Origin of the sequence: Xanthomonas bonasiae (assembly GCF_017163705.1) — a bacterium.
Classification (GTDB): domain Bacteria; phylum Pseudomonadota; class Gammaproteobacteria; order Xanthomonadales; family Xanthomonadaceae; genus Xanthomonas_A; species Xanthomonas_A bonasiae.
Map to the genome: position 1 here is coordinate 1 of NZ_JAFIWB010000006.1, position 57671 is coordinate 57671.

46 protein-coding genes, 1 tRNA gene and 1 pseudogene (1 of these 48 running past the window's edge) are annotated in these 57671 nt (G+C 64.6%); 20 read left to right on the forward strand and 28 right to left on the reverse strand.

Annotated features, from left to right (window positions below; genetic code table 11):
• Nucleotides 1-203: 203 nt before the first annotated feature.
• The 4 genes from JR064_RS08070 to sucC all read right to left on the reverse strand — a co-directional run bounded on the left by JR064_RS08070 (nucleotide 204) and on the right by sucC (nucleotide 6677).
• Nucleotides 204-2270, reverse strand: coding sequence for a pyrroloquinoline quinone-dependent dehydrogenase (locus JR064_RS08070; protein ID WP_338123877.1), 2067 nt, complete (start codon nucleotides 2268-2270; stop codon nucleotides 204-206).
• A gap of 355 nt (nucleotides 2271-2625) precedes the next feature.
• Nucleotides 2626-4533 carry an SGNH hydrolase domain-containing protein gene (locus tag JR064_RS08075; RefSeq protein WP_206229381.1) on the reverse strand — a complete coding sequence of 636 codons (1908 nt, stop codon included), beginning with the start codon at nucleotides 4531-4533 and terminating at the stop codon, nucleotides 2626-2628.
• An 84-nt stretch (nucleotides 4534-4617) separates the two neighbouring features.
• Nucleotides 4618-5490 (reverse strand): succinate--CoA ligase subunit alpha, encoded by an 873-nt coding sequence (gene sucD, locus JR064_RS08080; RefSeq protein ID WP_179566644.1) that lies wholly within the window; start codon nucleotides 5488-5490, stop codon nucleotides 4618-4620.
• A gap of 23 nt (nucleotides 5491-5513) precedes the next feature.
• Nucleotides 5514-6677 (reverse strand): ADP-forming succinate--CoA ligase subunit beta, encoded by a 1164-nt coding sequence (sucC, locus tag JR064_RS08085; RefSeq protein ID WP_206229382.1) that lies wholly within the window; start codon nucleotides 6675-6677, stop codon nucleotides 5514-5516.
• 301 nt (nucleotides 6678-6978) lie between these two features.
• Here sucC and JR064_RS08090 point away from each other — a divergent pair, with 301 nt between their 5' ends.
• Entirely contained in the window at nucleotides 6979-8592 is a 1614-nt protein-coding gene (locus JR064_RS08090; protein WP_191824385.1) for a sensor histidine kinase, read from the forward strand.
• 74 nt (nucleotides 8593-8666) lie between these two features.
• On the forward strand, nucleotides 8667-10055 hold the full coding sequence (locus tag JR064_RS08095) for a sigma-54-dependent transcriptional regulator (RefSeq protein ID WP_179566650.1): 1389 nt from the start codon (nucleotides 8667-8669) through the stop codon (nucleotides 10053-10055).
• Between the two features lie 161 nt (nucleotides 10056-10216).
• Here the strand turns inward: JR064_RS08095 and pilB are convergent, their stop codons facing one another.
• Entirely contained in the window at nucleotides 10217-11956 is a 1740-nt protein-coding gene (gene pilB / locus JR064_RS08100; protein ID WP_206229383.1) for a type IV-A pilus assembly ATPase PilB, read from the reverse strand.
• Nucleotides 11957-12108: 152 nt separating this feature from the next.
• Between pilB and JR064_RS08105 the strand changes: the two genes are divergently transcribed.
• Genes JR064_RS08105 through JR064_RS08115 form a run of 3 tightly spaced genes read left to right on the forward strand, consistent with a single transcriptional unit; the run spans nucleotide 12109 to nucleotide 15439 of the window.
• Nucleotides 12109-12966, forward strand: coding sequence for a glycosyltransferase family 2 protein (locus JR064_RS08105; RefSeq protein WP_206229384.1), 858 nt, complete (start codon nucleotides 12109-12111; stop codon nucleotides 12964-12966).
• A 23-nt stretch (nucleotides 12967-12989) separates the two neighbouring features.
• Nucleotides 12990-14192, forward strand: coding sequence for a glycosyltransferase (locus JR064_RS08110; RefSeq protein WP_206229385.1), 1203 nt, complete (start codon nucleotides 12990-12992; stop codon nucleotides 14190-14192).
• Nucleotides 14189-15439, forward strand: coding sequence for a lipopolysaccharide biosynthesis protein (locus JR064_RS08115; protein ID WP_206229386.1), 1251 nt, complete (start codon nucleotides 14189-14191; stop codon nucleotides 15437-15439). The genes JR064_RS08110 and JR064_RS08115 overlap by 4 nt, the downstream gene beginning before the upstream one ends.
• On the opposite strand, the gene JR064_RS08120 is transcribed toward JR064_RS08115, so the two are convergent.
• From JR064_RS08120 to JR064_RS08130, 3 genes are read right to left on the reverse strand one after another with little or no spacing between them, the layout of a single operon-like run.
• Nucleotides 15414-16577 (reverse strand): glycosyltransferase, encoded by a 1164-nt coding sequence (locus JR064_RS08120; RefSeq protein WP_206229387.1) that lies wholly within the window; start codon nucleotides 16575-16577, stop codon nucleotides 15414-15416. The two genes, JR064_RS08115 and JR064_RS08120, sit on opposite strands and share 26 nt — an antisense overlap.
• A gap of 1 nt (nucleotide 16578) precedes the next feature.
• The gene (locus JR064_RS08125) at nucleotides 16579-17448 is read right to left on the reverse strand and encodes an FkbM family methyltransferase (protein ID WP_206229388.1); all 870 of its coding nucleotides are present in this window, start codon (nucleotides 17446-17448) and stop codon (nucleotides 16579-16581) included.
• Nucleotides 17445-18257: a class I SAM-dependent methyltransferase gene (locus JR064_RS08130; protein ID WP_206229389.1), complete on the reverse strand. Its 813-nt coding sequence runs from the start codon at nucleotides 18255-18257 to the stop codon at nucleotides 17445-17447. The genes JR064_RS08125 and JR064_RS08130 overlap by 4 nt, the downstream gene beginning before the upstream one ends.
• Nucleotides 18258-18369: 112 nt before the next feature.
• Here JR064_RS08130 and JR064_RS08135 point away from each other — a divergent pair, with 112 nt between their 5' ends.
• Complete coding sequence (locus tag JR064_RS08135; protein ID WP_206229390.1) at nucleotides 18370-19485, forward strand: glycosyltransferase; 1116 nt, start codon at nucleotides 18370-18372, stop codon at nucleotides 19483-19485.
• Nucleotides 19486-19507: 22 nt separating this feature from the next.
• Here JR064_RS08135 and JR064_RS08140 read toward each other — a convergent pair whose 3' ends face one another.
• The 3 genes from JR064_RS08140 to JR064_RS08150 all read right to left on the reverse strand — a co-directional run bounded on the left by JR064_RS08140 (nucleotide 19508) and on the right by JR064_RS08150 (nucleotide 22288).
• Nucleotides 19508-21367: a hypothetical protein gene (locus JR064_RS08140; protein ID WP_206229391.1), complete on the reverse strand. Its 1860-nt coding sequence runs from the start codon at nucleotides 21365-21367 to the stop codon at nucleotides 19508-19510.
• A gap of 40 nt (nucleotides 21368-21407) precedes the next feature.
• Complete coding sequence (locus tag JR064_RS08145; RefSeq protein ID WP_206229392.1) at nucleotides 21408-21818, reverse strand: pilin; 411 nt, start codon at nucleotides 21816-21818, stop codon at nucleotides 21408-21410.
• 62 nt (nucleotides 21819-21880) lie between these two features.
• The gene (locus JR064_RS08150) at nucleotides 21881-22288 is read right to left on the reverse strand and encodes a pilin (RefSeq protein WP_206229393.1); all 408 of its coding nucleotides are present in this window, start codon (nucleotides 22286-22288) and stop codon (nucleotides 21881-21883) included.
• A gap of 384 nt (nucleotides 22289-22672) precedes the next feature.
• On the opposite strand from JR064_RS08150, the gene JR064_RS08155 reads away from it, so the two are divergent.
• The 3 genes from JR064_RS08155 to coaE are packed head-to-tail and all read left to right on the forward strand — an operon-like array spanning nucleotide 22673 to nucleotide 25436.
• Nucleotides 22673-23932: a type II secretion system F family protein gene (locus JR064_RS08155; RefSeq protein ID WP_206229394.1), complete on the forward strand. Its 1260-nt coding sequence runs from the start codon at nucleotides 22673-22675 to the stop codon at nucleotides 23930-23932.
• Nucleotides 23933-23938: 6 nt separating this feature from the next.
• The gene (locus JR064_RS08160; protein ID WP_206229395.1) at nucleotides 23939-24802 is read left to right on the forward strand and encodes a prepilin peptidase; all 864 of its coding nucleotides are present in this window, start codon (nucleotides 23939-23941) and stop codon (nucleotides 24800-24802) included.
• 13 nt (nucleotides 24803-24815) lie between these two features.
• On the forward strand, nucleotides 24816-25436 hold the full coding sequence (gene coaE, locus JR064_RS08165; protein ID WP_206229396.1) for a dephospho-CoA kinase: 621 nt from the start codon (nucleotides 24816-24818) through the stop codon (nucleotides 25434-25436).
• Nucleotides 25437-25574: 138 nt separating this feature from the next.
• Here the strand turns inward: coaE and JR064_RS08170 are convergent, their stop codons facing one another.
• The 4 genes from JR064_RS08170 to rimK all read right to left on the reverse strand — a co-directional run bounded on the left by JR064_RS08170 (nucleotide 25575) and on the right by rimK (nucleotide 29220).
• Nucleotides 25575-26918 carry a sensor histidine kinase gene (locus JR064_RS08170; RefSeq protein ID WP_206229397.1) on the reverse strand — a complete coding sequence of 448 codons (1344 nt, stop codon included), beginning with the start codon at nucleotides 26916-26918 and terminating at the stop codon, nucleotides 25575-25577.
• Nucleotides 26911-27588, reverse strand: a complete 678-nt coding sequence (locus JR064_RS08175) for a response regulator transcription factor (protein WP_046978044.1) — start codon at nucleotides 27586-27588, stop codon at nucleotides 26911-26913. The genes JR064_RS08170 and JR064_RS08175 overlap by 8 nt, the downstream gene beginning before the upstream one ends.
• A 14-nt stretch (nucleotides 27589-27602) precedes the next feature.
• The gene (locus JR064_RS23055) at nucleotides 27603-28061 is read right to left on the reverse strand and encodes a hypothetical protein (RefSeq protein WP_241092927.1); all 459 of its coding nucleotides are present in this window, start codon (nucleotides 28059-28061) and stop codon (nucleotides 27603-27605) included.
• Nucleotides 28062-28326: 265 nt separating this feature from the next.
• Nucleotides 28327-29220, reverse strand: a complete 894-nt coding sequence (gene rimK, locus JR064_RS08185; protein ID WP_046978031.1) for a 30S ribosomal protein S6--L-glutamate ligase — start codon at nucleotides 29218-29220, stop codon at nucleotides 28327-28329.
• A gap of 296 nt (nucleotides 29221-29516) precedes the next feature.
• On the opposite strand from rimK, the gene JR064_RS08190 reads away from it, so the two are divergent.
• The gene (locus JR064_RS08190; RefSeq protein ID WP_179566667.1) at nucleotides 29517-31814 is read left to right on the forward strand and encodes a TonB-dependent receptor family protein; all 2298 of its coding nucleotides are present in this window, start codon (nucleotides 29517-29519) and stop codon (nucleotides 31812-31814) included.
• Nucleotides 31815-32082: 268 nt separating this feature from the next.
• Here JR064_RS08190 and JR064_RS08195 read toward each other — a convergent pair whose 3' ends face one another.
• The 9 genes and pseudogenes from JR064_RS08195 to JR064_RS08235 form a co-directional block, all read right to left on the reverse strand.
• Nucleotides 32083-34170: a phosphocholine-specific phospholipase C gene (locus JR064_RS08195; RefSeq protein WP_206229398.1), complete on the reverse strand. Its 2088-nt coding sequence runs from the start codon at nucleotides 34168-34170 to the stop codon at nucleotides 32083-32085.
• Nucleotides 34171-34629: 459 nt separating this feature from the next.
• Nucleotides 34630-35109, reverse strand: a complete 480-nt coding sequence (locus JR064_RS08200) for a tetratricopeptide repeat protein (protein ID WP_206229399.1) — start codon at nucleotides 35107-35109, stop codon at nucleotides 34630-34632.
• Nucleotides 35110-35154: 45 nt separating this feature from the next.
• Nucleotides 35155-35406 carry a hypothetical protein gene (locus tag JR064_RS08205; RefSeq protein WP_206229400.1) on the reverse strand — a complete coding sequence of 84 codons (252 nt, stop codon included), beginning with the start codon at nucleotides 35404-35406 and terminating at the stop codon, nucleotides 35155-35157.
• Nucleotides 35407-35520: 114 nt separating this feature from the next.
• Nucleotides 35521-36281 (reverse strand): annotated as a pseudogene (locus JR064_RS08210) (RHS repeat-associated core domain-containing protein); the annotation flags it as partial.
• Nucleotides 36282-36284: 3 nt separating this feature from the next.
• The gene (locus JR064_RS08215) at nucleotides 36285-36785 is read right to left on the reverse strand and encodes a hypothetical protein (protein WP_206229401.1); all 501 of its coding nucleotides are present in this window, start codon (nucleotides 36783-36785) and stop codon (nucleotides 36285-36287) included.
• Between the two features lie 166 nt (nucleotides 36786-36951).
• Nucleotides 36952-37227 carry a hypothetical protein gene (locus JR064_RS08220; protein WP_206229402.1) on the reverse strand — a complete coding sequence of 92 codons (276 nt, stop codon included), beginning with the start codon at nucleotides 37225-37227 and terminating at the stop codon, nucleotides 36952-36954.
• A gap of 20 nt (nucleotides 37228-37247) precedes the next feature.
• Nucleotides 37248-41525: an RHS repeat-associated core domain-containing protein gene (locus tag JR064_RS23060; RefSeq protein ID WP_241092928.1), complete on the reverse strand. Its 4278-nt coding sequence runs from the start codon at nucleotides 41523-41525 to the stop codon at nucleotides 37248-37250.
• A 450-nt stretch (nucleotides 41526-41975) separates the two neighbouring features.
• Nucleotides 41976-42049 (reverse strand) — tRNA-Gly (locus JR064_RS08230).
• A 272-nt stretch (nucleotides 42050-42321) separates the two neighbouring features.
• Nucleotides 42322-44142, reverse strand: a complete 1821-nt coding sequence (locus JR064_RS08235; protein ID WP_206229403.1) for an autotransporter outer membrane beta-barrel domain-containing protein — start codon at nucleotides 44140-44142, stop codon at nucleotides 42322-42324.
• Between the two features lie 154 nt (nucleotides 44143-44296).
• Between JR064_RS08235 and thiS the strand changes: the two genes are divergently transcribed.
• From thiS to JR064_RS08255, 4 genes are all read left to right on the forward strand, one after another.
• Nucleotides 44297-44497: a sulfur carrier protein ThiS gene (gene thiS, locus JR064_RS08240; protein WP_206229480.1), complete on the forward strand. Its 201-nt coding sequence runs from the start codon at nucleotides 44297-44299 to the stop codon at nucleotides 44495-44497.
• Between the two features lie 55 nt (nucleotides 44498-44552).
• Nucleotides 44553-45347, forward strand: coding sequence for a thiazole synthase (locus JR064_RS08245; RefSeq protein ID WP_206229404.1), 795 nt, complete (start codon nucleotides 44553-44555; stop codon nucleotides 45345-45347).
• A 10-nt stretch (nucleotides 45348-45357) separates the two neighbouring features.
• Nucleotides 45358-46110, forward strand: coding sequence for a tRNA (guanosine(46)-N7)-methyltransferase TrmB (gene trmB / locus JR064_RS08250; RefSeq protein ID WP_206229405.1), 753 nt, complete (start codon nucleotides 45358-45360; stop codon nucleotides 46108-46110).
• Between the two features lie 122 nt (nucleotides 46111-46232).
• Nucleotides 46233-48101 (forward strand): SLC13 family permease, encoded by a 1869-nt coding sequence (locus JR064_RS08255; protein WP_179566695.1) that lies wholly within the window; start codon nucleotides 46233-46235, stop codon nucleotides 48099-48101.
• 7 nt (nucleotides 48102-48108) lie between these two features.
• Here the strand turns inward: JR064_RS08255 and JR064_RS08260 are convergent, their stop codons facing one another.
• Nucleotides 48109-48450 carry a Rieske (2Fe-2S) protein gene (locus JR064_RS08260; RefSeq protein ID WP_179566697.1) on the reverse strand — a complete coding sequence of 114 codons (342 nt, stop codon included), beginning with the start codon at nucleotides 48448-48450 and terminating at the stop codon, nucleotides 48109-48111.
• A 197-nt stretch (nucleotides 48451-48647) separates the two neighbouring features.
• On the opposite strand from JR064_RS08260, the gene JR064_RS08265 reads away from it, so the two are divergent.
• The 5 genes from JR064_RS08265 to JR064_RS08285 all read left to right on the forward strand — a co-directional run bounded on the left by JR064_RS08265 (nucleotide 48648) and on the right by JR064_RS08285 (nucleotide 52901).
• Nucleotides 48648-48923, forward strand: coding sequence for a hypothetical protein (locus JR064_RS08265; RefSeq protein ID WP_179566699.1), 276 nt, complete (start codon nucleotides 48648-48650; stop codon nucleotides 48921-48923).
• 123 nt (nucleotides 48924-49046) lie between these two features.
• Nucleotides 49047-49754: a fumarylacetoacetate hydrolase family protein gene (locus JR064_RS08270; protein WP_179566701.1), complete on the forward strand. Its 708-nt coding sequence runs from the start codon at nucleotides 49047-49049 to the stop codon at nucleotides 49752-49754.
• 114 nt (nucleotides 49755-49868) lie between these two features.
• Nucleotides 49869-50288, forward strand: coding sequence for a large-conductance mechanosensitive channel protein MscL (gene mscL, locus JR064_RS08275; RefSeq protein WP_206229406.1), 420 nt, complete (start codon nucleotides 49869-49871; stop codon nucleotides 50286-50288).
• A 63-nt stretch (nucleotides 50289-50351) separates the two neighbouring features.
• Nucleotides 50352-51764, forward strand: a complete 1413-nt coding sequence (locus JR064_RS08280; RefSeq protein ID WP_206229407.1) for a M28 family peptidase — start codon at nucleotides 50352-50354, stop codon at nucleotides 51762-51764.
• Between the two features lie 66 nt (nucleotides 51765-51830).
• Entirely contained in the window at nucleotides 51831-52901 is a 1071-nt protein-coding gene (locus JR064_RS08285; RefSeq protein WP_206229408.1) for a LacI family DNA-binding transcriptional regulator, read from the forward strand.
• A gap of 313 nt (nucleotides 52902-53214) precedes the next feature.
• Here the strand turns inward: JR064_RS08285 and JR064_RS08290 are convergent, their stop codons facing one another.
• The gene (locus tag JR064_RS08290; protein WP_425510282.1) at nucleotides 53215-54717 is read right to left on the reverse strand and encodes a carboxylesterase/lipase family protein; all 1503 of its coding nucleotides are present in this window, start codon (nucleotides 54715-54717) and stop codon (nucleotides 53215-53217) included.
• A 5-nt stretch (nucleotides 54718-54722) separates the two neighbouring features.
• Complete coding sequence (locus JR064_RS08295) at nucleotides 54723-55562, reverse strand: TrmH family RNA methyltransferase (RefSeq protein ID WP_241092929.1); 840 nt, start codon at nucleotides 55560-55562, stop codon at nucleotides 54723-54725.
• A 664-nt stretch (nucleotides 55563-56226) separates the two neighbouring features.
• Between JR064_RS08295 and JR064_RS08300 the strand changes: the two genes are divergently transcribed.
• Entirely contained in the window at nucleotides 56227-57210 is a 984-nt protein-coding gene (locus tag JR064_RS08300) for a hypothetical protein (RefSeq protein ID WP_425510283.1), read from the forward strand.
• Between the two features lie 84 nt (nucleotides 57211-57294).
• Here the strand turns inward: JR064_RS08300 and JR064_RS08305 are convergent, their stop codons facing one another.
• Nucleotides 57295-57671: the end of an alanine/glycine:cation symporter family protein gene (locus JR064_RS08305; RefSeq protein WP_179566709.1), read on the reverse strand. It continues 1141 nt past the right edge of the window; the window shows 377 of its 1518 coding nt (coding positions 1142-1518); the start codon falls outside the window, past its right edge; its stop codon occupies nucleotides 57295-57297.

A 57671-nucleotide genomic window follows, 5' to 3' on the forward strand; every position in this document is an offset into this window, starting at 1 on the left:
CAGTCCCGACTGGCTCCGAAGCCGGTCGCTGACAGACTCCGTGTCGCGGCTGAAGCCGCTCCTACAAGAAGCGGCATTCCGAGTGCGCACTGGGTGCACTGTGGGAGGGACTTCAGTCCCGACTGGCTCCGAAGCCGGTCGCTGACAGACCTCGCTTCGCGACTGAAGTCGCTCCCACAGGAAGCGGCACGCCGCGCATCGCCTCACCCATTGCCGCGGCTCCCTGCCCGCACACGACGCCGACGACGCCAGCGCCGCCACAGCGTCACCACGGCCGCGAGCAGGGCCAGCGCGACGATGCCAAGCGTCGCCATGCGCGCGGCCACGCCGTGCTGGAACACCACCTCCTGGCCCTGGCCATCCAGCGTATAGGCGACCACGTAATCGCCCAGCGCCCCCATGCCCTCGCGGCCGCCGGCGGCGATCACCACGTACTGCTTGCCGCCCACCGCATAGATCGACGGCGTGGCCTGGCCGCCCGCCGGCAGCTTTGCGTCCCACAGGGTCTTGCCGCTGGCGCTGTCGAGCGCGCGCAGGCGCGCATCGGCGGCCGCGGCGATGAAGGTCAGCCCGCTGGCGGTGGTCACCGCGCCGCCGAGCAGCGGCGTGCCCACGTCCAGCGGCAGCCACGGCAGCCGCTCTTCCAGTGTGCCGAGCGGGCGTTCCCAGGCGATCTTGCGCGTGCGCAGATCGACCGCCACCAGCCGCCCCCACGGCGGCTTGACGCAGGGAACGCCGCGGGACGAGCCCAGCATGCCGCGGCGCATGTAGTACGGCGTGCCTTGCATGTCGTTGAATTGCTGGTCGGGATGGCGCGCGTAATCGGCCTCGCTGAAGTGGTCGCGCGGGATCAGCGCCACCTGCATCGGCAGATCCGACACCGGCAGGATCGCCAGCTGGCGCTGCGGGTCCACCGCGATGCCGCCCCAGTTCACCCCGCCGGCCCAGCCCGGCAGCGCGATCGTGCCGCGCACGCTGGGCGGAGTGAACAGGCCTTCCGAACGCAGCCCGGCGATCAGCGCGGCGCACTCGCGGCGCGCGCCCGGCGTCGCGCCCCAGGCGTCGGCGGCGGTCAGCGGCGTATGTCGCGCCAGGCGCAGCGCCGGCTCGGGCATCGGCTGGGTCGGCGAGATGCGCTCGCCGGGTACGTCGGTCGCCGGCACCGGCACTTCGCTGATCGGGAACACCGGGCTGCCGTCGCGCCGGTCGAAGGCGAACAGGAAGCCGGTCTTGGTCGCCTGCAGCACCGCCTCGCGCGGCCCCTGCGCGGTCTGCACCGTCGTCAGCACCGGCTGCGAGGCCAGGTCGTAGTCCCACAGGTCGTGATGCACCAGTTGCTGCGCCCACACCCGGCGCCCGCTGTGCAGGTCCAGCGCCACCAGCGAATTCGCATCGCGGTTGTCGCCGAGCCGCTCGCCGCCGTAGTAGTCGGGACTGGCCGAGCCGGTCGGCACGTACACCAGCCCCAGTGCCGGATCCACCGCCAGCGGCGCCCAGGCGTTGCCGCCGCCGACCGTGGCGGCCTGCTCCGGCTGCCAGCCGGCCGCGGCCGCCGCGGCCGGAGCGCGCGGCACCGGATCCCAGCGCCACAATTCGCGCCCGCTGCGCACGTCGTAGCCGCGCACCACACCCTGCTCCAGCGCATGCCCGCGGTTGTCGCCGATCGAGCTGCCCACCACCAGCACGTCGCCGGCCACCACCGGCGGCGAGGTCACCGCATAGTTGGCCCAGGCATCGCCGGGCCTGTCCTGCACGTCGATCCCGGCCCGCAGGTCGATGCTGCCGGCAGTGCCGAACCCGGCGCAGGGCCGACCGTCGGCGGCGTCCAGCGCGATCAGCCGTGCGTCCAGGGTGCCGAACACGATGCGCTCGCGGCACGCGCCTGCCGCGGCCTGCGCGTCGCGCCAGAAGCTCACCCCGCGCGAGGCCGGATCGCTGTAGTGCTTGCCGCGCGCGACCTGGGCGTCGAACGACCACAGTTCGCGGCCGCTGGCCGCATCCAGCGCGAAGGCGATGCCGGTGCCGGTGACCAGGTACATGCGCCCGTCCAGCACCAGCGGATTGGCCTCGAAGCGGCGCCGCTCCGGATCCGGCAGGCCCGCGCCGAGTTCGCCGGTCCGGAACGACCAGGCGATGCGCAGCCGTCCCACGTTGTCCGGAGTGATCTGGGTCAGCGGCGAATGCTGGCCGCCGCCGGGCGCGCCGGCATAGCTGGACCAGTCGCCCGGCGCCGCCGCGCAGATCCCGCCGGCGCCGAGCGCCAGTCCCACCCCACACACTGCCGTTCGCCATCCGCTGATCACCATGCCGTTCCCGTCGCATCCGAAGTGCCGTGCAGTATCGACAACACACACTTGTCCGCAGCGACGGAGGGATCGTCGGGGTCGTCCCGGTGACCGGTGGTGGCCCGGCAGGGACGAATGGCAAGTCGGAAAGACCGGGCGCTCGACTCACGCGCGCCGGCGGCCACGATCTGGCCGCTGCTTGCCGGCCGGGGTTTGAAACAGGAGTGACGGTGCGGTTGCTTCGTCCACTGCCAGGATCGCAGGCCAGGGCAACTCATGGAGCCCACGCACGCCATCGTGCATCGGTCCGACGCCTGGCCATTGATCACGCCGGCCACCTTCAATGGACAGAGGGCGGATCCAGTGCAGCCTCGAGTACTGGCGCCAGTTGCAGAACATAGTTCGCGTTGAGATGTTGGCCATCCCGATACAACAGCAAGCCGTTGCGCTCGGCGGAGCAGGTCTGTCCTGGGCAGACCGCGTCTCCCAGATCGACCAGTCGCACCGCTGGATGGCCTGCGACAGCGGCCTGCAGCCGCGCGATGAGCGCGCTCGGCCGAGCCTGCCGCAGCGGCACGCTGCATTCCTGCGCCAAGTTCCTGTCCTCTCCGCGATGCGCCAATGCGCACTGCGGGCCATCGAACGGCAAAAGCGGCGTCGGCGCGAGCAGGATGGTGCGCTCCGAAGCGCCCTCGATCCGCTTCAGAAACCTGCGCGTCCCGCCCTCCCAATCCGCCGGATCGATCGCATAGGCCGCCGAAGAGCCCAGCACCAGCAATGTCGGCGGCCGCTCGTGCAGATACGCCACCACGCGATCCCGCCAACGCTCGCACTCCACGTAGCGTCGGTTGATCCGAGGATAGACAAATGGATGATCGATCATCGGACACGACGATTTGGTCAGAACCACGAGGTTCCAGCCGCGCGTACGGGCGATGCTCTCCAACGCGGTCGACCATTGCGCCGCTACGCTGTCGCCCGCCAGCACCACGACCGGAGCGTCTTCGGACGTGGCACGAACCAGGGAGCAAGGGACGAGGCGGTCGGCATGGAACCATTCGTCACAGCCGCGCTGTCGGTACAGCGCCGGTGTGGTGAGAGTCGCCAGCAAGGCCTGGTTCCGCGGATCCGGCCGCTCAGGCACGAACGCCACCTGCTCCCACGCCATCGCCGCATAGGCCAACAGTGCCGATACCAGCAAGCCAGCCAGCACCCAAGTGGTTCCCTGGCCTCGTTCCATCATGCGAACGCGCTGTTCGACGAATCTCCAACTGAGCCAGGCGGGAACCAGCGACAGCGCCGCGGCGGCGAGCCCGACCGATGGAGTGCGGCCGACCAACGAGAAACCCAGGACCAGAACCGGCCAGTGCCAGAGATACCAGCTGTACGACAAACGACCGAGGTATCGCAGCGGTTTCACGTCCAACCAAGCGTCCCGCCAGCCTTCCGGGCCGTTCAATAACAGCAACGCAGCGGCCACCGTGGGCAACAGCGCCCACGCCCCCGGATACGAGATCCGATCCGGTGCCAGCCAGAGCGCGGCAACGACCAGCAGCACACAGCCGACGGCACGAGCGGCATGGATCCGCCGCAGCGAAAGACGCGCCTGGCCGACAGAAAGCTGGACTCCCGCACCCAACGCCAATTGCCAAAGGCGACACGGCATCTGGTAATAGGCATGCAACGGCGCCAGCGCAGTAGCCGCTACCGTCAACCCGAAACCCAGCACCACCAGCGTCCAGACCAGCGTCGTCGTGCCGCGCCGACGTCCGAGCTTCCAGGCAAGGCCGATGAGCGCGGGCCAGATCAGGTAGAACTGCTCCTCGGCGCTCAGCGACCAGGTGTGCAAATAGAGATTGGCTTCGGTCCCTTGATCGAAATAGCCGGAATCGGCACCCGCGAAAAATATGTTCGACGCCCACAGTGCGGCCCAGCGCGCGGCTTCGGCCTGCACGCCCCAACTGCTCCTGGGCAGCAACCAGAGCGCAAGCGCCGCACTCGCCAGAAGCATGACGCCGAATGCCGGAAGCAACCGTCTGATGCGGCGTGCATAGAACTGCCGGACATCGATGCTGCCGGTCGCCTGCAATTCCTGCTGCAACAAGCCGGTGATGAGAAACCCGGAGATGACGAAGAAGGCGTCCACGCCCACGTAGCCGCCGGGCAGAAAGGGAAGCTTGGCATGGGCCAGCACCACCATCAGCACCGCAACGCCGCGCAGACCTTCGATTTCGTTACGGAACCTCACGCCTGCCCGCCCCTTTTTTCGCCCCCTGGACATCAGAAGGCCCGCACGAGGCGGGCCTTCTGAGTGCTACATCCAGACTTCGAATTACTTCACCAGCGAAGCGATCGCCGCGCCCAGGTCGCCCGGCGAACGGACGGTCTTGACGCCAGCGGCTTCCATCGCCGCGAACTTGCCGGCCGCGGTGCCCGAACCGCCCGAGGCGATCGCACCGGCGTGGCCCATGCGCTTGCCCGGAGGAGCCGAGGCGCCGGCGATGAAACCGACGACCGGCTTCTTGACGTGGGCCTTGATGTACTCGGCACCGGCTTCCTCGGCGTCGCCGCCGATCTCGCCGACCATGATGATGCCCTGGGTCTGCGGGTCTTCGTTGAACAGCTTGAGGCAGTCGACGAAGTTCAGGCCGTTGATCGGATCGCCACCGATGCCGATGACGGTGGACTGGCCCAGGCCGGCAGCGGTGGTCTGCTTCACGGCTTCATAGGTCAGCGTGCCCGAGCGCGACACGATGCCGATCTTGCCCGGCATGTGGATGTGGCCCGGCATGATGCCGATCTTGCACTCGCCCGGGGTGATCACGCCGGGGCAGTTCGGCCCGATCAGGGTCACGTCCGGGTGCGACTTCAGCACGTTCTTGACCCGCAGCATGTCCAGCACCGGGATGCCTTCGGTGATGCAGACGATGACCTTGATGCCGGCCGAGGCCGCTTCCAGGATCGCATCGGCCGCGAACGGCGGCGGCACGTAGATCACCGACGCATCGGCGCCGGTGGCGTCGACCGCTTCGCGCACGGTGTTGAACACCGGCAGGTTGATGTGGGTGGTGCCGCCCTTGCCCGGGGTCACGCCGCCGACCACCTGGGTGCCGTACTCGACCATCTGGGTCGCGTGGAAAGTCCCCTGCTGGCCGGTAAAGCCCTGCACGATGACCTTCGTATTCTTGTTGATCAAAACAGACATGAATTCTTCCTAGTCTCGTGGGTTCAGGCAGCGACGGCTGCGACGACCTTCTTGGCGCCATCGTTGATGTCGTCGGCCGGGGTGATGGCCAGGCCGGATTCGGCCAGCAGCTTCTTGCCTGCCTCGACGTTGGTGCCTTCCAGACGCACCACCACCGGCACCTTGACGTCCACTTCCTTGACCGCGGCGATGATGCCCTCGGCGATCATGTCGCAGCGGACGATGCCGCCGAAGATGTTGACGAAGATGGCCTTGACCTTGTCCGAGGACAGGATCAGCTTGAACGCCTCGGTCACGCGCTCCTTGGTGGCGCCGCCGCCGACATCCAGGAAGTTGGCCGGCGAACCGCCGTTGAGCGCGATCACGTCCATGGTGGCCATGGCCAGACCGGCGCCGTTGACCATGCAGCCGATGTTGCCGTCCATGGTCACGTAGTTCAGGTCGTACTCGCTGGCGCGCACTTCGGCCTCGTCTTCCTGGGTCTTGTCGCGCATGGAGGCCAGATCCTTGTGGCGGAAGGTGGCGTTGTCGTCGGAGTTGACCTTGCCGTCGAGCGCGTACAGGTCGCCGCTGTCCAGGATCGCCAGCGGGTTCAGTTCGACCAGCGCCAGGTCCTTTTCGTTGAACAGGGTGTACAGGCCGCCCATGATCTTGGCCAGCTGGTTGGCCTGCTTGGCGTTGAGGCCGAGCTTGAAGCCGATCTCGCGCGCCTGGTAAGGCTGCAGGCCTTCGACGAAGTTCACGTTGAGGGTCTGGATCTTCTCGGGGGTCTCGGCTGCGACCTGCTCGATGTCCACGCCGCCTTCCGACGAGGCGATGTAGGTGATCGACTGGGTGCCGCGGTCCACCAGCACCGACAGGTACAGTTCCTTGGCGATCTCGCCGGCCTCGGTGACCAGCACCAGGCTGATCGGCAGGGCCACGCCAGCGGACTGGTAGGTTTCCATCGAGGTGCCGAGCATCTTGGCCGCAGCGGCCTTGACGTCGTCGGTGGTCTTGCAGAACTTCACGCCGCCGGCCTTGCCGCGGCCGCCCGCGTGGATCTGGGCCTTGACCATCCAGGGGCCATTGCCCAAGGCATTGGCCGCTTCGACAGCTTCTTCGGGCGTGGACGCGACGCGTCCGGCCGGGACCGGGATGCCGTAGTCGGCAAACAGTTGTTTCGCCTGGTATTCGTGGAAATTCATGCGTCACCGTGGGAAGAGGAACGACCGTCCCGCAGCGATCCGGGCCTGGAATGGCGGCCGGAATGGTACGGACGGGCCGCATATTGTGGCCGACCCTGGGCGGCGGCGCAAAAGCGCTGGTTTCCGGCACCGCCGCGGGCGGGCCCACAGACCCGGCCCGGCACCGTCGCGACGCGGCCCGGGCGGTCCCGCGCAGCCCCGTCCTCGGCCATGCCGAGGCCGCCACCGGTGCGCCTCTGCCATCGCATTCCCCGGCGCGACGCCTATACTCGCGCCGTCCGTCGCCTGGCTGGAGTCCGGCTTGCCCACAAGCGCCTCGCTCATCGACCGCATCGAGTCCATCCCGCGCCGCGAGCTGTACTTCTTCGCGCTGTACCGGGTCCTGGTGGCCGGACTGATCGCCGCGCTGGTGTTCAGCCCGTTGAGCGTGCTGGTCGGCGCGCCGCGCTTCCCGCAACTGGCGGTCGGGCTGGCCGGCGCCTACCTGCTGGTGGCGCTGCTGCTGTTGCTGTGGGGCCGCAACGAACGCCATCTGATCCCGATCGTGTTCTGCAGCGCGACCGCGGACATCGCCGCGGCCACCCTGGCCGCGCACGCGCTGCCGGCGGCCAGCGCCGGCATCGCGATGATGCTGCTGTTCAATGTCGCCGCCGCGGCGATGCTGCTGCCGTTGCGCTACGGCTTCGGCGTCGCCCTGACCGCGGCCGCGGCGACCCTGCTGGAATACGTGTGGACCTCGCTGGACGGCGGCGAAAGCACCCGCAGCCTGGCCGAACTGGCCATGTTCGCGACCAGCTACCTGGCGGTGTCCTACATCTGCTACCAGATCGGGCAGCGCGCGCGCAGCAGCCAGACGCTGGCCGATCGGCGCGGCGCCGAGGTGGCCAATCTCTACGAAATCAACGAGTTGATCATCCGCCGCATGCGCACCGGGGTGCTGGTGGTGGACGCGCAGAACCGCGTCACCCTGGCCAACGAGGCCGCCTCGGCACTGCTCGGCGATGCCGACGGCAACAGCGCCAGCGGCCGCCTGGACCTGCTCAGCGCCGCGCCGGAGCTGGGCAAGCGGCTGCAACGCTGGCGCAACGGCTGGAATCAGGAAGAGACCCCGCTACAGCTGTCGCCGGACCAGCCGGAGGTGCAGCCACGCTTCGCCCGGCTGCTGATGGAAGGCGACCTGACCCTGGTGTTCCTGGACGATGCGACGGTGGTGTCGCGGCGCGCCGAATCGCTGACCCTGTCGGCGCTGGGCCGCTTCTCGGCCAGCCTGGCGCACGAGATCCGCAACCCGCTGGCCGCGATCAGCTACGCCTCGCAGTTGCTCGAGGAATCGCCGGCGATCGGCGACGCCGACCGCCGCCTGCTGCAGATCATCCACATGCAGTGCCAGCGCACCAACGGCATCGTCGAGAGCGTGCTGGGCCTGGCCCGGCGCGAGCGCTCCAATCCGGAGAACCTGGACCTGGGCGTGTTCGTGCGCCGCTTCGTGCTGGAATACCGGCAGACCCTGTCGATCGAGACCGACAGCCTGGAAGCCATCCTCGCGCCGCAGCCGGTGCACGCGCTGGTCGATCCCAAGCACCTGCACCAGATCCTCAGCGCGCTGGTGCACAACGCGCTCAAGTACGGCCGGGTGATGGAGGAGCCGGCGCGGGTGCGGCTGCGCGTGGCGATGCAGGAACGCAATGCCATCGTCGATGTCATGGACCGCGGTCCCGGCATTCCCGAAGCGGTCGCCGCGCAGCTGTTCCGCCCGTTCTTCACCACCTCCGAGCACGGCACCGGGCTGGGCCTGTATATCGCCCGCGAGCTGTGCCGGGCCAACCAGGCACGCCTGGAATACGTCCCGGTACCGGCCGGCGGCGCCTGCTTCCGCGTGGTCCTGCCTGGCCCGCACACCATGCTCTCGGGGTGAGACGCACGTCACCATATCCCCCGCCGCGTCGATAATTTGGCGCTCCCCCCGTACCTGGGCTATCTTTTCCGCACATGAACGAAACCCGAAGCGCCCTGGTCGTCGACGACGAACGCGACATCCGCGAACTGCTGGTGCTGACCCTGGGCAGGATGGGGCTGCGCATCAGCACCGCCGCCAACCTCGCCGAAGCCCGCGAACTGCTGGCGAGCAATCCCTACGACCTGTGCATCACCGACATGCGCCTGCCCGACGGCAACGGCATCGAACTGGTCAGCGAGATCGCCCGCCACTACCCACGCACGCCGGTGGCGATGATCACCGCCTTCGGCAGCATGGACCTGGCGGTGGAAGCGCTGAAGGCCGGCGCCTTCGACTTCGTCAGCAAGCCGGTGGACATCCACGTGCTGCGCGGCCTGGTCAAGCACGCGCTGGAACTCAACAACAGCGAACGCGCCGCGCCGCCGGCGCCGCCGCCGGAGCAGGCCAGCCGCCTGCTCGGCGCCTCGACGGCGATGGACGTGCTGCGCGCCACCATCGCCAAGGTCGCGCGCAGCCAGGCGCCGGTCTACATCCTCGGCGAGTCCGGCGTCGGCAAGGAACTGGTCGCGCGCACCATCCACGAGCAGGGCGCGCGCGCGGCCGGTCCGTTCGTGCCGGTCAACTGCGGCGCGATCCCGGCCGAACTGATGGAAAGCGAGTTCTTCGGCCATAAGAAAGGCAGCTTCACCGGCGCTCATGCCGACCAGGCCGGCCTGTTCCAGGCCGCGCACGGCGGCACCCTGTTCCTGGACGAAGTCGCCGAGCTGCCGCTGCCGATGCAGGTCAAGCTGCTGCGCGCGATCCAGGAGAAGTCGGTGCGCCCGGTCGGCGCCTCGACCGAAGTGCCGACCGACGTGCGCATCCTGTCGGCCACGCACAAGGACCTGGCCGACCTGGTCGCCGACGGCCGCTTCCGCCACGACCTGTACTACCGCATCAACGTGATCGAACTGCGGGTGCCGCCGCTGCGCGACCGCGGCGGCGACCTGCCGCAACTGGCCGCGGCGATCCTGGCGCGGCTGGCCAAGAGCCACGGCCGGGTCACCCCGCTGCTGTCGCCGTCGGCGCTGGACGCGCTGAACCGCTACGCCTTCCCCGGCAACGTGCGCGAACTGGAGAACATCCTCGAGCGCGCCCTGGCGATGGCCGAAGACGACCAGATCAGCGCCGCCGACCTGCGCCTGCCGCAGCCCGGCAACAGCGCCCGCGCCGCGGCCGAAGCCGCCCCCGCGCTGCCGCCCGGCGTGGTCGACATCGACCCGACCTCCTCCGCCCTGCCCTCCTACATCGAGCAGCTCGAGCGCGCCGCGATCCAGAAGGCGCTGGAGGAGAACCGCTGGAACAAGACCCGCACCGCGGCCCAGCTCGGCATCACCTTCCGCGCGCTGCGCTACAAGCTCAAGAAGTTGGGGATGGAGTAGAAGAGCGGGGAATGGGGAGTCGGGATTGGGGATTCGTAAAAGCAACGGCGTCCCATTCCTCTCCTAATTCGGCCTAGGTAGAAAAGGCAGATCAGGGATCGGGAGGAGTCGCGGCTCCGCTCTTGCGAATCCCCAATCCCGAATGCCGAATCCCGGCTCCATCAGTCCTTGGTCACGCGATTGATCTCGGCCAGGCTGGTGATGCCGTTGCGCGCCTTGAGCAGTGCCGACTGGCGCAGGTCCTTGACGCCGATCTTCTGCGCCGCCTCGGCGATGTCCATCGCATTGCCGCCCTGCAGCACGATCGCCCCGATCTCGTCGTTCATCGGCATCACCTGGTAGATGCCGGTGCGGCCCTTGTAGCCTTCGGTGCACTCGTCGCAGCCGACCGCCTCGTACAGCTGGATGCCGGCGGCGATTTCGGCCTCGGTGAAGCCTTCCTTCAACAGCGCGTTCTCCGGCATGGCCGGGGCCAGCCGCTTGCAGTTGTTGCACAGCCGCCGCGCCAGGCGCTGCGCGATCACCAACGTCACCGAGCTGGTGATGTTGTAAGGCGCGATGCCCATGTTCATCAGCCGCGCGATGGTCTGCGGCGCATCGTTGGTGTGCAGCGTGGACAGCACCATGTGGCCGGTCTGCGCCGCCTTGATCGCGATCTCGGCGGTTTCCAGGTCGCGGATTTCGCCGACCATGATGATGTCCGGATCCTGGCGCAGGAACGAGCGCAGCGCCGCGGCGAAGGTCATGCCGCGCTTGTTGTTCTGCTGTACCTGGTTGACCCCGGGCAGGCGGATTTCGACCGGATCCTCGGCAGTGGAGATGTTGCGGGTATCGTCGTTGAGGATGCCCAGCGCCGTGTACAGCGACACCGTCTTGCCCGAACCGGTCGGGCCGGTCACCAGCACCATGCCGTAGGGCTTGTGGATCGCGTCCAGGAACAGCTTCTGCTGCTCCGGCTCGTAGCCGAGCTTGTCGATGCCCAGCTTGGCCGCGCTGCCATCGAGGATACGCAGCACGATCTTCTCGCCGAACAGCGTCGGCAGCGTACTGACGCGGAAGTCGATCTGCTTGCTCTTGGACAGGTTGAGCTTGATGCGCCCATCCTGCGGCACGCGCTTCTCGGCGATGTCCAGCTGCGACATCACCTTCAACCGCGCCGCGATGCGCTGATTGAGCTTGACCGGCGCCTTGGCCACGCTCTTGAGCAGGCCATCGATGCGCAGCCGCACCCGGTAATCGTCCTCGTACGGCTCGAAATGGATGTCCGAAGCGCCGCGGCGGATCGCATCGACCAGCACCTTATTCACGAACTTGACCACGGGCGTATCGTCGCCCTTGGCGTCGACGCCGGTATCGCCACCGCTGCCCATGTCCTCGTCGCCAGCACCGACCTCGAGGTTGTCCATCCCCTCATCGTCGCCGCCCAGGGCATCGCCGATCGCATTGCTGCTCGCCTGCCATTGCTCCAGCGTGCGCCGGATCTGGTCCTCGTCGACCAGGATCGGCTCCACCGTCAGGTTGGTGTGGAACTTGATGTCGTCCAGCGCCCGGGTCTGGGTCGGATTGCTGACCCCCACGAACAGCCGGTTGCCGCGCTTGAACAGCGGCAGCACCTGGTACTTCTGCAGCAACTCCTCGCTGACCAGCTTCATCGCGTTCTGGCTGGCATCGAACACCGACACATCCAGCAGCGGCATGCCGAACTCGACCGCATTGGCGGCGGCCAGCTGCGCCGCGGTGACCAGCTTCTTCTCGGAGAACCACTGCGGCAGCGGGATCTTGGCCTCGGCAGCATGCGCCATCGCGGTGCGGGCGACCGCTTCCTCGAGCGCGCCATCCTGAACCAGGCGGCGCGCGATACCGGTGATGCCGACCAGGTTGGCCGAGACAGCTGCGTTCATGTGAAAAGCCCCCGTTCTTGCGGACCAAAGATACTGCAATTCCAGCGCAACCGCCTCTGGCACAGGCACATACAGCAGGCCATTCTGCCCCACGCCATGAATCGGGCCGCGACTGCGATTAACATAGCGAACGGGGAACTAGGGGTCGACCTTTGGACAAGATCAGCATCATCCTGCCGGCCAAGAACGAGGTGGCCGGCCTGTCGCGTACGCTGCCCCGGCTGCGTGAAGAAATGCCGGATGCCGAGATCATCGTCGTGGACGACGGCTCTACCGATGCGACCGCGCAGGTCGCGCGCGACCAGGGCGCCCGGGTCATCGGCAGCCCTTACTCGATGGGCAACGGCGCGGCGATCAAACGCGGCGCGCGTGCCGCTAGCGGCGACATCCTCGTCTTCATGGACGCGGACGGCCAGCACGATCCCGGTGATATCCAGAAACTGCTAGCCACGCTGAGCCAGGGCTACGACATGGTCGTCGGCGCACGCGACAGCGGCGGCCAGGCCAGCATGCATCGCGGGCTCGCCAATCGTTTCTACAACTGGCTGGCAAGCCGCATGACCGGCTTCGAGGTGAAGGACCTCACCTCCGGCTTCCGTGCAGTCCGCGCTGACAGGTTTCGCGAATTCCTGCACCTGCTCCCGAACGGCTTCAGCTACCCCACCACCAGCACGATGGCGTTCTTTCGCAGCGCCTATCCGGTCGCCTACGTGCCGATCCCGGTCGCGAAGCGCGTCGGCAACGGCAGCCACATCCGCCCGATGAAGGACGGCATCCGCTTCCTACTGATCATCTTCAAGATCGCCACGCTGTATTCTCCGCTGAAGCTGTTCGTTCCGGTCTCGATGGCGTTCTTTGCCCTCGGACTCACCTACTATGGCTACACGTTCGCGACGATGCACCGCTTCACCAATATGAGCACGTTATTGTTCAGCGCCGCGGTGATCATTTTTCTGATTGGGCTGATTTCCGAGCAGATCACCAACCTGACCTATCGGCGCGACGCCTGAACGTACGCGGGAAGAGCCGAGACATGACCAAGCCGACGCTCTTGGTGCTGGCCTCCACCTATCCTCGTTGGCGCGACGACACGGAACCTGGCTTCGTCCATGAGTTGTGCCGACGCTTGACCGACCGGTTCCGCGTCGTGGTGATCTGTCCTGGCGCCAAGGGCGCCCTAGGCCGCGAGCTAATGGATTCCGTCGAAATCCATCGTTATCGTTACGCTCCTCAGCGATGGGAAACCTTGGTAAACGATGGCGGAATGGTATCGAACGTGAGACGCCATCCTTGGAAGGCACTCATGCTCCCCGGATTTTTCCTCGGCCAACTGGTCGCGGCCTATCGGGTGGCCCGCAAATATCGACCCGCCGTCATCCATGCGCACTGGCTGCTGCCGCAGGGGCTGGTTGCCACTGCGCTGACGATTGCTACACCCTCCATACCGTTCCTGGTCACCTCTCATGGTGCGGATCTGTTCGCGCTGAAGTCGTGGCCTTTCCGCATGATCAAACGCATGGTGATACGCCGATCGGCGTGTCTCGCCGTCGTCAGCGAGGGCATGCTGGAGAAGGTGACCAACCTGGGGACAGATATGTCCAAGGTGGTGGTAGAGCCGATGGGGACAGATCTTTCAGCCAGGTTTTTTCCCGACCCCGCAGTACCACGATCGCGTACGGAAATATTATTCGTTGGTCGGCTTGTGGAAAAAAAGGGCCTTCGGTTCCTGATCGCTGCGATGCACGCGATCCGGGCCGCCGTCCCCGGTGCTACGTTGACAGTTGCCGGGTTCGGTCCCGAACTGGAGACGCGCAGGAAGCAGGTCCGCGACCTGGGACTGCAGGACGTTGTCTGCTTCCTGGGTGCGATTCCCCAGGCGGAGCTTCCCTCACTCTACCGCCGCGCCGCCTTGCTCGTCGCCCCTTTTGTAGAGGCAAAAGGTGGCGACCAGGACGGGCTCGGACTCGTGTCGATAGAAGCACTAGGATGCGGTTGCCCGGTTGTGGTGTCCGCCATCCCTGCAGTCCGACGCTTGGCTGAGACATGCAACGGGGTGCATACGGTTCCGCCGGGTAGCGCAGCAGCATTGGCCCACACCGTCTCGCGCCTAATCCGCTCACCGCAGCTGGTCGATCCAAACGACGTGCGCGGCTTTGACTGGCATGTGCGCGCGGGGGCATACGCAGCATTGCTGGATAGCGTGATGCGACGACGCTTCGCCGGCTCTTCACGATGAATGCCAAGTTTCGCATGCCAAAACTGGGTTGGCTGGCACGCAACACCCTCGGCACAACGCTCTGGCACGCGTTGCGAGTAGCTAGCCAACTCGTTTGGGTGCTGCTTTTGGCGCGCGTACTAGGGGCATCTGGTTACGGAAACTACTCAGGCATTGCAGGTTTGGCCGTTGCGCTGGGAGGTTTCGCCGGCTTCGGACTTGGCTTGCGTATGTATCAGGATACGGCGCGCGACCACACCTTATTCCCCATGAGATGGCAACAGGCGGGACGTGCCTTGGCATGGAGTACACCGCTGCTTCTGCTCGTGTACTTGGTGCTTGGAAGCGCCATCTTCAAACAGCCAGGCAGCTGGATACTGCTCGGCATCGGGCTATCGGAAATTCTGTTCGCACCAATCATCGCCCAGGTTGCCTCCGCATACGCTGCCCATACACTGGTGCTGCAAGCAGCAGCGGTACCCGTTGCAGGTTCCTTGGCTAGAGTCGCCGCGGTTGGCGCCTTCATGCAACTCGAATCTGGTCAGGGACTTTCCTTGTACGTCTGGCTGCATCTGACAGCGCTGGCCGCTTGCGCCATCTTGCTGCGGCACGGATGCACAAGGCGATTGCTCGCAAACTCGCCAAACCATTCACTTGCCTGGAACGACTTGCGGGCCGGCATCGGACTTTCAGGCATCTGGGCAAGCACGATGGCATGGACCTCCGTGGACAAGACGTTCGCGCTGCGCTGGGGAGGCGAAGCGATCGCAGGAAACTTCACCGCAGCTCAGCGGTTCACGGGACTGGCGACACTCCCGATCGAAGGGCTCATCGGTGCGGCGCTGCCTCGCATGTTTCGGCAGGGGGCCGGCATGAACGAGCACCCATTCATGATGCGGGCGCTGCTCGCGTGCACCTTTGCTTACGGGCTGGTCGCGGCCCTGTTTCTTTACTTCGCATCGGGCACAATCGTCGCGATATTGGGCAGCGACTTCGCATCCGCCGCACCCGTCGTAAAGCTGCTCGCCTGGTGTGCGCCCATCAGTTGCATGCGGATCCTGTTGGCGCACTGGCTCTTGGCGAGAAGTGATATCCGGGCCAGGGTATTGCTTGAGACGATAGGTCTTTGCGTCCTGGCGTGGGCAATGTTCGCCTTCACTCCTACGCAAGGAGCAATAGGCTCCGCCTGGGCCATCATCGCAGGCGAATGCGCCTTGGTGCTTCTGTTCTCCATCCGTCTGATCACGCATCGGGCGAGCGCGACCTGACATGAACTCGTGACTGGAGTCCCGCGATAAGCTTTTCATAAGCATCGATTGATTTTTGCTCGCCGAACTCGGCCGCCCGTCGCCTCAACGCGTCAGGCTCGACCCGGCACCTGCCGTCGATGACATGGATCAACGCTGCGGCCAGCGCATCGCGATCGCCGCAACGGACAAGCTGCCCGAACTTTCCATCCTGCAGAATTTCGCGCGGTCCGTCGGGACAATCCGTCGAAACGACCTGTGTACCACATGCCATTGCTTCCACGAGAACATTTCCGAAGCCCTCGTAATCTGAGCACAGGACCAGGACGTCTGCCTGACGAATATAGGGCAAGGGATTAGGGACATAGCCAAGCCACTTGTATCTCGCATCTGACCCAGTCGCCTCCACCCATTGCGACACCCGGCGCTCCAGCGGGCCAGTTCCAATCATCAGCAGCCGCGCTGGCCCTTGAGTGACGACCTGAGAAAATGCGTGAAGCAGGAGATCGACACGCTTCTCCGGCGAAAGTCGGCCAACGAAGATGACGGTGGGAGCACTCCGGTCCGGCCACGGCCAGTTCACCTGTTGCAAGGAGCGCAGTTCAAAGTCCGACGCCACCACGGGATTATGGATGACGCTGACTTTGTCAGGCAGCAGCGCCAATTCAGAGCGCATATCGCCAGCCACCGATTCGGACACAGCGACGCAAGCATCGGCACGAGGAAAAAGCGCCCGCATCACGCGCTTCAGCAATTCAAGCTTCAACCGTTTGGCGCCATGACTCGCCATCCTCGGACCCGATATCGACAGGTGCTGGGTAATCACCACGCGTATTTTTTTTCGGGAAACGCACTTCAAGAACAGGACAAGGCACGCCACGTCATTGGACGTCGTGAAAATTACATCTGGCGCCTGCCGCCGCCACTCGCGCCCAAAACCCGATAAAAAATGAAAAGGCCCCTTTGACGCGATTTCAAGAACAGGAATGTTCGCCACGAGCCCATCAACAGGATGCGCAAGCACCTGTCCCACAACAAGCTTGACGTGGTGACCTCGAAGGCAAAGCCCATTGGCGAGCGCAACCTGCACGCGCTCCAGACCCCCATGACCGAATCGGCTCAGGAGAATCCAGATGTTGGCTGGCTCAGGATCCGTCATTCTACTCGGCGACGGTACAAAGCACGTTCTGGTAGGGCCCGAGAGAGGAACGGTCTACGTTCCATAGCGCTCCATCGGACCGAATGGCATGGAACCGATATCCGAATTCGTGCAGATAGTCCAGTATATCGCGCTGATCGTACCCCGCTTTCAACGAGGACTCCTTCTGGACCTCCACGATCAACGAGGGCTTGTACTTCCCCAACGTAAGCCTGGCGCCTTGCAGACAGGGCAGCTCGGCACCTTCGATATCGACCTTGATGACGTCGACCCTGGGGAGCGGATTTGCATCGAGATAAGCGTCCAGCGTCGTTATTTCGACGTTTTGAAGTGCGCGATCGTGCGAAGGTGTTCCAAACAGACTGCCCAGCCCGTGATGCTCGTCTCCAGGCTCTCCTTGCCCGCAGGAAGAGAAGATCGGCACATGGTCATGTCGATTCGACAGTCCTTGACGTACCACCGTGACGTTGCGGAGATCGTTTCGCAGCACATGGCTACACAACGTGTCGGCGAGGCCATCGACAGGTTCGAACGAAACGACCCTCCCTGCCTGACCCACGCGCTTCGCCGCCACCAGTGTGATCTCCCCGATATTGGCGCCAACATCGATGACGCTCATGCCGGGCGCCAGGGTGCGGTCCAACAAGGCCACGATGCCCTGGCTGTAGTACCCCATCCAGAAGATGCGCCGCTGCATGTGTTCCGTCAAAGACAAGTCCATCGCCATGTCACCGTCAAAATCTCCGATGCTGACCATGGCCCTGTGATGCCGGAAGAGTCGCCTCATGATGGATTGAGGAGCATTGAACCGCCCGCCAAATGAGAATGCTCTGGCAGAGGCACGGAGGCCGAGCAAGGTACCGACCTTCACCCGAGCACCTCCTTGTCCGGCATGTGATTCAGCTTGCGCAGGACATAGATGTGGCACGACGAACCCAACAACGACGAGAGATTCTTCCTCCTCGCGATGGACAACTTATGCGCAAATGAATTGCACATCGTGTAGAAAATCCCGGTCGAATGTATCGTGACCGCCTCAAAGCCCCCTTTTTGGAACGCTTGCAACCACCACGAGCGGGAAAAATAGAACGTCTCAGTCAACACATTGCCTCTTTCTCCATGCCTCGAAGGAAACAGCGTCTTCAGCCACTCCTCAAGTCCCGATGGGGTCTTTGGAATTGCAACGGAATTCTCGCCCTCAGCTGGCGCTTTCGTGGAGGTGGAAACCCGTTGCAGCACCCGGCGTGCCAGCCAGAGATAGTGGCCAGGAATGCTCCAAAGACGGCAAGAGCTACTGGGCAGCACGTGCACTGCCTGGCCATCGCGCTTTAGCACACGCCTCGTCTCATCCAGGATGCGGTCGATGTCCGCAACATGCTCAAGAACGTTCGAGGAAAAAACGATATCGAACGCACCATCGGCAAATGGAAGCGTCCGTCCATCGTAGTCCTCGACTTCGAAGACCCGTGCATCATGGTAGTGACTGCTTGGCAAATCCACCGCACGCACTTCATAGCCAGCCTCCCTCAGCATCAAGGCCTGCTGACCAGTCCCCGCCCCCAACTCCAGGACGGTTACCTCCCGGCCAGGCGCAGGAACTGGGAAGAACGCAAGGGCCTGACACAACTCGTATGCCCGAATCGCCTGCAAGCTCTTGAGATGATGTTCGCTGGCGGACATTGACGGCTCTGGAGTGCAGGGTCTGGCTGCGGTTAATCTAACGCCTGAAGGATAAGCTTGCCAGACCGTCGCACGCGCGGCGCTTCAGCGCCGATCGACAGGAAACGCCCGAGTGAAGATATTGGTGGTCTGCAAGCGGCAGTACTCGGACAAGGATCTCCTTGAAGACCGCTTTGGGCGACTGTACGAGCTGCCTCGCGAGCTGGCCCGGCAGGGCCACTCGGTGCGCGTCTGCGCACTCAGCTATCGCCGGCGCCGAGAAGAAGACGTCCATGAACCCGACGATCTCGGCGTACAGTGGCGTTCGGTCAACGCGCTGCCACAGGGCCTCCTTCGCCATTCCCAATGGCTCGACACAGCGACCTCGCGCTGGCGTCCAGATGTCGTGTGGGCCAGTTCCGACATGCTCCAGGCGGTGCTTGCCGCCCAATGGGCGATCAAGCGAGACGTTCCCTACGTCATTGACCTCTATGACAACTATGAGAGCTTTGGCCTCTCGCGGCTACCCGGGCTGTCTGGCGCATTCCGATCGGCTTGCCGCCGCGCGCATGCATTGACGACAGTGTCGCGCGCCCTTGCGGAGTATGTCCGTGGAGGCTACCAGGTAGCCTGTCCCGTCCACGTTGTGGTGAATGGCGTGAACACCGAGATCTTTCACCCCCTCGACAAGCGCTCCTCCAGAGCTGCGCTGGGACTGCCGCTCGATGCACGCCTGATCGGTACAGCAGGGGCGCTGACGTCAAACCGGGGCATCAGCGATCTGTTTGACGCTTTCATCCAATTGGCCAAAGGCATGCAAGACCTTTGGCTGGTTCATGCCGGGCCGACCGATCGGACAGTTCGCCGCTATCTCCACCCTCGCATCATCGACCTGGGGAGACTTCCACAGACCGAGGTACCCCATGCCCTGGCGTCGTTGGACGTCGGGATCGTGTGCAACCGGAGTTCGGCGTTTGGACGCTACTGCTTCCCGCTGAAACTGCATGAAATGTTGGCGATGCGCATTCCGTTGGTGGCCACAGCACTAGGGGACGTCGCACAGGTACTGGGCAACCATGCTCCCTGTCTTTACGAGCAAGGCAATGTGGAGATGCTGGCGGACCGCATTTCTACACAGTTGGCACATCCCTCAGTTCCCGCAGTCCGCATACCGACTTGGCGCGATTGCGCAATCACGCTCGCTTCGGCGCTTCGGATTACAACCGCCGGCACGTCGACGCAGATGTGATACGCCATTTGGAACCTTGCACCTATTTCAATATACCAAGTTCTTTGGCCTTGTCGTGCACGACAGAGGCCTGTTCTTGATGCCCTTCCTGAAGAAGTGTGGAAAGCATTTTAGCGACAAAGGCGGGATCCGATCTGCCCGCTTCCACTGCTCTAGCAAACATCAGATTGGAAAATGTAGCGTCATGCAGGTAGGTCAGGCCATAGTCGCCGAATTGGGCATACATGAAGGCAGGAACGCCGTTCCGACTGGCCAGTGCAACGCATGCCTCTTTCAGCCTCTCATCATCGATCGCCACGCCGCGCTTGCGCCGTTGAATCAAATCAGAGACAGATGATGCGACATCCGCCGAAAGCGGCTTTGTTTTCAACTTCAAGATCAATCCTGACCACCACTCGTCCTTGACCGGCTTGCCATAGGCCAACGCCATGAGAATGAGCCCTTGCTCGGGCAGGGTCGATGCGCTTGGCAGAGCGGCGGCAGCCTCGAACTGTTGCTCGGCCAAGCTGTACAAGGGCGAGTCGCCGTCTCCATTGGCGCGTTCCACGAGCGCAATGGCAAGACCGGTTCTCGCCCGCGCGGACTGTGGATTCACGTCCACCAGTTCATTGAAGAAAAGGAACCCATTTCCCCACGTTGCCGAACGAATGGCGCAAAGACCAACCATGAAGACGACTACCGCGGCAACACCGACATATTTGATTGCAGGACCATCCCTCAACGGGATGATGCGCACCAATTCGGCAAACACAAGGAGTACTCCGAGCAACGAGAAATAGTTCCTGTGCTCAAAAACAAGCTCAAGATCTATCGCGTTGCTCGTCAACAGGTGCCCAGCAAAAAACCAGAAAACCCCGAGCGAAAGCAACGGCATCGCTCGCCGCGCAAGCCAGCCCACGCAAAGTAGAGCGACGATAAAGAGCCACGAAAGAAGTGTCGTTACCGGCGAGAGCAGCCCGACAGACTTCGGATAGGAATCGTAATAAAAAATCAAACTTTTCGGCAACGGCAGGGCGATCTGCTGAAGGTAAAGAACCAATACCCTCCCTTGGGTAAGCAAGCGCTCATAGAGCGTGAAATCCCGTCCTTGGAAGGCACCAGGCTGAAGCGCCCGCGGCAAGAGCCACCCGAAGAATATCGCGCTCGCGACCAACCCGAACGCCAAGTACAAGGCGATCAGCAGACGCCTATCTCGCCGGTTATTCGCAGCAAAGCGGAACAGACAAACTTCCAGCGAGAAGGCATACGCGCCGAAAAGCGCAGCGGATTCCTTGGACAACAGCCCAACCAAGGCGAGCGCCCCGGAAAAGCAGAGCCATCCCCACCCAGAACCGCCCTCCATCTGCCGTTGTCTTCCATGCAGGTAGACAATGAGCGCCAGCAACACGAACGTCAGCGACAGCGACTCCATTCGCTGAACTACATACAGTACCGTAGACACCTGCAGGGGATGCACGGCCCACAGCAAGGCAACGACCAGGCAATAGCCGATCCCACGCCGAACAGACATCGTGGCGGCACCGCGTGTCATCTTCAACAACAGGGCAAACACCAGCCACGCGTTGACGACGTGGACCACCACCCCGGTCAACTTATAGCCCCAAGCATTTTCGCCCGAGAAGTACCAGTTCAGAGCAAAACTCAAGGTAGCCAACGGCCTGCCAACGGAGCCCGGCTCGTAGCCCATGGCCGAGCTTTTCAAGCTCTGAAAGTTTAATGCAGCAAGATGGATCTTCGCGTTGTCGACGATATTCGGGTAATCGTCGAACAAGAATGGCCCCGTCAGCCCAGGCCAATATACGGCCAGAACAACGATGACCAATACGACAACTCCAAGCCACGGGGAAGCAGCCAGCGCCCGCAAGGTTGGCGGATTCGCCATTACAAGATCCCCGGACCGTAGTCCCTACTCAGAAAATCAGTCATCCACACCCTTCGGGCCGATACTTTTCAGGCATGTCGCTGCCATCGCAACTCCACACGCCGGACGTGCTCCGGCGCAGCGATAGCGTCGTTCCAGCGACCAAGTCGTTACCGGCCAGAACGCAGCTGATACCACCAACCCCTGTTGCAGCGTCAACCGAGGCAGTTATCTCGGGACATCGCGCGGATGAGGACAACCCTATGTAGGAGGCACTGACATCGCTCCCCCTGCCCTCGTTGAATGCCGCCTCAAGGCCAGTCTGCCCGCCCCGAATTTCGCTTAATGCCGCCACGACCTGCGAACGCGAAACGTAATTGGTGTAGCCCTGAAGGGCGATCGCAGAAAGAACAGCCGCTATGGCGATCACCATCATCAGCTCGATCAAGCTAAAACCCTTCTGATCGCGCATACCTTTGCCCCTTATAAAAAAACCCCACTAAGTGGGGTTTTCCTTAAGCAAGACAAGTATTTTTACAGGCTCGTGGTGCAGGTGCTCGGACGATACTTTTCAGTAGCATCGGTGCTGCAGTTCCAATTGCCCGAGGCAGTACGCGCCCACTTAATCTTCTTATCAGCAACGCCTTCGCCACCAATCATCGTACAGCTGATATCACCATCGTCACCGGCGGTAACATCGATGGACTTGCAGCGACTGGTCTTGTCCGTCAGACCGATATCGGTTGCGCTAGTAATGCTCTTGCCTTCGTTGGTCAGCACTTCGAACTGCGTCTTGCCCGGGGTGATGTCGGACAGGGCCGCGGTGACCTGCGACTTGCGCACGTAGTTCTGGTAAGCCGGCAGCGCGATAGCGGCCAAGATGGCGATGATCGCGACGACGATCATCAGTTCGATCAGGGTAAAGCCCTGCTGCTTCTTCATGGTGAATCCCCTAGAGATGGTGTGTAAGTTGGCAGACACTCGGCCCGCGGAGCCTGCAACCCCTCGAGCGCCGCGCGGCAGAGCGCCACGTGCGGGTGACACAAGCAGGCTGCGTGCCAACTTCCTCACGCACACCCTTTGCTCCCCGAGACGCATGATGCCTCATCGCATTGGGCCAGACATGGGGAAAGAAGGGATTTGCGATGAGATATCCCCTCTGCCAGACAGCGTCACAAAGTGACGCGCAGCGTCATCATGACGGAATTTTGGCTTTCCACGGCCGGGCCACCTCCCCGCCCATCGACCACGGATGCCAGACGCCACGGAAACCGATACCATGCCAAGCATGTCCGCCTGGGGATGGCTGGACGGGGAGCACAGCTGATGTCCGCAACTCGTAGCGCAGTATCCAAAGAGCCCGTCGCACGCAATACCAGCCAGCAGCTGCCGTTCGTCTGGGAAGGGACGGACAAGCGCGGCATCAAGATGAAGGGCGAGCAGACCGCCAAGAACGCCAACCTGCTGCGCGCCGAGCTGCGCCGCCAGGGCATCACGCCGTCGGTGGTCAAGCCCAAGCCCAAGCCGCTGTTCGGCTCGGCGGGCAGCAAGATCACGCCGAAGGACATCGCTTTCTTCAGCCGCCAGATGGCGACCATGATGAAATCCGGCGTCCCCATCGTGGGATCGCTTGAGATCATCGCCAGCGGGCACAAGAACCCGCGCATGAAGAAGATGGTGGACCAGGTCCGCACCGATATCGAGGGCGGCTCATCTCTCTATGAGGCAATAAGCAAGCATCCGGTCCAGTTCGACGAGCTCTACCGCAACCTGGTCAAGGCCGGCGAAGGCGCTGGTGTGCTCGAAACCGTGCTGGAGACGGTCGCGACCTACAAGGAAAACATCGAAGCGCTGAAGGGCAAGATCAAGAAGGCCCTGTTCTACCCGGCCATGGTCATGGCGGTCGCATTGCTGGTGAGCTCGATCCTGCTGGTGTGGGTGGTGCCGCAGTTCGAGGACGTGTTCAAGGGCTTTGGCGCCGAGTTACCCGCGTTTACGCAGATGATCGTGGCTGCATCGCGCTTCATGGTCGCCTATTGGTGGATGCTGCTGATCGTCTTGGTTGGCACCATTGTCGGCTTCGTCTTCGCCTACAAGCGCTCGCCGTCGATGCAGCACGGCATGGACCGGCTGATCCTGAAGGTGCCGATCATCGGCCAGATCATGCACAACAGCTCGGTGGCGCGCTTCTCGCGGACGCTGGGCGTGACCTTCCGCGCCGGCGTGCCACTGGTGGAAGCCCTGGACATCGTCGCCGGAGCCACCGGCAACAGCGTCTACGAGAAAGCCGTGCTGCGCATGCGCGACGACGTCTCGGTGGGCTACCCGGTCAACGTGGCGATGAAGCAGGCCAACCTGTTCCCGCATATGGTCATCCAGATGACGGCGATCGGCGAAGAAGCCGGCGCGCTGGATGCGATGCTGTTCAAGGTGGCCGAGTACTTCGAGCAGGAAGTGAACAATGCGGTGGATGCGTTGAGCAGCCTGATCGAGCCGCTGATCATGGTGTTCATTGGTACCATCGTCGGCGGCATGGTGATCGGCATGTATCTGCCCATCTTCAAGCTGGCCTCAGTCGTTGGATAAGCATTAATGGCATTTCTCGATCAACACCCCGGCCTCGGCTTTCCCGCCGCGGCGGGGCTGGGCTTGCTGGTAGGCAGTTTCCTCAACGTGGTGATCCTGCGCCTGCCCAAGCGCATGGAGTGGCAGTGGAAGCGCGATTCGCGCGAGATCCTGGAGCTGCCGGACATCTACGATCCGCCGCCGCCCGGGATCGTGGTCGAGCCCTCGCACTGCCCGCACTGCAAGCACAAGCTGTCCTGGTACGAGAACATCCCGCTGTTCAGCTGGCTGGCCCTGCGCGGCAAGTGCCGGCATTGCCATGCGCCGATCTCGATCCAGTACCCGCTGGTCGAGATGCTGACCAGCCTGCTGGTGGTCGCCAGCGTCTGGCGCTTCGGCTTCGGTTGGCAGGGGTTCGGCGCGATCGTGTTCAGTTGTTTCCTGGTCGCGATGTCGGGGATCGACCTGCGCACCCGCTTGCTGCCGGACCAGCTGACCTTGCCGCTGATGTGGCTGGGCCTGGTGGGCAGCATGGACAATCTGTACATGCCGGCCAAGCCGGCGCTGCTCGGCGCGGCGGTCGGCTATGTGTCGCTGTGGTCGGTGTGGTGGCTGTTCAAGCAGATCACCGGCAAGGAAGGCATGGGCCATGGCGACTTCAAGCTGCTGGCGGCCATCGGCGCCTGGTGCGGGCTGAAGGGCATCCTGCCGACGATCCTGATCTCCTCGCTGGTCGGCGCGGTACTCGGCTCGATCTGGCTGGCGGCCAAGGGCCGCGACCGGGCCACGCCCATTCCGTTCGGCCCCTATCTGGCCATCGCCGGCTGGATCACGTTCTTCTGGGGCACGGAAATCATCGATACCTACATGCGCTGGTCCGGGCTGCGCTGACCGGAGTCGCGCGGTGAGCGATTTCATCGTCGGCCTCACCGGCGGCGTGGCCTCCGGCAAGAGCGAGCTGAGCCGCCGCTTCGAGGCCAAGGGCATCGTCGTGGCCGATGCCGATGTGGCCGCCCGCGCGGTAGTCGCGCCCGGGCATCCGGCATTGGCGCAGATCTTGGCCCGGTTCGGTCCGCAGATCCTGCGCGAAGATGGCAGCCTGGATCGGGCTGCACTGCGCCAGCGCATCTTCGAAGATCCGGTGGCGCGCCGCGATCTGGAAGCGATCACGCACCCGGCGATTCGTACGCGGATGCAGCAGGCATGCCGCGAGGCCGCCAGCCCCTATGCCGTGGCGGCGATTCCGTTGTTGACCGAAGTCGGCGCGCGCACCGCATATCCCTGGCTGGACCGGATCCTGGTGGTCGACGCGCCCGAGGCAACGCAGCATGCGCGCCTGATGCAGCGCGACGGCATCACCGCCGAGCTGGCGCAGCGGATGATCGCGGCGCAGGCCACGCGCGCGGCGCGGCTGGCGATCGCCGACGATGTGGTGGTGAACGATGGCGACGCCGAGCGGCTGCAGGACGCGGTGGATGCGCTGGATCGGCGCTATCGCGCGTTGGCGGCGGCGAAGATCGGCTAGGCGTTTTCGATACGACCGCGCGCTTTTGCAGGAGCGGCTTCAGCCGCGACACGCGCGCCCTGGAATCTCTGTCGCGGCTGAAGCCGCTCCTACAACTGCGATATGCGAAGGCGTTCGGCAATCTTGCCGGGCGCTATCTCAACCCGCCGCCGGCCTGAACCACAGCGTCGCCACCACGCCCTTGGTCGCGCCCGGACGCACGTTGACCTGCCAGCCGTACAGATCGCACAGGCGGCTGACGATCGACAGGCCGATGCCGCCGCCCTGCGAGTGCCCGGCGTGGGTGCCGCGGTAGCCGCGCTGGAACAGCTTGGCGGCGTCTTCCGCGCTGAGGCCGGGACCGGAGTCGATCACCTGCACCGCATCGCTCAGCACCCGCACCACCACCTGGCCTTCCTGGGTGTACTTGACCGCGTTGCCGATCAGGTTGCCCAGCGCCACCGACAGCGCCGACTCCGGTGCGTCGATGGTCAGGTTGCGCTCGCCCTCCAGCAACAGTTGCAGCGGCTTGCCGCCCAGCTGCGCGCGGTGCGATTCGATCAGTTGCTCGGCGACCTTGGCCACGTTGCTGTTGCCCTGCCCGCGCTCGTTGCGCGACAGCAGCAGCAGCGAACCGATCAGGTCGCTGCATTGCTGTTCGGCGCGCTGGATGCGCTGCAGGCGCTGCAACACCTTCTCGTCGAGATTGGGACGGGTCAGCAGCAGTTCGGTGGCGCCGCGGATCACCGCCAGCGGCGTGCGCAGCTCGTGGCTGACGTCGGCGTTGAACTCGCGGTCGCGCTGCACCACTTCGGTGAGCCGGGCGGAATAGTCGTCCAGCGCTTCGGCCAGCTGGCCGACTTCGTCGTCGGGGAAATGCGGCGCCAGCGGCTTGGGATCGCTGCTGCCGCGGTAGGCGCGCAGCCGCGCGGCCAGGTCGGAGACCGGGCGCATCACCCGCGACGCCGACCACCAGCCGATCACCAGCGACAGCGCACTGAACACCAGTACCGACAGGATCAGGGTGCGATTGAGCTGCACCTCGCCCTGGATGGTCTGGGTCATGTCGTAGGCGAGGAAGAACCACTCGCTGGGCGTCTTGCGTACCGCAAGCTTGTACGAGAAAGGCTTGCCGCTTTCGTCGAGCCCGGAAATGTTGTGGATGCCATCGGACAGCTTGTACCACTCGGGCTGCTCGCGCCGGAGCGTCTCGAAGCGATCGCTCTTGACCACCCGGCCGAACATCTGCTGCACCGGCAGGTCGGGATTCTTGGAAGGATCGGAATAGAACCGCTTGGCGAAGGCGTCGATGTTGCGATTCATCACGTCTTCGACGAGCTGATTCTCCACCCGCGCGCGCGCCCAATTGGTGGCGAACGCGAACAGTGCGGTCAGGCCGAAGCCCAACAGCACGAAGGACAGGATGATGCGGCTGCGCAGGCGGCGGCGGCGGTAGCGTCCGCGCCGCCGCACCGCCCGCGGCAACTCTCCAGCTTCAGGCATCGGGCGCGGCGATGCGATAGCCGATGCCATGGCGGGTCTGAATCATCGGCACCTCGAACGGCTTGTCGACCACCGCGCGCAGGCCGTGGATGTGCACGCGCAACGAGTCCGAATCCGGCAGTTCCTCGCCCCACACGCGGGTTTCCAGTTCCTGCCGGGTCACCACCGCGGGCGAGGCCTCCATCAGCGCCTGCAGGATCTTCAGCGCGGTCGGGTTGAGTTGCAGCAGCTTGCCCTGGCGCCGCACTTCCAGCGTATCCAGGTTGTATTCCAGGTCGCCGGTCTCGAGCACGCGGGTGTGCACGCCCTTGCCGCGGCGCGACAGCGCGTTGAGCCGCACTTCCACTTCCTGCAGCGCGAACGGCTTGATCAGGTAGTCGTCGGCGCCGGAATCGAAGCCCGCCAGCTTGTTGTCCAGCGAATCGCGGGCGGTGAGCATCAGCACCGGGGTCTGCTTGCGCGCTTCGTTGCGCAGCTTGCGGCACACTTCGATGCCGTCCATGCCCGGCAGGTTGAGGTCGAGCACGATGGCATCGAATTCGTGCACCACCGCCAGATGCAGGCCGGTAACGCCATCGGCGGCGAAATCCACCGTGTGCCCGCGGTCTTCGAGGTAGTCGCCCAGGTTGGCAGCGATATCGCTGTTGTCTTCGATCACTAGAATTCGCACCAACATTTACCCCGTCAGTCGTACTTGCCAGTTGGATTGCGCCGCATCAATTCCTGCGCATCCTCGTTGTCGCGGCGGCGTTCCGCCACGGTCTTGCATTGCGTCGTGGTGCGCAGCGATCCGATGACCGCTTCGCGCCTGCAGATCAGCCGGCTGTCCGACGACGCCTTGGACAGCAGCGAGTTGACCGTTTCCTGATCGTTGAACAGCACGACCTTGTCTTCCTCGCGCAGCGTATCGACGTCAGGGTGTGCATTCAGCACCGTCGCCATGCGCGACAGCGCGGCTTCCACCTTGCTGCGATTTTCTGCACTGAGTTCGGAGTAGGTCTTGCCATCGTCCAACTGCTGGCGAATTGTACTGAGTTGCTGTGCGAACGATTTCTTCACGTTCATGGGCGCCTCACCTTTCGGTGCCGCCGCCGCGCTGCACGCGAGCGCCATCCCCAGCATCAAACCGATCACCTTCTTCATCCCTGTCCCCTACGCGATTGGTGGTATGAATCACAATGTAGCCGTCCGGCGAACGGGGCTGCAAGCTGCGCACGACCCAGGCTGAGCGCTGCACCGACGGCAGCGCCGCGCACAAAGAAAAAGACCCAAGCGGCAAGGCCGCTTGGGCCGAAAGATATATCCCGATTACCGTTCCTGCTGAGGAGGGCAGAGCTGCGGTCCGACGAAGCATACGCAGGCGGGAATTAAACCCGTGTTAAGCCAGAACGCAGGGCCGAACATCACCCTAAGTTACTGATTTCTTTCGAATCAGACTGGCTTCGAGGTGCTCGATGACCTTGCCGGCGATATCCAGGCCGCAGACCGCCTCGATCCCTTCCAGGCCCGGGGTGGAGTTGACTTCCAGCACCAGCGGGCCGCGCCGCGAGCGGATCAGGTCGACCCCGGCCACGCCCAGGCCGAGGGCTTTGGCCGAGCGCACCGCCACTTCCTGCTCGCCGCGGCTGGCCACCGCCAGCTGCGCGCTGCCGCCGACATGCAGGTTGGAGCGGAAGTCCCCTTCCGGCGCCTGCCGGCGCATCGCCGCGACCACCTGGTTGCCGACCACGAAGCAGCGCAGGTCGGCCCCCTCGGCCTCGCCGATGAACTCCTGCACCAGGAAATTGGCGTACAGGCCGCGCAGCGCCTCGACCACGCCGCGCGAGGCGCTGGTCTTCTCGGTGAGGATCACGCCGGTGCCCTGGGTGCCTTCGTTCAACTTCACCACATGCGGGGGCGGGCCCAGCATCGACAGCAGATCGCCGGTGTCGTCGGGGTTGTCGCCGAACACGGTCATCGGCATGTCGATGCCCTTGGCCGCCAGCAACTGGTGCGCGCGCAGCTTGTCGCGGGCGCGCAGGATCGCATCGGACGGGTTGGGCGTGCGCACCCCCATCATTTCCAGCTGACGCAGCACCGCGGTGCCGTAGCGGGTGACGGAATTGCCGATGCGCGGGATCACCGCGTCGTAGCCGGTGATCGGCTTGCCCTTGTAATGCATGGTGAAGGCCCCGGCCGCGATGCGCATGTAACAACGCAGCGGGTCGAGCACACGCACCGTGTGCCCGCGCTCGCGGCCGGCCTCGACCAGGCGCCGCGTCGAATACAGCTTGGTGTTGCGGGACAGGATGGCGAGCTTCATCGAGGCGCGACGGCGGTGGCTGGCCCGGCATCATACGTTGCGCCGTCGGCGCTGCGGGATCGGCACCATGCCCGATGGTTCGCGCGCGAACGTGGCGGCGGCGCATGACCGGCCTTGGCATGCCCGCTCGGCGGCCGGCATCTGCAGACACGCTGTCCCACAGACGACACGGAACCGCCCCGAAACGTTCACAAAACCGTTGCATGGTGGCGAGCGGGCCGCACAGGCCGTGTGTTGGCTGTCACGCATCGCACGCCAGGCCCCCAACGCCTCCCCCCTTTTATTGGTGAATTTCGATGACCCCCACCTCCCGATCCTTGCGCCTGCATGCGCTGGTGCTCGCCGTCGCGTCCGCGCTGCCGGCCTTCGCCGCGCTGGCCGAGACCGCACCGGCCGACGCCGAGGCCACGGCCACCGCCGGCGGCAGCGACGCGACCATGCTCGATGCGATCACCGTGGTGTCCACCGGCACCACCCGCCAGGTGCAGCGCATCACCCGCGAGGACATCGGCATCGCCGCGCCCGGCACCAGCGCGCTGAAGGTGCTGGACAAGCTGCCGGGCGTGCAGTTCCAGTCGGCCGATGCGTGGGGGTCCTACGAGTGGTCGACCGCGATCAGCCTGCACGGTTTCGACCAGAGCCGCCTCGGCTTCACCCTGGACGGCGTGCCGCTGGGCACCATGAGCTACGGCGTCAGCGATGGCCTGCAGGTGACCCGCGCGATCATCTCCGAGAACGTCGGCTCGGTGGAACTGTCGCAGGGCGCCGGCGCCCTGGGCACCGCCTCGAGCAGCAACCTCGGCGGCACCGTGCGCTACTACTCCGACGATCCGGATGCCACGCCGGGCATCCGCTTCAGCCAGACCTTCGGTTCCGATTCCACCCGCCGCACCTATCTGCGCGGCGACATCGGCGACATCAACGGCTTCTCGATGTACACCTCGATCGTGCACGGCGAGGTGGACAAGTGGAAAGGCTACGGCAACAACGAGTACAACCAGGCCAACCTCAAGGCGCTGTACCAGTGGGGCGACGGCAACCGCGTCAGCCTGTTCCTGGACAGCTCCAAGCGCAAGGAATACGACATCATGGACCTGTCGCTGACCTCGCAGAAAGCGCTGGGTTGGGACTGGGACTACCTGATGCCGGACTGGAACAGCGCGGTGCAGATCGCCAACGCGCTCAACGGCAACGGTAGCTACCCGGCGTCCTTGAACGCCCTGCCCGCCGACTACGGCAAGGCCGACGCCACCTACTACTCCGGCGCCGGCCTGCGCGACGACAACCTGGCCGCGCTCAGCGGCGCGTTCAACCTGGGCGGCAACGCCACGCTGAACCTGGCCGGCTACTACCACGACAACAACGGTGAAGGCCAATGGACCACGCCGTACGTGGCGTCCTCGGCCACGGTGCCGCTGTCGATGCGCACCACCGACTATCGCCTCAACCGGCATGGCGTCACCGCGTCGCTGAATTTCACCGTCGCCGGCAACGAGATCGAGATCGGCGGCTGGTACCAGAACGCCAAGACCGTGCAGGAGCGCAACTACTTCCTGCTCGATGGCCCGTTCACCGATCTGTACTACTTCAACAAGTCCGGCACCCTGTTCGCCCGCGGCTTCGCCCAGCACTACGAGACCGACACGCGCATGTTCTATGCGCAGGACACGCTGCGCCTGCTCGACGACCGCCTGACCCTGAACTTCGGCGCCAAGAAGCTGCAGGTGGACACCACGGCGCAGTCGCTGGTGCCGACCACCTCCTACGCGGCCGGCGAGATCAAGGCCGATTCGGATCTGTTGCCGCAGGTTGGCGTGAACTACAAGCTCGACGAGCACCAGGAACTCTACGCGTCCTACAACAAGAACATGGCCGGCTTCGGCTTCACCCCGTTCCAGGAATCGCAGGCGGCGTTCGACGCGATCAAGAAATCGCTGGAGCCGGAAACCGCGCAGACCTACGAACTGGGCTATCGCGTGCGCGGCGATGGCATCGAGGCATCGCTGGCGCTGTACCACACCACCTTCGACGACCGCCTGCTGGTGACCTCGCCGTGCAGCGCGATCCAGACCTGCTCGGCTACGCTCAACAACGTCGGCTCGGTGCGCAGCCAGGGCGCCGACCTGGCGGTGATGTGGCGCCCGATCGCGCAGCTGCGCTGGCTCAACTCGCTGTCCTACGACGACTCCACCTACCAGGACGACTATCTCAACGGCGGTGTGGTGGCCACCTCGGGCAAGCGCGTGGTCGGCATCCCGGAGTGGATGTTCTCCAGCAGCCTGGCCTACGAGAACGCCGGCTGGCACGCGGCGCTGGACGGCAAGTACACCGGCCGCCGCTACATCAGCTACCTCAACGACTCGTCGGTGCCGAGCTACTGGCGCTTCGACCTGAGCGCGGGCTACGACTTCGGCGAGGTCGGCATGTTCCAGAACCTGGGCCTGAGCGCCAACGTCACCAACCTGTTCGACAAGCGCTACTTCGCCACCGTCGGCACCAACGGCTACGTGGTCTCCGATCCGAACGGCTACAACCAGACGCTGATGGCCGGCGCGCCGCGGCAGTTCTTCGTCACCTTCAGCGGCAAGTTCTGAGTTGACGCCTCGCCAGGGAAGGCGATCGCGCCGCCGTTGCGGGAGCAGCGGCGGCGCCTTGCGTTTTCCCGGTGAAAAGCCGCATGCATGAAGCCGCCATCTGGCGGCTTTTTCGATTGTGTGTGGTGCTGTTGGAGGTCGCATTGACGGCGACATCGGTCGCGGCTGAAGCCGCTCCTACAAGAGCCCGACATTGCGCGCTTTTGTAGGAGCGGCTTCAGCCGCGACACACGGCGTGGGGACGCCACCCTATTGAATAGAGCGACAGCTACCCGGCGACAGCGCGGCCGATCGCCGGATCGCTCATGCTCGGACGGCCGGTCTCGATGTGCCCGGCCAGGCGCCGCCGCCACTGCGGCATGGACGTGCTCGCGATCTCCAGATCGTACCAATGGTGCTGCGCCGCCAACGGAAAGCGCAGCGTCTGGCGTGCGCCGCCCCCCAGTTCGAACGCCTGCTCCACCCCACCGCGGTAGCCATCGCGGACCCGCAGCCGACATGGCTGCGCACCGGCATTGCGCAGTTCCAGCAGCAGGCATTGGCTGGCCGCGTCGTAGTCGGCATCGGCCTGCAGCCCCGCATCGGTCACGCCGTCGCCGTGAAACTCGCGCAGGAACCCATTGGGGCCATGCACGCGCAACGCGTAGCCGGGATCGGTCGCCGCGCCGCGCCAGTCGCGCGCATCGTGCAATTCGCTGCCCGCCGCGATCGTGTAGAACCACGGGCCGGCGCTGCCGCCGTCGGCATAGGCGTTCAGCGCGACGCCGACGGTACTGCGGTTGAGCATGCGCAGCGTCGGCTGCCGCGCTCCCGCCTGCAAGCGCACATCGAAATCGTAGGGCAGCGCGCGCGCCGGGCGCTGGCCCGGCTCTTGCGCCGGCAAGGCCTGCTGCGCGGGTCGCTGCGGCGCCGGCAAGGCCACGGTCGCGTCGACCCGGGCGATGAAGTCGCGGGTGTCCGGCAAGGCGACGCGGGCGTCGTCGTGCCCGGCGAAATCCAGCGCCGAAGTCAGGTCGCCGGCGATCGCGCGGCGCCACGGACCGATGTTGGGTTCGGCGACGCCGAAGCGGCGCTCCAGGAAACGGATCACCGAGGTGTGGTCGAACACTTGCGAATCGACCCAGCCGCCGCGGCTCCACGGCGACACCACCAGCATCGGCACGCGCGGACCGAGGCCGACCGGAACACCGTGGTAGTTCTCGCCGCGCAGATCCACGTTGCTGGCGCCGATGGCCGGATCGGTCGCTGGCAACGCCGGCGGCACGTGATCGAAGAAACCGTCGTTCTCGTCGTAGTTGATCAGGAACACGGTCTTGGACCAGACCTCCGGCGACGCCGCCAGCGTCTCCAGCAGGCGCGCGCTCAGCGATTCGCCATACGCGGGCGTGCCCTGGGGATGCTCGCTGAGCAGGTACGGCGCCACGATCCACGACACCTGCGGCAAGTTGCCGCTGCGCACGTCGCGTTCGAACGCCGCGATCAGGTGCTCGCCGCGCGAGGCCTTGGCGTTGTCGGCGGTGGACCCCGGCACGATCGCGCGGCCGCGCTGGTACAACGGCGAACTGCGGTCGAGATTGCGGAAATTGGCGAAGTACGGGTGGCTGTTGTCGCCGTAGTTGTCGAATTCCTGGTAGACCTGCCAGCTGACCCCGGCCTGCTGCAGACGTTCGGAATAAGTGGTCCACGTGTAGCCAGGAAACGCCGGGTTGTCGCGCGCCATGTCGGCGGTCCAGTTGCCGTCGTCGAGGTTGTTCACCGCCTGCTCGCCATCGTTGCCGACGCTCAGGCCACTGGTGCCGGTGAACATGTACATGCGATTGGGATTGGTCGGGCCGAACAGCGAGGCGTGGTAGCCGTCGCAGATGGTGAAGGCGTCGGCCAGCGCGTAGTAGAACGGCAGGTCCTCGCGCTGGAAATGACCCATGGTCATCGCCGTCTTCTGCGCGATCCAGGCGTCGTGGTGCTTCCAGGTCTCGTGCGAGCCCTTCCAGTGGTGGTCGAGGCCCTCCATCGACTGCGCGCTGCTGGTAGTGCCGTTCAGGCGGAACGGCAACACGTAGCGATCGCCGGCGCCGGCCTCGGGCTGGTACCAGACCGGGCGGCCACTGGGCAGGCGCAGCGGCCTTGGATCGCCGAAACCACGCACGCCGCGCAGGCAACCGAAGTAATGGTCGAACGAGCGGTTCTCCTGCATCAGGATCACCACGTGCTGCACGTCCTGCACGGTGCCAGTGACCCGCGCCGGCGGCACCGCCAATGCGCTGCGGATGGCGCCGGGCAGCAGCGGCATGACCGCCCCCGCGCCGAGGGCCAGCGATGCACTGGCGAGGAAACGGCGACGACTGTGTTCGACCATGGGGGAGAAACCGGCGACGAGCATGCGCTCACTGACCGGCCAGCGTAGGTGCCGCAGATGAAGCGGGTTTGACAGGCCGCGCCGCGGCGGACGCGCAGGGCGCAGGGCAACGACGCGCGCCATGGTCCGGTTATGCTCTTGGCCATCGGCGCATCGTCGGCTTACTGCGCTGGACCGAGACCGGACGAGGGAAACCGAATGGAAGTGGATGCCCGTATTGCCATCATGTTTGGCGCCATCGCCTGGCTGACGGCGCCGCTCGCAGCAGCGCGATTGGCGCCATGGAGGCCAGCATCGGCTGCGTCCGGCGCAGCGTGCTTCGCCGGCACCGATCATCCGGAGACAATGCCATGAGCGATGCCCCCCATCATGGCTAAAGCCGCCCGAATGGGCGGCTTTATTTCGCCATCAAACTAGCTATCAGTTTCGTGTGCGGATCGATATGATCCATGTGACAAATTAAAGTCGAGATCTCAGTTGCTTGGTATCTACCAGGCCTGCCCCTGGGACCCAAAATCTCATATCGTCCGGAAGGAGAGTAATGTCGTCCAGCGCGCGAGATTTTTCATTGACTTCAATTAGGGAAAATGCCCGCAGGAACCGCGCAGAACTTAAATAGTAATCGAAATCTTCTTTGCCTCCGATTTCTATAACGTGATCTAGCGCCTCGATAGCATCAAAGTGCTTTCCAAGCCTCATGTTTGCCCGCGCCAAGTCAAAATAGTCAGAGGGTTCATCAGTGCTCGTTGAAAGGCTAGATAAAATATCCACTGCCATTTCAACCTGACCAATGCCAATAAGTGCAGAAGATTTTTCTCTCAGAGTTGCGTGATCCGTCGGATCTTGTGACAATATCTCATCGCAAATTGCAATTGCCGTTTTGTAGTCCTCTTTTTCTGAGAGCCTCTTTATTTCGCTTAATTTTTTAAGATTATTCATTTTAATCCTCTTAGTCCACGGCATTTCCGCCGCAGCGCTCGCTAACTAGTCCAGCAGCACATCTATAGAGATCCATGTATCCGCCAGTAACGCCCGTGACGCTTCTTTTTTCTTTCTCCCAGCCCGCTGAAGCATTTGCTCATAAATAAGCTCACAACATCTTTTAAATGCATTTTCCCATTGCCTGTCGCAGTCGCTTTTGTCTTCGCTCAGGCAGCTTGTTCCAATAGCGGTTGCGTAGGGTGCCATATAAGGAATGCTGCTGACGGCGGTGAAAGCTAGCAAACCAAGTTGCATTTTTGAGGGTGCCGTTAGCGTAGGGTCTGCGTATCGCTGCCCAGAACTTAAATCTCGCTGATCTGCGCTATATGAAGCTGCGCCAAAACGAGTCCCGACAAGCCTGGATGCTTGAAGTCCAAATAAATCGATTGAGTCAATTGGATTTGAATCTACATACGCATAGTTGAAACGCTGGCTGGAAGACCGATAGGATCACTCTGTACATAGCGACCGTCTGGCGGCGAGAAGTCTCGGTAATAATTCTGGTTTAGCCCACTAGCTGCATCGTATCGCTGCCCCGGGAAGCGCATGTCGAACACGAACGCGGTGCTGTCCTTGTCCGGGTCTTGGTCTGGAGCGGTGGTGCCGAAGACTTCGCCCTTCAGGTCCCATTTCCAGATCGCCACGTCGCGCACCGGGTCGATCACCGCGCGCGGGGTGCCAAGTGGTCAGGCTGCACGTAGCGCAGGCTGTTCTTCGCCAATACGCCCACCGGCAGGTCATCCAGCCAGATCGCCTGCTGTAGCGCGGCGCAGTTGTTGTCGTAGTCGCCTAGCCAGTGCCCGGTTTGTCGTACAGGATGTAGGTATTGGTCTTGCCGCCGCGCCGCACCTGCTCGCTGCGGCCGTTGTAGGCGTGGTTCATCACGACGGTGCCGGCGCGCTTGACCTGCCCGATCCGGCCGCTGGCCCCGTACACGAATTGCAGGGCGGTACCGCCAATCGCGGTTGTGTTGCCAATCGCATCGTGAGTGCGCGCCGTGCCAGCCACCGTGCTCAGACGGTGGCCGAATAGATGTAGCTCTGCGTGGTGGTGTTGATCTTGGGGCTGAGCCGGTTGCCGGTGGCGTCATAGCTGTAGCCGTCGATCTCCGTGCCGGTCGGGTCGTCTTGTGGTCAACGATCTTCATAAACGACAGTAGGGCAGGCTCGACCTAACAACCCTTTTTTAGGGATAAATATTACCCCTCTACCTCCCTTCAACGCAAAGTTACCGACGCCTAGATTTTTCTCAAAATTAAAGAAAATAAAGTAATCAGCATTATTGTTTTCACCAAAATCTAAAAATCTAGATTTCAGCCTTATTCGACCACTCCTGGACTGTCCGGATGCAAAAGCAACTTCATCCAAATAGTCCGCAACCACACTGACATTTTTTAGTTTAATAGACGCTCCATCTTCAACTTCGTAAGCATTTGAAATAATTGATCCCGAAGAATTCCAGGGCAATTGTGATTCATGTATTTTAAAGTAGGCCCCCTCATTGGTTGCGGTTAAATTTATTTCACCTACATTCTTGCAGTTAGCTGCAACATCCACCTTCAAAAGGTTTTGCGAAAACGCTTCGCCATGCATCACCATAAGAAGCAAAAAGGCATAAATAAGTTTACTCTCCATATGTTCCGCTCTTAATTGAGGGGATGGAAACCCCAGCTATCTGTCGAATTCTGCGAATAAACGGCAGCCTTACATTTTGGATCGCAATTTGTATTCAATGCGGCTAGCTTGTTCATTAAGAATTTAAGCTGCGCAGTATGAACCTTGAATTCCGACTGAGTATTTTTTAATACCCCTTCAGAAGGAGTTCTCCATTAAAACTTCGCTGCAGAACCTCTAAAAGCCCTTCAATTTCAAGTATCAAACTATCGGAGTTTGATTTCATTATAAATATTCTTTTTTCTCCATGCATCGCGTCAATTTCGTCAAACAATAAAATGGAGCTATTGGCCTCATTAGTGTCTTCGCCCAAATATTTTAATGTTTGAATTATTGGAATTTTTAATTCAGGATCGACAAAGGTGGCTGTGTAATAAAATGAACCAACGATAAGGTCAGGCATATTTTTCTCCGGATTTATTCTTAATTGGCCAATGGGTTTATGCCTAGTGTGGCTGTGATCGTATACGCGGTTGCCCCGCAAACAAGAAGCGTGACCCCCACCACTTTGCCAGCAGTGCAAGTGTTTGGGTTCTTTTGGCAGAAATTCTCCTGGCAACTACAACTCAGTTCTTTTGGAATCCAGCCTTGAACCGGAACGCCGCCAACAATTGAAGTGCCGACAATCCATCTCCTTCTACAACTTTCTAATGGCCGAGGAGAGCACTGCCCCTCACAAGTTTTTAAATCATTTTGAGTGCATGCCGACCAACGCTCAATCACCTTATCCTTTGCCAAACCTGTTGAGTCGGTCCAATTTAAAGGGTCCGCACCAACATAAGAGAAAGTGCTTACCCCAGCGAGTAGTCCGGCTGGGTCACTTTGCCCGTATCGCCCCGTGCTTGCGTCATAGTCCCTGAAGTAGTTCTGGGCGAACCCAGTGGCCGCATCGTATCGCTGCCCTGGGAACCGCATGTCGAACACGAACGCGGCACCGTCTTTGTCCGGGTCTTGGTCCGGCGTGGTGTTACCGAAGGCTTCGCCCTTCAGGTCCCATTTCCAGACCGCCACGTCGCGCACCGGGTCGATCACCGCGCGCGGCGTGCCCAAGTGGTCCGGCTGCACGTAACGCAGGCTGTTCTTTGCCAATACACCCACCGGCAGGTCGTCAAGCCAGATCGCCTGCTGTAGCGTGGCGCCGTTGTTGTCGTAGTCCCCGACCCAATGGCCGCTCTCGTCGTACAGGGTGTAGGTATTGGTCTTGCCGCTGCGCCGCACCTGCTCGCCGCGGCCGTTGTAGGCGTAGTTCATCACGACGGTGCCGGCGCGCTTGACCTGTCCGATCCGGCCGCTGGCGCCGTACACGAATTGCAGCGCGGTGCCGCCAATCGAGAGCGTATTGCCGATCGCGTCGTAAGTGCGGGCGGTGCCGGCCACCGCGTCCAGGCGGTGGCTGGTAGTCGGGTAGGTATAGCTTTGCGTGCTGGTGTTGACCTTGGCGCTGAGCCGGTTGCCGGTGGCGTCGTAGCTGTAGCCGTCGATCACCGTACCGGTCGGGCCGTCCTTGAACGCGGTCAGTCGGCCCAGGGCATCGTAGTCCAGGCTGACCACCGGGGTGGTGTTGCCCGCTGCGGTCAGGGCACTGAGGTTGCCGGCCGGGTCGAAGGCGAAGCCCGTGCTCAGGCCGTCGCTGCGGGTGTCGCTGACCGCCAGCGGGCGATAGTCCTGGTCCAGCACGCGCTGCATCGGGCGGCCGTTGCCGTAGGACCAGCTGGCCACCGGGCCGAACGGGTAGTAGGTGGCGTTGCCCAGCAGCACCTGCCGCGTGCCGCCGGCCGGAGTGACACCCACTTCTGTGGTCTGGCCCTGGGCGTTGCGCACGTAGTCCACCGCCGCGCCGTCGGGATAGGTCAGCCGGCTCAGCTGGCCGGCCTTGGTGTAGGCGTAGCGCAGCACAAACACCTTGCCGTTGGTGGTCTGTACCTTCCGCACCAGATCGCCGAAGCGGTCGTAGCAGTAGTCGGTGCTACCGCTGCCGTCCTGCATCCGTACTAGGCGGCCGATGCCGTAGGTCTCACCGCTGGCGCACGTAGCCTGGCTGACGTCGTAGGTATAGGTGACGTTGAGGCTCGTAGTTGGATACGCGAGTTTGGTCAGCCTATTCAGCGTGTCGTAGCTGTAGGTGGTCTTGATGTTGCGCGCATCGACCTGGGTGGCACGGTTGCCGGCACTATCGTAGGTGTAGGTCGTAATGCCGGTATCCGGGCTGGTGAGCGTGGTCAGGTCGCCCAGGCCGTTGTAGGCATAGGTGGTGTCCAGGCCCTTTGGGTCAGTAACTTTGATCAGGTTATCGAATGCGTCGTAGCCGAATTTTGTATCTGCTGCTATGCCGCCCACGTCCTGGAGCGTGCGCGCCAGACGGTTGAGCGGGTCGTAATCGTTCTGGGTCTTGTGGCCCAGCGCATCGGTGACTGTGGCGGTATTGCCACTGAGGTCGTAGCCGAAATCGGTGGGGTCGCCCTTAGCGGTGGCTTGGGTCGCCAGTTGGCCGAGTTGGTTGTAGACGCGCGAAAGCGTGCGCTTTAGTGCACCCGAGGCGTCCTTGGTGTCTTCCTTAACCCGGTTGCCGGCGTTATCCAGCGTGTAGTGCAGGGTGTTGCCGGCGTTGTCGGCGATATCGGTCAGCCTGTGTGCCGTATCGTAAGTGAAAGCGGTGAACCCGCCGTCGGGCTGCGTTACCTGCTTGACCAGGCCGGTCGGCCAGTAGTCGATGCGGGTAGCACGGTTGCTGGCATTGTCTGCACCGCGTACGGTACTGGTAGTCAGCCAGCCGCGCGGGTGGTATGCGTAGTCGGTAATCAGGCCGTTGGCGTCCTTGACCGATAGCACGCGGCCGGCACCATCGTAGGATAGGTACTCAGTCACTTGGCCCAAGGCAGTGGTGATTTTCCACAGGTCGCCTTTTTTGTGCCCGCAGGCTCCGCCGGTCTGACTGCAGCCTGCATCGTTGTCCGTGTAATAAGCGAACGCCGTGCTATCGGATACGTCCACGCGCGGTCCATCCGTGGACTTGAGCAGCCCTTCTAGCGGGCATCCTCCACTGGGCGCTGCCGCGTCGGCGGCCGTGCAGTAGGTCAGCATGGTCTGCCTAACACCGGCGGGCGCATTCGCCGCACTGCCGCATGGATACTTGTCGTCCGAACTGCTGTTGTCGTAGCTGCAATAGGCCAATGGACGTCCGCTGTCGTCTCGCTTGATCGCCTTGAGCTGCCTTCCGAGCTGCGTTTGCTGCGTTCCCTCGACCAGTGAACGCACCACCTGCATCGAATGATCGCGCTGGAGGGTCGTCTTTTTCTCTTGGGGGGTGGCGGCTGCTTCTGTGGTGACGTTCGGATAAGTAAAGCTATCCGCATAGGCGATGGTGGTCTTCGTACCGCGCGGATCCGATGCACCAGCCAGCCACCCTAAGCCGTTTAACCAACGGTGATAATAATCGTACGATCCTGTGCCGTAGCTCATCTTGAAAATCTGAGGTCCGTCAAAGTTATATAAGCGATTTTCCCCAGTTGGACGAACGACCGATGCTGAGCCGTTGGTGTCGTTGTAAGTGATTGTGGTGGTGTCGGCTTTGTCGCTGACTGAGGCGTGCAGGGTGCTGTTGATGGGCCGCCCCTTCGCATCGTAGGAAAATGTTGCGTAGCGCACGTTGTTCTCGGAGATGCCTGTCAAGTGGTGTGGCATCTGCGCTGTTGCCAGGCCAGTCTCCGCATAGTGGTAGGTGCGCGCGTACCCGGGTGCCTCGGCGCTGACCAAGTTGCGACTGGCGTCGTATCCGTAGGTGACAGTCTGACCGTCGCTTGACGCGATTCCTGCCAGCAGTCCCATAACCGTATCGTCGGTGTATTTGAGGACGAGTTGGCGTCCGGTGGCGTCTGTCACATAGGAAAGACGGCCCAGTTCGTCATAGGAAAGCGTCACACTTTTCTGAGGCGCTGACCTCGAGTCGATGGCGATAAGATTTCCTGATGTGTCGAATGTCTTGATCAGATCGCCCTGGTCCACCATCTTATAGATGGAGCCGACTTTCGTAACGACTCTGCCGGGAAAAGACGCGGAATAGCCTCTGACTCCTGACTCAGTAATGACATAGGGTTCGAGATTTCCTTTCTCGTCGATGGCGGTAAACGAGCCACCCCCTACTATCAGGATTTTTTGGGCATAGCTATGTGTCCAACCAGGCGCCATGCCTGGCGCGAACGCCTGCTGCATTGAGTGGTAGTTACGGACGAAGGCGCCTGCGGGGAACTCCAAGTCTTTCTCAAAACGCGCTTTGTCTCCTGTGGCAGGAAAGCATGGCTGTCCATTGGCGGGGCAGCTGCTGACTTGCAAAATCCTGCTCGCAATTGAAGGGCTATATTTGCTATAGCACAAGTTGGAGAACACTCTATACTCTGGGGCCGCGTAATAGAAAGTATCGAAAGAAGATTTACTATATTTTGCGTTGCAGGTTACGCCGGCGGATTTGGCAATACTGTGCTGCTCTGTGTGGCCATCTTTGCCAATGATGTTTATTAAACGCCGACCTAGGTAGATTTGCCCATCCGTACCCATGCTGTCAAATTTTGGATCTTCAGTATAGGCGCCTTCAATACTATAAGTGAAATCGCCAATTTTGCTCCTGACGTCGGCCAGAATTTTATCGAGAGCTGGTTGCTCGGACGCCTCGTCATTATAGCGATAAGTGACGGTCTCTGGGCGCATAAAAAGGCACGGCGTAGTATGCCGTCCAGACTCCTTGATCGTATTCCACTTTGGATTGATAAATTGGATAAGATTTATCAATCGCCGCGTAAGCGGACGAGTAATCAGAGTAGTTTGTGCACCCTGCTCGGATGCAAAATATGTACTTTCCGATAGATTGCGCATTGACGCCACTTGGCGCAAGCATTAAAATAAGAAGTGCAAGTATACTTATACATATTGTCGCGGAATAAATATTTCCTTTTCCGCAAGCGTCAAAAGATTGATGATTTTTCATAAAACATCCTGTAAGAATTTCCATATGCGGCACGGTTTGGCGGCCAATTTTATGAAGATATCCAACCCTTGCTAACAGCGGCTTTCGGCGGACTTCGCCGGACTGAAAGATGGCGTAAAACGCTTGTCTTTCAAGTGCTTGCAGAACTCGATGGAATTCAGCAAAACTCGAATTGGAGCGGGCGAAGGGAATCGAACCCTCGTCAGTAGCTTGGGAAGCTACAGCTCTACCATTGAGCTACGCCCGCGTTGCCGGTGCAGTCTATGCGGTGGGCCGGCGGTTGCGCAAGAAATCGGCGCGACCAAACTGCAGCGATGGGGGCGCCGGCGCCCACGCGATCGCGATGTCGACACTTGCAGCCGGGTTTTTTGTGGGAGGGGCTTCAGCCCCGACGCCTTCTCGCTAAGGCGTCGGGGCTGAAGCCCCTCCTACAGTGCGGCGTTTTCGCTGCCGCTGCCGTGTGCTGTCCATGTCGTGCCCGGCGCATGGCCGGGCACGACAGGCAACGGCGATGCCGCGTTAGAAGCTGCCGCCGAAGTTCACGAACAGCGAGGTGTCGTGCGCGCGGCTCTGGCCGGTGGTGGCGGCGATGCCGACATTGCTCTCCAGGCCCCACACCTTGGTCCGCGCGCCCAGCACCACCGAGGCGTAGTTGCGGTCGATGGCCAGGCCCGGCACCGCGTAGGCGCCCAGGTCGGGCATGGTCTGCAGCCACGCGGTGGCCTGCTCGCCCTTCTTGAACTCGTGGTCGTAGGTCGCCTGCAGGTACGGCTTCACCGCGCCCAGATCCAGGCCGGCCTTCCAGCCGACGCGGCCGACCAGCGACTCGACGTCCTGGTCGTAGTAGCCCAGCGCGCTGGAGTTCGGGTTGCTCTCGGTGTAGCCGTCGAGCTTGACCTTCTGCCAGATCGCCGCGGCCACCGGGCCGTGCTTGAACGTGCCCTCGCCGAACTCGTAGCCGCCCTGCAGCGCCGCGGTCAGGTTGCTGCCGTCCGGCGAGCCGTTGTGCTCGATGGTGGCCGGGCCGAGGTTGACCTTGCGCTTGACGTCGTAGCTCAGCCAGCTGTAGCTGACCTGGGCGTTGACCCAGGCGTGCTCGCCATACCAGCCGGCGAAGCCGCCCAGGGTGCTGTCGTCCTGGGTGTAGTCGCCGCCGCGGTTGCCGAAGTCGGCATCCACGCGGCCGAAGCCGCCGAAGCCGCCGAACACCCACTCGCCGCGCGACCAGTCCACGCCGAACAGGCCGGCCGGGGCCAGGCCGTCGTACAGGTCGCCGTGCGCATAGCGCTGCATGTCGCCGCGCAGGTTGCCCCACCAGCGCATGCCGTCCGCTTCCGGGCGGCCGTCGACGTGCCAGGCGACCTGGTCGGCGCGCGAGCGGCCGGTGACTTCGGCCGAGTGGCTCAGCACCTGCTGCAGGCGCGGGCCTTCCAGGATCGACAGCGCGTACTGCGCCAGGATTTCGTGGGTGCGGCCGGTGGGATGGATGCCGTCGGCGAACACGTAGCTGTCGGCGGCGTCGGCGCTGACGTAGCTGGTCGGGTTGCAGGTCAGCGACTGCGAGGTGATCTGCGGCTGGCAGGCGGTGCCGGTGTAGTTGCTGAAACCGTAGGTGGACGGGCTGGCGATCACTTCCTGCAGCAGGTGGAAGGTATCCACCGGGATCACCTGCAGGCCGGCGCTCTTGAGCCCGGCGAACAGCGCGCTGTTGTAGCTGCTGGCCAGCGCGGTGCCCTGCGCCATCGCCGTGGCGCCGCCGGCGCGGAAGCGCGGGGTGAGGCCGACATCGGGGATGGTGGTGACCATGACGTAGCGCGCGCCGGCGTTCTGCAGGCTGGCGACGATGCCGACCTCGGCCGTCACCGCGTTGCCGATGGTGGTCTGCGCCGGTGCGCCGCCGGCGACCGCGAGCAGGTCGTTGGCGCCGCCCCACACGCTGTACAGCGCATTCGGATCGGCCTTGCCGCCGTTGGCGGCCAGGTAGTTGCTGGCCTGCGTCGCCAGCGACGGCGCCACGCCCAGCGCGCTGGGGTTGGCCACGCCGACGCGGGCGTTGCCGGCGGCGTAGTTGTCGCCGATCTGGCCGTTGCCGTTGGCGTGGCCGTCGACGTGGTAGTAGTCGGCGATGTACTGCGCCCAGACCCAGTCCGGATTGGTCGTGAACTGGCCGGTCACCGCCTGCGCCGAGGCCGGCAGCAGCGGCCGGTAGTAGCCGGCATCGGTCAGGCTGTCGCCGAAGAACACGGTGCGGCTATAGGTTTGCTGCGCGAACGCGGGCGCGGCGGCGAGCACGATCGCGGCGGCCAGCAGCGAACGGAGTGGACGGATGGACGAAGTCATGGATGCCCTCCCGGGCGATAATGAAGGTGACTCGGGGCACGGCCAGAACATACGCAGCCGCATGGCAGGCATGATTTCACCTCTGCCCCTCACGCTCACGTTGCACTGCCGCAATAAATCGCGCACTCGGCGGCACGCATTGCACAATGATGACATGAACATCGAATTGAACGGCCAGGTCCGCTCCCTGCAACCCCACACCACCGTCGCCGCCCTGCTGCTCGAGGAAGGGCTGGCGCAGCGCCGCGTCGCGGTCGAAGTCAACGGCGCGATCGTGCCGCGCGGCGCGCATGCCGACCACTTGCTGCGCGACGGCGACCGGGTCGAGATCGTGCACGCGCTGGGCGGCGGCTGAATTCCGCGCGGCGTCCGACTCGGCAGCGCCGGGTGCGATGGGCGATAATCCGGCGATGAACGCTCACGCCCCCCACGACGCGCTGGTGATCGCCGGCAAGCCCTACCGTTCCCGACTGCTCACCGGCACCGGCAAGTTCGCCGACCTGGAACAGACCCGGCAGGCCACCGAGGCCGCCGGCGCCGAAATCGTCACCGTGGCGATCCGCCGCTCCAACATCGGCCAGAACCCGGGCGAGCCCAACCTGCTCGACGTGCTGCCGCCGGAGCGCTACACCATCCTGCCCAACACCGCCGGCTGCTACAGCGCCGAGGACGCGGTGCGCACCTGCCGTCTGGCGCGCGAGCTGCTCGACGGCCACAACCTGACCAAGCTGGAAGTGCTGGGCGACCAGCGCACCCTGTTCCCGGACGTGGTGCAGACCCTGAAGGCCGCCGAGATCCTGGTCGCCGACGGGTTCGAGGTGATGGTCTATACCAGCGACGACCCGATCCTGGCCAAGCGCCTGGAAGAGATCGGCTGCGTGGCGGTGATGCCGCTGGCGGCGCCGATCGGCTCCGGGCTGGGCATCCAGAACCGCTACAACCTGCTGGAGATCATCGACAACGCCAAGGTGCCGATCATCGTCGATGCCGGCGTCGGCACCGCCTCGGACGCGGCGATCGCGATGGAGCTGGGCTGCGACGGCGTGCTGATGAACACCGCCATCGCCGGCGCGCGCAACCCGGTGCTGATGGCCAGCGCGATGCGCAAGGCGGTCGAGGCCGGGCGCGAGGCGTTCCTGGCCGGGCGCATTCCGCGCAAGCGCTACGCCAGCGCGTCGTCGCCGGTCGACGGGCTGATCGGCTGAGGCCGCGCGCATGACCGATCCGTTCTCCAGCGCCGGCGCCAAGTCCCCGCCCAAGCCCTTCACCATCGAGGAAGGCCGCCGCCAGGTACGCAGTTTCGTGCTGCGCCAGGGCCGCTTCACGCCCGCCCAGCAGCGCGCGTTCGACGAGCTGTGGCCGCGTTTCGGCCTGGACTACAGCGGCCAGCCGCGCGATCTCGACGCCACCTTCGGCCGCACCGCGCGCAAGGTGCTGGAGATCGGCTTCGGCAACGGCGAGGCGCTGCGCTTCGCCGCACGCCACGACCCCGCCCGCGACTACATCGGCATCGAAGTGCACGCGCCCGGCGTGGGCCGCGTGTTGAACGCGCTGGCCGCCGACGGCAGCGAGCACGTGCGCCTGTACCACCACGACGCGGTGGAAGTGCTGGAGCGCGAGATCGCCGACGACGCGCTCGACGAAGTGCGCATCTACTTCCCCGACCCGTGGCACAAGAAGCGCCACAACAAGCGCCGCCTGCTGCAGCCGGCGTTCGCCGCGCTGCTGGTGCGCAAGCTGCGCGCCGGCGGCCGCCTGCACGCGGCCACCGACTGGGCCGACTACGCCGAGCAGATGTGGGACGTGCTCGATGCCACCGCAGGCCTGGTCAACCGTGCCGGCCCGCGCGGCCACGTGCCGCGCCCGGACTGGCGCCCGCAGACCCATTTCGAGACCCGCGGCCAGAAGCTGGGCCATGGCGTGTGGGATTTGCTTTACGACAAGCAGGGATTGGAGATTCGGGATTAGGGATGAAGAGCGAATCCGCCACCATCCGGACGGGATGCATCCACGGCACGCCACTGCCGCGGCCAGCCCCGATTCCCGCCGTTAGCTAATCCCGAATCCCCAATCCCCAATCCCGGCCCCCAATGGACACCGCGCTGACGCTGACCACCGATATGAAGCTCGTGCTCGGGCTGGTCGGCTTCACGATGGCGATGTTCGTGTTCGAGCGCATCCGCGCCGACGTGGTCGCGCTGGTGGTGCTGGTGGTGCTCGGCGTCACCGGGCTGATCGCGCCGGAAGAGCTGTTCAGCGGCTTCTCCGGCAACGCGGTGATGAGCATCATCGCCACCACCATCCTCGGCGCCGGGCTGGAGCGCACCGGCGCGCTGAACCGGCTGGCGTCGTGGCTGCTGCGCCGCGCGCACGGCGTGGAAGAGCGGCTGATGCTGCTGACCACCGGCATCGCCGGGCTCAATTCCTCGTTCATGCAGAACCCCTCGGTAATGGCGCTGTATCTGCCGGTGGCTTCGCGCCTGGCCGCGCGCACCGGGCTGACCCTGCAGCGCCTGCTGCTGCCGATCGCCGCGGCGATCGTGATGGGCGGCGCGCTGACCATGGTCGGCAACTCGCCGCTGATCCTGCTCAACGACCTGCTGCAGTCGGCCAACAACAACCTGCCCTCGGGCATGGCCACGATCGAGCCGCTGCGCATGTTCGCGCCGCTGCCGATCGGCGTGGCGCTGCTGCTGGCCTCGCTGATCTACTTCCGCGTGCGCGGCGACCGCACGCTGATGGAAGAAGAACAGCTGATCAACAACGGGGTCACTCCGGCGCGCACCGAGAGCTACTTCGCGCGCACCTACGGCATCGAGGGCGACGTGTTCGAACTGATCGTCAGCGCCGACAGCCCGCTGGTCGGCATGACCCTGGGCGAAGCGGAGACGGTGCACGACGCGCCGCTGCTGCTGGCCCTGAAGACCGGCAACGACACCCGCCTGGCGCCGCCGGCGGACATGCGCATCTGGGTCGGCAGCGTGCTCGGGGTGATGGGCGCGCGGCAGCAGGTGGCCGATTTCGCGCAGAACCAGTTCCTGCGCCTGTCCTCGCGGCTGCGCAACCTGGGCGACCTGTTCAATCCCAGCCGCGCCGGCATCTCCGAGGCGGTGATCCCGCCCACCTCGCGCTTCATCGGCAAGAGCGCGGCCGAGCTGCGCCTGCGCAAGCAGGCCGGGATCAGCCTGCTGGCGATCAACCGCGACAAGCAGGTGATCCGCGAGGACGTGCGCAAGGTGCATCTGCGCGCCGGCGACATGCTGGTGTTCCACAGCATTTGGCAGGACCTGGCGCAGGCCTCGGAGAGCCGCGACTTCGTCGTGGTCACCGACTATCCGAAGGGCGAGCACCGCCCGCACAAGTTCAAGATCGCGATGACGATCTTCGCGCTGACCATCCTGATCGCGCTGACCAGCAAGCTGCCGGTGGCGCTGACCCTGATGACCGGCGTGGCCGGCATGCTGCTGACCGGCGTGCTGCGCATGGACGAGGCCTACGCCTCGATCAACTGGAAGACCATCTTCATGATGGCCGGGCTGATCCCGCTGGGCTGGGCGATGGACAGCAGCGGCGCGGCGGCGTGGGTCGCCGGCCACACCATCGCGCGGCTGCCCGAGGGCGTGCCGGTGTGGGCGTTGGAGATCGCGCTGGCGCTGCTGACCACCGCGTTCTCGCTGGTCATCAGCCACGTCGGCGCGACCATCGTGATGGTGCCGATCGCGGTCAACCTGGCCCTGGCCGCCGGCGGCAATCCCACCGCGTTCGCGCTGATCGTGGCGCTGTCGGCGTCCAACAACCTGATGACCGCGTCCAACCCGGTGATCTCGATGATCACCGGCCCGGCCAACTATCAGCCGCGCGAACTGTGGCGCGTCGGCGCGCCGCTGTCGCTGATCTATACCGCGGTGGTGGTGCTGATGGTCAACCTGATGTCGATGGCCTGGTGGGGCGCGTTCTAGGCGCCACTCACGCCAGGAACACCTGGCCCTCGCGCACCGTCACCGGCACCGCGAGCAGGCTCTGACCGCGGCACGGCCCGGACACGCAACTGCCGTGCTGCAATTCGAACGCAGCGCCGTGCGCCGCGCAGACCACGTGTCCTTCGCGGCTCTTCAGGAACTGTCCCGGCGCCCAGTCGAGCCGACGCCCGGCATGCGGGCACACGTTCAACCAGGCGCGCACGCCGTCGCCGTCGCGGTACAGCAGCAGCGATTCGATCTCGCCGCCGATCGCGGCCTCGGCTTCGACCAGGTTGCCGGGCTCGATCTGCTCCAGTTGCGCCAGCACGGCGGAAGATGACTCGGTCATGGAAGACGGCGGCAGCGCGGAAAGGGCCGCCATTCTTGCATGTCCGCGGTTCGCACCCGCGTCGCGCTTCACCTGGCGACGACATGCAAGACATTGAACGGGCAAGTGTTAATTTTTCGCTTAACGAACTTTTCACTCCGTCACATAAGACAGCGTCGATACTGCGCCCTCGGTTCCAACTGACACAGACTTCTGCCATGCGTGTACGCGCCTTCAATTTCGATCAGTTCCGGCATGTCTTCGCGCCGCGCAAGCCGCGCCATCCGCTGGTGAAACTGGCCGTCGGCTTGCTGGGCCTGGCGATCCTCGCCGGGCTGGTGTTCGTCAGCGTGTTCGTCGGTGCGGCGATGATCCTCGGCGGCATCGCGATGAAGCTGCTGAGCCAACGCGGCAACAAGCGTCCGGCCTCGGCACGCCAGCATGTGGTCGATGGCGAGTACCGCGTGTTGCGCAAGCCGGCGTTGCCGCTGTAAGGCTGGGATTGGGGAATCGGGATTGGGGATTCGTGAAAGCGATGCCCCTCCTTGCCTGTTGAAGTCGGGTCGAACCTGACGCGCTAAACTGCTGCATCCCGTTCTTCTCTGGATGCGTGCCCGATGAAAGACCTGTTTGCTGCTGCCGAAGCGCCGCGCGTGCCTGTGCGTGGGTTGGGGCTGTTTCCGGTGCATCGCATCTACTGCGTGGGCCGCAATTTCGCCGACCATGCGCGCGAGATGGGCGCCAGCGCTCCGGCCTCGAAGGCCGACCGCGGCCAACCGACGTTCTTCATGAAGCCGGCCGATGCGTTGGTGATCGGCGGCGACTCCATCCCCTACCCGTCCGCGACCCAGGACCTGCACCACGAAGTGGAGCTGGTGGTGGCGCTCGGCCAGGACGCGCCGGCCGGCGTGCTCGGCGTCGAGGATGCGTCCGCCCTGGTGCTCGCCTACGGCGTCGGCCTGGACCTGACCCGGCGCGATCTGCAGGCCGCGGCCAAGGCCAAGGGCCTGCCGTGGGACATCGCCAAGGGCTTCGACCATTCCGCGCCGATCAGCGAGCTGATCCCGGCTGGCGAAGTCGGCGCGCTGGAGGCGTTGAACCTGTCGCTGGAGGTCAATGGCCAGGTGCGCCAGCAATCGCTGCTCGACCAGATGATCTGGAACGTGCCGGAGATCCTGCACGAACTGTCCAAGCTGTTCGCGCTGCGCGCCGGCGACCTGGTGTTCATGGGCACGCCGGCCGGCGTGGCCGCGCTGCAGCCGGGCGATCGCTTCAGCGCGCGGCTGGAGAACGTGGCCGAGCGCCATGGCGTGATCGTCGCCTGAGTGCGCGGCGCATCGCGCGCAGGTGGCCGACGCGCAGCTTGATCCTGGAACGACAACGACTGCGCTAGGCTTGCACGGCGGCGACAGGCCCGCGCAACGTTCGAGGAAGCTTCCATGGGCATGATCCGCGAGTTCAAGGAATTCGCCATGCGCGGCAACGTGCTGGACCTGGCGGTCGGCGTGGTGCTCGGCGCCGCGTTCGGCAAGATCGTCACCGCGCTGGTGGAGAAGATCATCATGCCGCCGATCGGCATGCTCGCCGGCGGCGTGGATTTTTCGCGCTGGGCATGGACGCTGAAGGCGGCGACGGTGGACGCGGCCGGCAAGGAAGTGCCGCCGGTGGTGATCGGCATCGGCGATTTCCTCAACACCATCATCCAGTTCGTGATCGTGGCCTTCGCCATCTTCATGGTGGTCAAGGCGATCAATCGCATCGCGCGCAAGGAACCGCCCGCGCCCAAGGCGCCGAGCGAGGAAGTGCTGCTGCTGCGCGAGATCCGCGATGCGTTGAAGAACGACGCCGCATCGCAGTAAGTGCAGTGCGCAGGCGCGCCACGCGCTGCTAAGCTCGGGGCTTCCCTGTTCGCGGAGTCCCCCATGCGCCGTCTTGCCGTCGTCACCGCCGTCATGCTCGCCATCGCGTCCGCCGCCGCGGCCGAGACCACCCGCATCCCGGATGCGGCGCTGTCCACCGCCGCCACGCTGCGCGAGCAGGCGCTGGCCGACGACACCGGCTGGAAGGTGGTCGAATCGCTGACCACCGAAGTCGGCCCGCGCATGGCCGGCAGCGAGGCCGATGCGCGCGCGGTCGCGTGGGCCAAGGCCAAGTTCAAGGCGCTGGGCTTCGACAAGGTCTGGACCGAGCCGGTGACGTTCCCGAAATGGGAGCGGCGCAGCGAGCACGCGCAAGTGCTCGGCGCCAACGCGCAGCCGCTGAGCGTCACCGCGCTGGGCGGCAGCCCGGCCGGCACGGTCGAGGCCGAGGTGGTGCGCTTCGCCGACCTCGCCGCGCTGCAGGCCGCACCCGCCGGTTCGCTGCGCGGCAAGATCGCGTTCGTCGATTACCAGATGGTCAAGGCGCGCGACGGCAAGGACTACGGCAACGGCGGCGCGGTGCGCAGCAAGGGGCCGTCGGAGGCGATCCGCAAGGGCGCGATCGGCTTCGTGATGCGCTCGGCCGGCACCGATTCGCACCGCGTGCCGCATACCGGCATCACCCGGTTCGACGAAGGCCTGACGCCGGTGCCGGCGGCGGCGCTGGCGGTGCCCGACGCCAACCAGTTGGCGCGGCTGGTCGCGCGCGGCCCGGTGCGCCTGCGCCTGACGCTGGACTGCGGCTGGGACGGCCAGGCCACCTCGTACAACGTGATCGGCGAGATCACCGGGCGCAGCAAGCCCAGGGAAGTGGTGGTGATCGGCGGCCACCTGGATTCGTGGGACCTGGGCACCGGCGCGATCGACGATGGGGCCGGCGTCGGCATCAGCATGGCCGCCGGCCACCTGATCGGCCAGCTCAAGCGCGCGCCCAAGCGCACGATTCGTGTGGTCGCCTTCGCCAACGAGGAGCAGGGTCTCTACGGCGGCAAGGCCTACGCGCAGGCGCACGCCAAGGACGTGGCGCTGCACCAGATCGCCGCCGAGAGCGATTTCGGCGCCGGCCGCATCTATGCGTTCAACACCGGCTCCGGCGATGCCGCCGCCTCGCGCGAGGCGACCCGGCAGATCGCCGAGGCGCTGGCGCCGCTGGGCATCGAATACGCAGCGGACAAGGGCGGCCCCGGCCCCGACGTCGGCCCGCTCGCGGCCAAGGGCGGCGCCTGGGCATGGCTGGCGCAGGACGGCAGCGATTACTTCGACCTGCACCACACCGCCGACGACACCCTGGACAAGATCGACCCCAAGGCGCTGGCGCAGAACGTCGCCGCCTACGCGGTGTTCGCCTACCTGGCCGCGGAAGCCGACGGCGGCTTCGGCAGCCAGGCCAAGACAGTGGAACCGCCCAAGGAGTAAGCTGGCACGCCTGCCGCGGGGATGCGCGCAGGCTTTCCCCCTTTCGCAGCATCGTCAGGACCCACGATGGGCAAACGGCAAGGTCGTGCAGGCTCGGCGGTGACGCTGCTGGATGTGGCGCGGCACGCGGGCGTCTCGCCGATGACCGCCTCACGCGTGATCAACCGCCACCCACGGGTGGGCGCGGCAATGCGCGAGCGCGTCGAAGCCTCGATCAAGACGCTCGGCTACCGTCCCAACCTGGCCGGGCGCTCGTTGCGCACCGCCAGCCTGGCGCGGATCGGCGTGCTGTACAGCAATCCCAGCGCGGCCTATCTCAACCAGTTCATGCTCGGCATCCTCGAGCAGAGCAGCCTGGACGGCAGCCAGGTGCTGGTGGAAAAGAGCGACGACATGGGCAGCCAGCGCGCCGCCACCGAGCGCCTGCTCGACGCCGGCGTGGACGGGGTGATCCTGCCGCCGCCGCTGTGCGATTCGCGGCAGACCATCGAGGAACTGGACGCGCGCGGCATCCCGGTCGTCGCCGTGGCCACCGGCACGCCGATGCAGGGCGTCAGCTCGGTGCGCATCGACGACTACCACGCGGCCTGCGCGATCACCCGGCACCTGATCGACCTCGGCCACCGCGACATCGGCTTCATCAGCGGCGATCCCAAGCACACCCCGAGCGCGCTGCGCAGCCGCGCGTTCTTCGACACCATGGCCGCGGCCGGGCTGCCGGTCGCCGCCACGCGCGTGGCCGAAGGCCTGTTCACCTACCGCTCCGGGCTGGTCGCCGCGACCGCGCTGCTGCACGCCGCGCCGCGCCCGACCGCGCTGCTGTGCAGCAACGACGACATGGCCGCCGCCGCGGTCGCCATCGCCTACGGCCTGCGCCTGCGCGTGCCCGAGGACCTGTCGATCGCCGGCTTCGACGACACCCCGGTGGCGACCACGATCTGGCCCGAGCTGACCACCATCCACCAGCCGGTCACCGCGATGGGCCGCGCGGCGGTGGCGCTGCTGCTCGGCGAGATCCGCCAGCGCCGCGACGGCCTGCCCAGCCGCGGCATCCACCAGGTGATGAAGTACACGCTGGTGACCCGCGGCTCGACCGCGCCGCCGGCGGATCCGGCATTGCCGCAGGCGACGGGCTAGCGCTTTTCTTTGCTGTGGTTGAAGGCGACGGAAGTCGTAGGCGCGACGGCAGGTGGCTTCTGCCATCGGTCACGATGAGCTCTCCTGGTAACGCCCGTCGCGACTGAAGTCGCTCCCACACGACTTGGTCGACTGCGAATATCCGAGTCGAAAATGCTCACCGCGCAATCGACTCCAGTTGTGCCGCGATCCGCCTGCACCCGATCGGCACGCATCGCGATCGGGCCACGGCACGGCAACCCGCAAGGCAGGGCTGCGGCGGACCGCCACGACGGCACGCCGCGGCGAGCGGCAGCAGCGGCGGCGGTCTTCGCTACGGCAAATCGAGCAGCGCACACACCTCGCTGCGCAAACCGGACACCACCTGCGCGCCGTCCTGGTCGAAACGCAGCGATGCCTGGGTCGGCGCGAACGCCGGCCAGTGCGGCATGCCGGCGCCATTGGGATCGCCGCTGCGCGCGAACGCCGCCCAGTAGCGCTGCAGGTTCAGCGGCGGCTGGCCGATCGGCAGGCCCTTGAACACGAACGGCAGTTCGGCGCTGTGGGTCACCTTGCCGCCGGGCGCGGCCAGATCGAACTCGTAATGCCATACCGGCACGCCCTGCCGTGCCTGCGCCCGCGCCACCGCCAGCGCCGGGCAGCGGAAGGTCAGGTCGGTGGCCAGTTGCATCGCCGCATCGCCATAGCGCGGGTCGGGCACGGCCGTCGCATCGCGATACGGCGCCAGCACCTGCGCGGCCTGGTCCGGATAGTCGCGACGCAGGCGTGCTTCGGCACCGCCGGCATCACCGTAGGTCAGCTCCTGCGCCACGCTGCCGAGCAGCAGCGGCACCCGTTGCTGCTCGCCGGCGGCCAGCAGCGCCGCCGGTGCGCGCGGCAGCACCTGGCCATCGACGATCGCCTGCAGCCAGATGTAGCCGTCGTCGTCCAGTGCCGGCACGTCGACGCCCTGCGCCGCCTTCAACAGCTGCGCGACCGGCAGCCGCCGCAACGCCGGCAGGCGCTGCGTCGCGCCGATCCCGGCACGCTGCGCGATCGCCGCGCCGAGCGCCTCGTTCTCGCCCAGGCTGCGCGGCGGCAAGCCGAAGCCGGCAGTGCCGCTCTGTTCGATCGCCGCGCGGAACAGCCCTTTCGACAGCGGCGACAGCTGCAGCAGGCCCACGTCCTGTGCGCCGGCCGATTGGCCGAAGATGGTCACCTGCGCCGGGTCGCCGCCGAAGCGGGCGATGTTGTCGCGGACCCAGCGCAGCGCCGCGATCTGGTCGAGCAAGGCGTAGTTGCCGGAGGCATGGCGTGCGGATTCGGCGCTCAGCTCGGGCAGCGACAGGAAGCCGAACACGCCCAGCCGGTATTGCACGGTGACCAGCACCACGCCCTGCTGCGCCAGCGACGACGGCAGCACGTCGGCGCCGCCGGCGACATTGGCGCCACCATGGATCCACACCATTACCGGCTGTTTCGCCGCCGGATCCAGGCGCGGCGTCTGCACTTCCACGTAGAGGCAGTCTTCGCTGGAGCGCTGCGCCAGCGCAGCGTTCCAGCCGATCGCCGGCTGCGCGCAGGTCGGCGCCGGCTGGCTGGCATCGCGCACGCCGCGCCAACGCGCAGGCGGCTGCGGCGGACGCCAGCGGTTCGCGCCGGTCGGCGGCGCGGCGAACGGGATCGCGCGGAACAGCACGCTGCCGTCGGCCTGGACCTGCCCGCGCACGCTGCCCGCGGCCAGCGTCACCTGCGTCTCAGGCAAGGCAGCGGGCGCCGCACGCGCGTTCGCCAGCGGCGCGACGCCCAGCAATAAGCACAACAGCGCAGGCAGCACCGACTTCACCGCGCCGCTCCCGACGCCGCGACGCGACTGCGCCAGGCGCCGAGCAGCACCGCGGTGGCCGCGGCGACGTTGAGGCTTTCCACCGCGCCGCTGCCGGGGATCGACAGGCGCAGTTCGCAGGCCTGCGCGAAGTCGCGGTCCATGCCCTCGCTCTCGGCCCCCATCACGTAGACCAGGCGCGGCGGCAACGCGGCGGCGAACACGTCGTCGCCGCCGTCCACCAGCGTCGCCGCCAGCGCGAAGCCGGCCGCACGCAATTGCGCCAGCGCCTGTTCCGTCGGCGGCAGCCGCACCAGCGGCAGCGCCTCGGCGCCGCCTTCGGCCACGCGCGCGGCGGCGCCGGACAGGGCCAGCGTCGTGGTATCCGGCAACAGGATCGCGGCGGCGCCGAAATGCGCGGCCGAGCGCAGGATCGCGCCGAAGTTGTGCGGGTTGCCGACGCCGTCCAGCCACAACGCCAGCGCCGGGCCCGGCGCCAGTCCCTGCAGCCACGCCGCCAGCGGCAGCGGTTCGGCGCGCAGCACGTCGGCGACCACGCCCTCGTGGTGCGCGCTGGCCGCGAGCTTGTTCAGATCGGCCTCGTCCACCACCCGGTAGCCGACGCGGTTGGCCGCACACCACTTGAGCAGCGGCTGCAGCGCCGGAATCCGCGCCTCGGCCAGATACAGCTTGCGGATCGCCTCGGGCCGGCGCGCGTACACCGCGCGCACCGCGTTGAGTCCGTACAGGCGCAGCTCGCCGCGGTTGGCGTCGGCCGCGCGCGGCGCGGGCGCGGCGCGTTCGGGCGGCGCCGGCGGACGCGGGCCGCGCGGGCTCTTGCCCCAGGGATTGTTCATCGCCGCACGCTCGGCAGCGCAGCGCATGCGGCGGCAACGCGCGGGAAAGAAAGGTCATGACACATGGGCAAGGTCTCCTGGACCGCAATGGCAACGCACCGTACCGGCGCGACCCGGCGATTTTCGCTCATCCCCGCCCGCAGGTGCGGCCGGCGTCGTTCACGCGGCGGCGCCTGCGCACCTGCGCCCGGTCGGCGGGGTCCTGCGCCGGCATTTCCGCCCTCCACGGCGGAGCTATCTGGCGACGGCGCATCGATTGTCTACCCAGTGCGCCGAGAAAGAGGAACAGCGGCCCGATTGCGACCGTGAAGCCGTTCGCCGTCGCTCGCCACCATGCCGCATTCGCGGCGCCAGGCGACGAATTCTCACAATCGCCCCGCTGCGGCAAGGCACATCGTCGCCGCAACCCGGCACGGCAAAGGACGGCGCTATCGACCACACCCACGACCGCGGCACCCGGCTTCGCATTGCGGGACACCATCGCCTCGATACCGACCCGACCGCTCAGCGACGGCGGATGCGGCAGCGAGCCGAGCAGGTCCCACGGCACTCCTTCCTGCCTCATCATCACAAGGCGACCCCAATGAAACCCTCTGTCCGCAGCGCACGATCGACACTGCGTCGTTGTTCCAGCACCGCATTGATGCTGCTCTCCCTGCTCGGCATGGCCGGCGCCGCGTCGGCGGCGCCCCAGGATGGCGCGCCGGATGCCCGGCTCGCCCGGGTCGGCGCCATGAGTGCAGCGCACAAGCCGGCCGGCATTCCGGACGACTACGTCGCGACCCCGTTCGGCTATTTCGCGCCGGCGTGCGTCCGGCAAGTCCACAGCGGCGAGCGCATCCTCGAGGATGGCAGCCTGCAACACGTCGATGGCGTGCGCGAACAGGCACAGGCCTGTGCCCAGGACAACTTCACTCCCAGCGGCGTACGGGTGCGGCCCGACGGTCGCGGCATCGATGGCCGGCAGGTCCGCAGCAGCGCCGCGCTGACAGCGTCCAGAGCACGCAGCGCGGTGCCGCCACCGATTGCGCACGATTGGGTCCAGTCGGCCATCGACGTGACGGGCGCCAAGATGGGCCGCATCGTCGCGAGCTGGAAAGTGCCGCAGAATCCGACCAACGTGGCGCACCAGACGGTGTACTTCTTCCCGGGCATGCAGAGCGACGATCCGACGATCCTGCAACCGGTGCTGGGCTACCGCGGCGACAGCAACACCTGGGATCTGAGCAGTTGGAACTGCTGCCAGGATGGCATGGTGTGGTCCAGCGATTTCATTCCGGCCAAAGCCGGCGACCAGATCGTGGGCGACACCTACGCCACCTGCAACAACGGCAGGCCCTGCGCGAACTGGAACGTCGATACACGCAACGTCACCACCGGCGAGAGCGTACGGCTCAGCACCACCTACGACATCAATTCGAATACGCACCTGGTGATCGGTGGCGCGCTGGAGGTGTATTCGGTGGACAGTTGCGACCAGTATCCGCCCGACGGCCGCATCACCTTCAACGCGATCGGCGTATACGACTACAAACTAGGACGCGTGCAGTCGCCGGCATGGGTTTCGTACAGCGACAGCTCCGGCCTGGACGTGCAGTGCAACTACGATGTGCAGACCACCTCCACCTCGGCGACGATCTCCTACTGATCGTGCCCCGCCCCCAAGGGCACGACACCGCTGCCGGCCACAGGCCGGCAGCGTGTCATCGCGGCACGCACCGCCACGCGGCGATCATTCGCCGCGCGGCGCCGGCGGCAACAGGCGCTCGCGCCACAGATCGGCATTCTTGATGCCCAGCGGCAGCGGATCGAACACCGGGTCCAGGCCGGCCTTCTTCTGCCGCTCGTAGTCGCGCAGCGCCAGCAGCGCCGGCTTCTGCAGGATCAGGATGGCGATGATGTTGAGCCAGGCCATCAGGCCCACGCCGATGTCGCCCAGCGACCACGCCAGCTTGGCGTCGTGGAACGCGCCGAACACCACCATGCCGAGGATGCCCAGCCGCAGCACCAGCACGCTGAGCGGACGGCGGCGGTTGCCGTTGATGTAGCTGAGGTTGGTCTCGGCCATGTAGTAATAGGCCATGATCGTGGTGAAGGCGAAGAAGAACA

Bases quoted from the DNA above. Each gene is read 5' to 3' on its own strand.
- JR064_RS08155 (WP_206229394.1), top strand. From the start codon at position 22,673: ATGTCCGCAACTCGTAGCGCAGTATCCAAAGAGCCCGTCGCACGCAAT.
- thiS (WP_206229480.1), top strand. From the start codon at position 44,297: ATGAACATCGAATTGAACGGCCAGGTCCGCTCCCTGCAACCCCACACC.
- JR064_RS08220 (WP_206229402.1), bottom strand. From the start codon at position 37,227: ATGCCTGACCTTATCGTTGGTTCATTTTATTACACAGCCACCTTTGTC.
- JR064_RS08295 (WP_241092929.1), bottom strand. From the start codon at position 55,562: ATGAACAATCCCTGGGGCAAGAGCCCGCGCGGCCCGCGTCCGCCGGCG.
- mscL (WP_206229406.1), top strand. From the start codon at position 49,869: ATGGGCATGATCCGCGAGTTCAAGGAATTCGCCATGCGCGGCAACGTG.
- JR064_RS08215 (WP_206229401.1), bottom strand. From the start codon at position 36,785: ATGGAGAGTAAACTTATTTATGCCTTTTTGCTTCTTATGGTGATGCAT.
- JR064_RS08145 (WP_206229392.1), bottom strand. From the start codon at position 21,818: ATGCGCGATCAGAAGGGTTTTAGCTTGATCGAGCTGATGATGGTGATC.
- JR064_RS08150 (WP_206229393.1), bottom strand. From the start codon at position 22,288: ATGAAGAAGCAGCAGGGCTTTACCCTGATCGAACTGATGATCGTCGTC.
- sucD (WP_179566644.1), bottom strand. From the start codon at position 5,490: ATGTCTGTTTTGATCAACAAGAATACGAAGGTCATCGTGCAGGGCTTT.
- JR064_RS08115 (WP_206229386.1), top strand. From the start codon at position 14,189: ATGAATGCCAAGTTTCGCATGCCAAAACTGGGTTGGCTGGCACGCAAC.
- JR064_RS08265 (WP_179566699.1), top strand. From the start codon at position 48,648: ATGCGTGTACGCGCCTTCAATTTCGATCAGTTCCGGCATGTCTTCGCG.
- JR064_RS08235 (WP_206229403.1), bottom strand. From the start codon at position 44,142: ATGACTTCGTCCATCCGTCCACTCCGTTCGCTGCTGGCCGCCGCGATC.
- JR064_RS08195 (WP_206229398.1), bottom strand. From the start codon at position 34,170: ATGGTCGAACACAGTCGTCGCCGTTTCCTCGCCAGTGCATCGCTGGCC.
- JR064_RS08205 (WP_206229400.1), bottom strand. From the start codon at position 35,406: ATGCAACTTGGTTTGCTAGCTTTCACCGCCGTCAGCAGCATTCCTTAT.
- JR064_RS23055 (WP_241092927.1), bottom strand. From the start codon at position 28,061: ATGAAGAAGGTGATCGGTTTGATGCTGGGGATGGCGCTCGCGTGCAGC.
- JR064_RS08095 (WP_179566650.1), top strand. From the start codon at position 8,667: ATGAACGAAACCCGAAGCGCCCTGGTCGTCGACGACGAACGCGACATC.
- JR064_RS08190 (WP_179566667.1), top strand. From the start codon at position 29,517: ATGACCCCCACCTCCCGATCCTTGCGCCTGCATGCGCTGGTGCTCGCC.
- rimK (WP_046978031.1), bottom strand. From the start codon at position 29,220: ATGAAGCTCGCCATCCTGTCCCGCAACACCAAGCTGTATTCGACGCGG.
- JR064_RS08160 (WP_206229395.1), top strand. From the start codon at position 23,939: ATGGCATTTCTCGATCAACACCCCGGCCTCGGCTTTCCCGCCGCGGCG.
- JR064_RS08260 (WP_179566697.1), bottom strand. From the start codon at position 48,450: ATGACCGAGTCATCTTCCGCCGTGCTGGCGCAACTGGAGCAGATCGAG.
- JR064_RS08245 (WP_206229404.1), top strand. From the start codon at position 44,553: ATGAACGCTCACGCCCCCCACGACGCGCTGGTGATCGCCGGCAAGCCC.
- JR064_RS08280 (WP_206229407.1), top strand. From the start codon at position 50,352: ATGCGCCGTCTTGCCGTCGTCACCGCCGTCATGCTCGCCATCGCGTCC.
- JR064_RS08300 (WP_425510283.1), top strand. From the start codon at position 56,227: ATGGCCGGCGCCGCGTCGGCGGCGCCCCAGGATGGCGCGCCGGATGCC.
- JR064_RS08130 (WP_206229389.1), bottom strand. From the start codon at position 18,257: ATGTCCGCCAGCGAACATCATCTCAAGAGCTTGCAGGCGATTCGGGCA.
- JR064_RS08170 (WP_206229397.1), bottom strand. From the start codon at position 26,918: ATGCCTGAAGCTGGAGAGTTGCCGCGGGCGGTGCGGCGGCGCGGACGC.
- JR064_RS08120 (WP_206229387.1), bottom strand. From the start codon at position 16,577: ATGACGGATCCTGAGCCAGCCAACATCTGGATTCTCCTGAGCCGATTC.
- JR064_RS08110 (WP_206229385.1), top strand. From the start codon at position 12,990: ATGACCAAGCCGACGCTCTTGGTGCTGGCCTCCACCTATCCTCGTTGG.
- JR064_RS08140 (WP_206229391.1), bottom strand. From the start codon at position 21,367: ATGGCGAATCCGCCAACCTTGCGGGCGCTGGCTGCTTCCCCGTGGCTT.
- JR064_RS23060 (WP_241092928.1), bottom strand. From the start codon at position 41,525: ATGCGCCCAGAGACCGTCACTTATCGCTATAATGACGAGGCGTCCGAG.
- JR064_RS08200 (WP_206229399.1), bottom strand. From the start codon at position 35,109: ATGAATAATCTTAAAAAATTAAGCGAAATAAAGAGGCTCTCAGAAAAA.
- JR064_RS08285 (WP_206229408.1), top strand. From the start codon at position 51,831: ATGGGCAAACGGCAAGGTCGTGCAGGCTCGGCGGTGACGCTGCTGGAT.
- trmB (WP_206229405.1), top strand. From the start codon at position 45,358: ATGACCGATCCGTTCTCCAGCGCCGGCGCCAAGTCCCCGCCCAAGCCC.
- JR064_RS08270 (WP_179566701.1), top strand. From the start codon at position 49,047: ATGAAAGACCTGTTTGCTGCTGCCGAAGCGCCGCGCGTGCCTGTGCGT.
- pilB (WP_206229383.1), bottom strand. From the start codon at position 11,956: ATGAACGCAGCTGTCTCGGCCAACCTGGTCGGCATCACCGGTATCGCG.
- JR064_RS08255 (WP_179566695.1), top strand. From the start codon at position 46,233: ATGGACACCGCGCTGACGCTGACCACCGATATGAAGCTCGTGCTCGGG.
- sucC (WP_206229382.1), bottom strand. From the start codon at position 6,677: ATGAATTTCCACGAATACCAGGCGAAACAACTGTTTGCCGACTACGGC.